Below are 57,443 nucleotides of genomic sequence, written 5' to 3'. Positions count from 1 at the left end.
GCGCACCGGGGCCGGACGCCCCGGCAAAGGCGGATGCTCAAGACCGCCCTGCACCAACTCGGCGGCGGCTCTGCGCAGCCCGACACTCACGCTGTCAACAGCCGGCCGGGCCGCTCCGGACGTCTCCGCGCGTGACCTGCGGGTACGCAGCACCATGGGCGAGTGGCATACATGCATGGAGAAGGCTGGCTTCGATCACCCGGACGCACCGGCTCCGCCGGCGACCGGCGAGGGGAGAAGACCGCGCACGCCACACGAACCGAACTCGGCACGGCCCGGACCGATGGGGCATGCAAACGCAGGACGGGGCTGGTAAGGGTGTGGGCAGTGGCCGAGGCACGCACCCAGCACCAGCAGGTCCCGGGAGAACGGCAGCCGCCTGTACGAGGCGAGGGCCAGGAAATGCTTTGGCTGGCGGCCACCCGCCGCATCGTGGCCCCAGAGACGACGAACGGTCTGCTGCGGCCGCATTTCCCCAAGGGAACCGGCCTCGCCGCACACACCCGCGGACCTCTGGATGCTGTCGCCACTGAGCTCAACAGCCGACCACGCGAAACGCTCGGCGGGGAATCCCCAGCCGAGCGTCTGCACGGAATGCTCGCTACCACACGTCAGTGATCATGTGTGGCGACGATCTCTGGAATCCGCCTGGCGTGGGCGGGGCGCTGGTGTGTGCGGGTGTCGGTCAGGCGTTGGTGAGGCTGGCCTTGAAGGTGTTGCCCCAGCCGCTCTGGACGCGCTGCTGCTTGATGATGTCGCTGCCGAAGCCGTCCACGCGCTCGGTGGCCCTCCAGGTGGTCGCGGCGAAGCCGCTGTGGCCCTCCAGGTTGGTCGGCTTGACCTTGCCGCCCGTGATGTTGATCGCCGCGTTGACGTTGGTGAGCTTCGCGCCGACGCCGAGGACCTTGCGGACCTTGCCGTGCTTCGACTCGTACTTCACCCACACCTGCTCGCTCGTCACGGGGATGCTGAAGACCTTCTCCGTCACCGTGAACGCGACCCTGACACTGGCCTTGCGGCCCTGCTTGGTCGTGCTGGTCTGCGTGGCGCGGACGAACTTCACGTCCTTGTTGTGGTTCGTCACCGCCCGCACGGTCTTGTTGCCGCTGGTGTGCCCGCGCATCTGGCCGCCGAAAGCCTTGTAGACAGTGCGGGACTGCAGGTAGCCGAGGAACTTGACCTGCTTGGCCTCCGGCAGCGCACGGAATGCCTTGAGGGTGGCGCGGGCCTCGGGAGTGCGCTGCTTGATCAGATAGGCCACGTACGTGTGCGGGGTGAGCTTGTTCGTCTGCACGGACGCAGATGAGCCCGCGCTTGGTGCCGCGCTGCTGTGTCCCATTGCGGAGGCGGCCGGGGCCAGGACAGCGACGGCGGCGGCGCCGGCGACGGCTGTTGTGCTGATTCGACGGAGTGCGGAACCAGTGTTCATTGCTGTTTCCTTTCCAAGGGTTGGGGCTGTTTGTTTTTCAACCCTAGGAACGGCGAACGGGAAGACGGTATTGGCCTTTGAGACGTATCCCTTTTGGTCATGACAACCGCTGTACATAATCCCCGGCCACTGACCCGACGACTGGCTCCGGGGCCCCTCCGTGCGAGGGTCCGTGCAAACCGATCTTTGAGATAGGCGGGTCGCACTCCTGATGCGCGACTATCGACTCCATCATGGCTGCCCGCCTCCTTGGCCAGGGCTGTGCCTACCTCCTGTCCGCGATGCGCCACTGGGCGAGGCGTTCCAGACCGTCAAGCGCTCCGACCTGTTTACCAGGTCCTTGGCAGGCTGGTGTCCTGACGGCATGGTTCCTCGTTATGGTTGGCTTCCTGCATGACAACGGCCATGCAGGAAGCTGCAGTTGCTTGATAGGGGGATCATGCAGACAGTTAAGAAGACTCGCACCCAGATGGTGTCGGACAACATCTGGTTTTCGTTCGCGGCTTTCCTCTTCGTGTCCTTCCTCGGGTTCACCCTCGGGAAGGGCGAGGCGTGGGGAAAAATTCGCGTGGGTCACCTACTTCGCGGGATGGGTGCCGCCGCTTGGCATGCTTGTCTGGCATGCCATCAGGAATAAGAAGATCAACGACGGAGCGCCGGTGATCTTCGGGATTCTCGCCGTGTTCGGGATCGTTTGATGGCTCAACCACAGTGACACTTTTCCGCTGTGAGGCCTCGAACGCAGGGACATCGTCTATCCGGCCCATACCCGAAGGGCCAATAGCCTCCAGTCAGCGCACAGCGTGATGATTCCTTCTGCCCGCCTAGAAACGCTAGGCGGGGAAAGGCCATTCGTGCACCGCACGGCAGCGGCCTCACTCCACACAGCAGGGGGAACCTATGCGTAACAAACTCCGAGTAGCAGCAGCAACGGTCACGGCTGCCGTCGCCCTGGGCGCCGCCGCCCCGATGGCGTCGGCCGCCGAAGCCAACCGCGCTCCGGCTGTCTCCTCGGTGCAGACGACGGCGAACAGTGCCGCCGCTCATGGAAGCAGCATCGAAACGCTGCGGTCCGCCGCCGCGTCGACGGTCGCTGTCGCCACGATCGACGCCAAGAGCGGCGTCCAGGCGAAGAAGAAGATCGGCGGTGTTGCTGGGCAGATCGCCAGCCGGATCTTCGCCAAGTACGGCAAGAGCGCCGCTAAGAAGATCGCCAAGACTTGGAAGAGCTACCGCAAGTGGGTGAACGGGCTCTCCAACTGGAACCCCCTCAAGTGGCTCATCAAGGCCGCTGGCCATGAGATCCAGTACCAGATCTACCTCGCTCTGCGGGGCATGGCCTACTAAGGGACCGTTTCGGTAGGGCTGCCCTCTTCTGGGTGGTTCACTACTGGTGTACCTGTGGGGCGTCGGCTGCGGTCTGACGCCCCACATCGCACTGTGCCCACCGAAACGGGGAGCTTGACCTCCGGTCAGGGCCACAGACAAAGCAGCCGTATCTGCCGAGGAAATGGCTGACGGGTGGGAGGATGCAGGTCCTCGCTCTACGACAGCGCCAATCGCCCTCGGTCAACGCGGGGCGCTAGGTGTGTTGTCCGGGGAGGTTGGTGACGCGGCTGGCTGGGGTGTGGCCGCTGATTCCGGTGTGGGGTCGGTGGTAGTTGTACCAGTCCAGCCAGTCGGGAAACGCTGCCTGCCGTTCGGCGTGTGAGGTGTAGGGCCGGTGGTAGGCCCATTCGTCGAGCAGGGTGCGGTGGAAGCGCTCGACCTTGCCGTTGGTCTGGGGCCGCCAGGGACGCGTCCAGCGCGGTTGGATGCCCAGGTCGCGGCAGGTCCGGCGCCAGGTGTTCTTGGTGTAGGCCCAGGCGTTGTCGGTGAGCACGCGTTCGACGGTGACGCCGCGGGCGGCGAACCAGGCCGCCGCGCGGGTGAGGAAGCCCGCGCAGGTGGCCGCCTTCTCGTCGGGCAGGTCTTCGGTGTAGGCGAGACGGGAGTGGTCGTCCAGGGCGGTGTGCAGGTAGGCGAGCCCGGCTCCGTTGCGGTTCTTGCGTCCGGCTGCCCGGCCGAGGACTTTGTGGCCGCCGCCGTCGGGAATGCGGCCGAGTTTTTTGACGTCGACGTGGATCAATTCGCCTGGCCGGGACCGCTCGTAGCGGCGCACGGGCTGGCCGGTGGCCCGGTCCAGCGCGGCCAGGGGCGGCAGGCCGTGGCGTTTGAGAATCCGGTGGGCGGTGGAAGCGGCGACGCCTGCGCGAGCGGCCAGTCGCAGCGGGCCGATCCGGTGCTCGCGGCGCAACCTGACGACCTTCTCCTCCACCGCTGCAGACGCGCGGCGAGGCTGATGGTGAGGACTGCTGGAGCGGTCCTCCATCCCCGCGTGACCATGCAGTTGGTAGCGGCCGGCCCAGCGTGCAGCTGTCGTGTGGCTGACCTGGAACCGTTCCGCGGCACGGCGCAACGGCCAGCCGTCATCCACGACGCACCGGGCCAGACGCAGCCTGCCGGTCGGCGTCAGCGGGGCGTTACGGTGGGACATGAGGGCCTCCTGCACTCGGCGGTAGATGTCGCAATCCCCACCGAGCCAGAAGGCCCTCACCTCGTTCAAGCACCGTGAAGGAATGTCGCCCGTCACCAACGTGCCGGGACAGCACAACTAGGGCATGTATCGAAAGTGGATCTTGAGTGATGAATGATCGTGGTTCATGGCGCGGGGAGATCTCACGGATGCACAGTGGGCGGTGCTGGAGCCGTTGTTGCCCAAGGGAGCGAAGGTGGGACGGCCGCCCATCTGGCCCCGGCGGCAGCTGATCGACGGCATACGGTTCCGGGTCCGGACAGGAGTTCCTTGGCGGGATGTGCCCGTCGAGTATGGCCGTGGGGCCGGATCTACGATCTTTTCCGCCGATGGCAACGAGACGGCACCTGGCACCGGGTTCCTCACCCGACTTCAGTCCCAGGCCGACGCGAAGGGCGGGATCAGGTGGGACCTGAGCGTCGATTCCACAGTGTGTCGCGCCCATCAGCATGCGGCAGGGGCCAGGAAGCAGGGGGACCTACAGAAGGAACCGCCGGGCGGAGTGCTGCCCGAGCCCTGTGATCACGGACTGGGACGCTCACGTGGCGGGTTCACCACCAAGCTGCACGTGGCGGTCGAGCGGGGCCACAAGCCCATGTCGATCGTGGTGACGGCCGGGCAGCGCGGCGACTCGCCGCAATTCGAGACCGTGCTGGAGAATGTCCGCGTACCCCGCATCGGATCGGGCCGACCACGCGTCCGCCCCGATCGAGTACGCGCCGATCGGGCGTACTCCTCCCGCAAGAACCGCGCCTACCTGCGCCGCCGTGGAATCCGCTGCACCATTCCATACAAGGCTGACCAGGCCCGTAACCGGAGGAAGCTCGGCTCCCGTGGTGGCCGACCGCCTCGTTTCGATGCGGTGGATTACCGGGAGCGCCATGCGGTCGAGTGCGGGATCAACCGACTGAAAAGGCACCGGGCAGTGGCCACGAGGTACGACAAGCTCTCCGTCCGCTACGAGGCGACAGTGCTGGTCGCAGCCGTGAACGAGTGGCTGTGACCAGCACCGTCACAACGACCCTCAGACGACGTCGAATTCGTTGCCCTCGGGGTCCTGCATGGCGGCGACGTAGAGCCCCATGTCCGGCTCATCGTTGATCTGCAGCACGGTGGCACCAGCTTTGACCAGCCGTTCCACCGTAGCCTTCACGCGCTGTGTGCGGACGTCCAGTGGGACGTCACGGCCCCCACCGACCTTCAGATCGAAGTGCCACCGGTTCTTGGCGACCTTCGGCTCCGGAACCGGCTGGAACCACACCCTCGGTCCACGTCCCGCGGGATCGATGATCGACTCCGGAGTATCCCCGGCACCGGCCGGCAGCTCTGCCTCGGGCACCCCCACCGCCGCCCAGTAGGCACGCCACGTGGCGTGCCCGCCCGGCGGCGGCTCAGGCACGTAGCCCAGGGCCTCGGCCCAGAAGGTCACCATTCTCTGCGGATCGGCGCAGTCGATCGCCAGCTGCACTGTCATCTCCATGCTCTGAGCATCCCGGGCAGGTCTGACAGACGATCCACTTTCGCAACAGGCCCTACTGTAGGTCGTGTCCGCAAAGTCAGGGGAGCCAGAGTTGTAGGCAGGCGAGGGTGACCATGGTTTTGTAGTGGCGGGTGGGTAGGGCTTTGTGGTGCTTGAGTTTGTTGAAGCAGCGTTCGACGACGTTGCGGCGGCGGTAGGCGGTCCGGTCGAGGCGGCAGAGGCTCTCGCCTCTGCGGATGCGGCCGTTGATCTGGTCGATCCGTTCCGGAATCGCGGCTTTGATCCCGCGTTTGCGCAAGTAGGCGCGGATTTTGGTGGACGAGTAGCCCTTGTCCGCGGCCACACGGTCAGGTCTTGTCCGTGGGCGGTCGGGCCCGCATCGCTGGATGCGGACGGCTGCCATCACTGCCTCGAACTGGGTGCAGTCGTTGACGTTTCCGGCGGTGAGGGTGAAGGCCAGGGGCTGGCCGTGTCCGTCGCAGGCGAGGTGGATCTTGGTGGTCAGTCCGCCGCGGGATCTGCCGATGGCCTCGCCCGGCCAGTCCTGCCCCTTTTTCGGGCCCCGGCCGCGTGCTGGTGAGCCCGCACGGTCGTGGAGTCGATGCACACCAGGGAACCAGTCGACCGTGCCGACGGCGTCGGAATGCTGCTGGACGTGGGCCAGCAGGCGGTCCCAGGTGCCGTCGGCCGACCAGCGGCGGAAGCGTTCATAGACCGTCTTCCACAGTCCGTACCGTTCGGGCAGGTCCCGCCAGGCGGCCCGCTGGACAGCTTCCACAGAATGCCGTTGACCACCTGCCGCCGGTCACGGACCGGCCGCCTCATCCGCGACGGCGCCAGCAACGGCTCGATCGCCGCCCACGATTCATCAGTCAGCTCATGTCGACGCACCACGAACAGACCAACGACTTAACGACTTTGCGGACACGACCTAGGGCAGGGTGGCTGCCAGCCGCCGTGCACCCCGAGTTGCGGCAGCGACGGGTTCATGATCGGCGTCACGGAAACCTTGATTTGTGCCGCACTACGCGGCCGGTGACATCAGCTCACGAGCCGGCCCAGGAGCGAGTGGACAGGACCAGCAGGTATCCATCCGGATCCCGTACGCGCTTCGTCTCGGGATCGTTGTGTGCTTGGTGACGGGGCTTCTAGGCTGGCGGGCAAGCACAGAAGATCTTTGGGGGAGTTGAGTGGGGCGTCCGGAGAATCCGATCGATCCGCAGGACGGTCCGGTACAGCGTTTCGCCTATGAGTTACGCAAGCTCCGGGACGAGGCGGGTGCGCCGGCTTACCGGGCCATGGCTCGGCGCGCGGGCTACTCCGCGGCAACGCTGTCGCAGGCCGCCGCCGGCGAACGCCTGCCGACCCTGCCGGTGCTCCTGGCGTACGTGCGGGCCTGCGGCGGTGACGAGGGGGAGTGGCGGCGCCGTTGGACGGAGGCCGACGAGGCGGTATCCCAGCAGCCCCGTCCGCCGGAGGAGGACACCGATCCGCCCTACCGGGGGCTGGTCCGCTTCGAGCCGGGTGATGCGGAGCTGTTCTTCGGCCGTGACGAGCTGACGGCGCAACTGGCCGGCACCGCCCGCCGGCACCGTGTCACCGCGCTGGTGGGCGCCTCTGGCAGCGGCAAGTCCTCACTGCTGCGCGCCGGGCTCGTCCCCGGCCTGCGCTCCACAGACGGTGCCGCCCATCAGACGCCGGCCGCTGTGCGCATCCTCACCCCTGGCGCGCACCCCATGGCGCACCCCAAACGTCTGGAACCGGCCGCCGGGCCCGGGGAAACCTGGCTGCTGGTGGACCAGTTCGAAGAGCTGTTCACCGTCTGCAGCGACGACACGGAACGCGGGGCCTTCCTGGAGCGACTGCTGGCCGCGCGCGACGAGACCAGCCGACTACGCGTGGTCTTGGCCGTACGGGCCGACTTCTTCGGCCACTGCGCCGCCCACCGGAACCTGGCGGCTGCTCTCAAGGACACTGCGGTACTGGTCGGCCCCATGGACAAGGACCAGCTACGGGCAGCCATCGTGAGGCCGGCCGTATCCCGTGGACTGATCGTCGAACGGGACCTGACCGCCCGCATCATCGAAGACGTCGGGGACGAACCCGGCGCCCTGCCGCTGATGTCCCATGCCCTGATGGAAACCTGGCGCCGCCGGCGAGGACGGACGCTGACCACCCAGGCGTATGAAGCCGCCGGCGCTCTGCACGGCTCCATCGCCCGCACCGCCGAAGACGCCTACCACCAGCTCACCCCAGCCCAGGCCACCCTCGCCCGCCACATCCTGCTGCGCCTCATCGCGCCGGGAAACGGCACCCAGGACACCCACCGCCCCACCACCCGCACCGAATTCGCAACCACTGAGCCCCACACCGAACAAGCACAGACCGAGACCGACGCGGTCCTCAACCGCCTCGCCCACAGCCGGCTGCTCACCCTCGACGACGGCCACGTCCGCCTCACACACGAAGCACTGATCACCGCCTGGCCCCGGCTCCACAGCTGGATCATCGACGAGCGCGACCGCATCCGCCTGCACCGCCAGCTCACCCGCGACGCCACCAGCTGGCAGGAACTCGACCGCGACCCCGGAACCCTCTACCGCGGCACCCGACTCACTCGCGCAGAAGAAGCATTCGCAGACCAAGCACGCAGCGCACTCAACGCCCTCGAAACCGCATTCCTCGACGCCGCAATCGCAGCCCGCGGGGCAGAGCGAGAGCACGCCGCCCGGGCGGCACGCCGGTCACGCCGAGCTGTCGCGGCCCTCGCCGCGCTGTGTGCCCTGGCCTTGGTGGTGGGCGCCGTTGCTTGGGACCAGAAGCAGAACAGCGACCAGCAGCACATCCAGGCCGAAGGGCGTCGCATCGCCACAGTCGCTGTCAGCCTCCGCACTACAGACCCATTAGCCGCCATGCGGCTCAGCATCGCCGCATGGCATCTCGCCCACACCCCCGAAACGCACGGAGCACTCCTGTCAGCGGCCCTCTCACAACGCGAGCAGGACGCCATGGCATTTCCCGACGGTGTCGGACAGGACAATGCGATTCTCAGCGGTGACGGGCGTACTCTGCTTCAGAGCGGCAAAGACCGCATAAGGCGCTGGGACGTACGTACACACCACGAACTCCCGCCGATCAACACCACACATCTAAAGGGCTCTGACGCTTCCGCCATTGGGGCCGTCACACGTGACGGCCGGGTGGCCGCGGGCAGCGACGACCACGGCGTGTACGTGTACGCCTCCCTGGCGCCGAGCGGAGGAGGACTCCTCTCTATCTGGGCTCGGCACACGCCTTCAGCCGCAGTGGTCGGACATTGCTGATGTTCAACGAAAAAACCATCCAACTCTGGGACTGGCGGCATCAGCGCCTTCTCTTCAAACACGGCATTTCCGGCATGCATGGAAACCCTGGTCCCAACCAGTTCACATTGGCGGTGAGCCCGGACAGCAGATACGTATCCTTCTGTGATCAAGGTGACCCGCAGGAGGTATGGGATGTGACCAGAAACCGAAGGATGCCGATTTCTTCCGCGCGGTCAAACCCGCTAAAGCACTGCGCTGAAGAGGACTTGGTTCAGTTCGCCGGGGATAGCCGGGGCCTGCTGACGAACAAGTACGGTCACGGCGCCACGATGACGGATATCGTCTCGGGCCGCACGCAATGGCGGGTAAAGCACTCGGGGCTGCAGGAGATGAATCTGAGCGAAGATGGAAGACTCCTAGTCGGACTAGATTCCGACGAAATCCTGGTGTGGCGTACTAGTCGCACCCAAGCCCCAGTCATGCGCTATCCCATCCCCAATGTGAACGTGACCCAGCTGCGGCTTGACCCCGGAGGTAAAGCAATCCGATACATGGGAGGAGGGGCGGTCCGCACCATCTCACTCAACAGCCCGTTCAGGGTAGTACTGAACGGACCAAAGGTCATTGCCGCGAAGTTCAGCCCTGACGGAAGGAAGCTGGTCACAGCCCGTGAGGCTAGGGGAATGACACAGTTTCAGTTGCTGGACGCGCGCAAGGGAAAGCCCCTGAGTGGCCGTCTGGCCATGCCTTGCGAGCCACCAACCAATACATACTGCGAAACATCCCTGCTCCCTGCCCTACGGCCTGACGGAGGCCTACTCGCCTCCGGAGACGGCAGCCAACTGGGGCGTCTGTACTTATGGGACTCACACACACGCAAGCGAGTCCCGATTCCAAAAGAGCTAACAGATAAGTCAAGAGAAGGCCCGGCCCCCCTCTTTACCGCTGACGGCAAATCATTGCTCGCTGCTGACCGAAACCGCGGACGCCTCAGATCTTGGGACATGGGCCAGCGCACAGTCCGAGACTTGGGTCTCAAAGGTATGCCTCTAGCAGTGCACCCGGACGGTCGTCTCCTCGTCACCGGGACGGTGGCCGACGAAGGTCGTCTGATCGACCTCAACACGCACCAAACCCTCCGGCAATCCCTGACCGGCGGACATATCAGATCTGCTGCCTTCAGCCAAGACGGTCGCTTCCTGGCCGTTGGCGATACTGAAGGACGAGTCACTCTCTGGGACGGACAGGGCCACCACCGACTCGGGCAACTTCCCGCTACCAACAGCGGAACACTCGGGTCCATCCAGGAAGTGGTAACAGCAGTCGCGTTCACATCCGACGGAAAGACGCTGGCCACTGCCGGAGAAAGAGGGACACTCAGGCTGTGGGACACAGGCTCCAATCAGCCCCTGGGCAATGCCATCGCCACCACAACCGGTGACGCGATCCTCGCTCTCGCCTTCTCTCCAGACAGCAGAACCCTGCGCACAGCAGGGCCACACGCCCCCCTGAACGCCTACTCAATAGCCCCGGAAAGCACAGCTCGAACCCTTTGCCAACGCGCCCGCGGCGGCCTCACTCCAACCCAATGGCGCTCATACCTGCCCAGCATCCCGTATCGCACCACCTGCTGAACCAGTTCGAAGGCAACGGCTCCGCACATCGGCTGCTCTACACAGCGCCGAGAAGTTCGCCAGCGGCGGTGACCAGCTCGTCGGCGGCGCTGTTGGCACGGGCGCGGGCGGTGTCGAGTGCGGCCTGGTCGGTGGCGTTGCGCATGGCGTAGGTGGCGTCGGCGGCGGCTTTGGCGGTGCTGGCCAGGGCGGGGAGCAGGACGGTGGCGCGGACGGCGGGGGCGGTGATCGCGGCGCGGGTGGTGTGCGAGGCGGGGGCATGGAGCCGCAGTTGGCCAGAACTTCCTGTGCCGGGCGGCTCAGCCGCCTGCGTCCACTCCCCCCTCATCGGACAACCATGGCAGATGAACGAAACCTCTCGGACGACCTGACCTGCTGCGGGCCGCGCCCGGGCCATCGGATCGGGTGGCACCTGCCCGCTAGATCCTGAAGAGGGCTCCTGGCGGCACTTCATCACCATGCGCGAGGAAGAAGTCACGCACGACGACTTTCGTACCTTCCTTGCCGCTCCGCCCCTCAAGGGCCTCGGGGCCAGCGAGGGCATCATCTGCCGCGTGGTCGACCACGACATCGCCCTGCTCGACCGGCACTTCGCCTAGCCCCTCAGTCACCCGGCTCGAACGCCCGACTAAACGGCCCAAACATGTCTAATACGCATAGTTCCTGTTCCGTCGGCACAACCCGCGCCGCTGGCCGACGCGAACTCCGCAAGCACGCCTCCACCTGCTAGAGAAGTCACCACCGGCAGCCTCAGCATCAGCAAGGCGCTCATCGAGGCCGGACTGCGCGAACGCACCGTCTCCGTACCAGTCTCCCGTCCGGACAATGCCGCCGACGTGCTGCGACGACACCTCACCCCCGTCCAGCTGGCCGACCTGGCTCAGCCCCACACGGCCCAAGCCCCACCGATTGACCGGACGCCCGCTGGCAACGCCACCGCACCGCGGGCCTTGCCCCCAGTTCCAGGCGGCCCCCTCAGCGCGGTCAGCGCCCCGTCCAGTGGAGCGGTGTCACTCCAGGTCGTCGAAGAGGGAGTCCTGGACCGGAGGTGCGTTGCGCGGGCGGGGGAGGGGCTTGCGCTTGTGCGGAGGCGGGGGAGGAGTGCCGGCGGCGCCGTCGGTCAGGGCGTGCTGGCAGGCGGCCCGCAGGTCCGGCAGCTGCATCTGCGCGCCCATCAGGCCGAGAAAGTCCGCGACGCTCCAGTCGATGAGTGCGCCTTGGCGGGAGAGGTACAGGCCCACAGTGTCGATGCTGTAGTTGTCGCTGTAGTCCAGCAGAAGGTAGCCGGCCAGCTGGTAGAGCTCTGCGCGGCCCATGCGCTCTGGGCGGATGGTGGCCTTGCAGTCCACCAGCGCTCCGGCCAGGACGAAGTCGGCGTCGGCTCCGCCCACGTGCCGGCTGCCCTCGAAGACCGGCCCGCAGATTCGTTCAGGTGCGGCCAGCTGCCGCAGACGGTCGAACGGGCCGGGTTGCGCCGCGAGTTCCATCTGCCGGCGAATGTCGTCGACGATGTAGGACGGCACGGCAGCGACCATGTCATCCAGGGACGCGCCGGGCAGGGTGAGGCCCAGAGTGTTGCCACGTACCCAGCCCACGTGGCGGAAGATCGCTTCGAAGCTGGAGGCGAGGTGACACAGTCGAATGAGACGGTCCTCGGCCTCATCTTCCAGCGCCAGCGGCTGACTTTCCTCGCTTTCGTACTTGCACAGTTCTTCTAGCAGCACCGTCCCCGCGGCCTGCACCGTGTCGATGACGTCGCGACTCGGCCATCCGTCATCATCGATGACTGCCCGCACCACGCCTTCGCTGATCGGTGCGCCCGTGGGCGCTCCGAGACTGATCCTCAGCCGGTGATCGATGGTGTGGCCCAGCATCCGGTACTCCGGACGCTGCCCCGCACCGGCTGCCGGCTTCACCGGCGCGGGATAGCGCGCCAGCCGCGCACGGTAGTCGCTTAACGCGTCCTCGGGTGCAGGCAGATGTTCGGCGAGGAACCGGGACATCGCCGAAGTGGGGTCCTTGAGACAGGAGGTGAGACTCATGCGTGCATCGTGCCGCACACCGCAGACACCGCGGCCGACTGCCGCAGCAGGTACTGGAGGGTAGCCGAGACTTTGCGTCATCCCTTTTCACGCGGCGCCACACCCGTTGTCAGACCCTGCCCCTACAGTGCCCCGCCTCTGCCGCGTCGCAGGGTAGGCGGGTGCGAAATCGCCACGGCCAACTTGCGCACTGACGTGGGAAGACGTCTCAACCAGACGCGCTGCAGGGCCGCTTGGCAGCCGGGGCGGACCCGGGCACTCGGTGGGTGCCTGACAGGCACTACGCGCGTTGCATCCCTGGCTGCGCACCGCGGACGAATGACCGGAAAGATCTTGCGGGGCGCGGTCGCGCCCTATGTTCGAGCCGTTCGATGAACCACCCGCATCCCGCACATCTGGCCAGCAACGCCTCCAACACCGCCCAGGTGTCGGACATTTCCCATCTTGCCGCCGCCCTCACCGAGGCAGCCTAAGGGCGGCGCATCCGACTGCGCCGCGCTCCACCTCTCGGGCAGCGCCACAAGAACGAGACCCCCACCCAGCCCCCGGCCCTGTCGGTACACGTGCTGTGCCTGCCATGACGCCACACGGGCTGCCGGACGAACCAAGGAGGATCATGGGCTTCGGCAAATTTGGCGCTCAAGGCGTCCACGGTGCCACAGCACTGGCGATCGCACTGGACAGAAGAGCCTTCGCAGGCGATCGCTGGAAGACGCCGGAGGAGAAACTCAGGCGCGCACTGATCTACCTCACCCGATCAGCAGCCGGCTACCGGGCCATGGAGGACGCGGGCATCGCAACCGATGCCCGCACGCTCAGCGCGTGGCTGTCCCAGACCCGCAACCCCAACCGGGACCGACAGGCCCGCCTGGAGACCGCCTACCAGACACTGCGCCGACGCAACATCGCGCCGGCCCTGACTCGGCAACTGAACGCGAACGGCGGCACCCGCATCGAGATCTACCCCGTGGATGAAGCTGAGGTCGAAGTGCGCCACCGCCGTGTCGCGCCGTGGCGCCACAAGAACATCTACCGCTGGAACACCATCGTGGCCGCGTGGTCGGTGGGGGACCAGATGCGCTTGGCCGCGGCGTGGGAGTACACCATCTGCGACCTGGACTCGGACTGGCGCAGGTACGAGTACGTCTCCCACATCGGCATGCCCTGACCCCGCCGGTCCGCTCGCCTCGCAGCCCTTCATGTCATCAGGAGCGTCCCCACCATGGATGAGAAACCCCCCGACAGCACGTCGGCCGCGCACCCCGAGGAGGCCCGTCGCCTGGAGCAGCAGATGCTGACCACCCCGGCGATCCGTCAGCTGATGGCGCTGGATGCCCGCGATGAGCTCACCACCGCGCACGTCCGGCTGGTGGCCCAGACCCTCGACCTCCACATCCGCACCGTCTGGCGGCGCCTGGCCGACGCCAAAGCCAACGGCACCGCCGAGCGCCCCGGCCGCGCCCGCTTCGAGATCACCGAAGACCTCCGCGTCCAACTGGCCTACCACCGGGGCAACATCAAGGGCCTGTACGAGGAACTGCGCGCCGAAGCCGAAAAGAACAATGCCACCGCGCCCGGTCTGGCCACCCTCTACCGCGCCATCCGCCGCGACCTGTCTCCCGGGGACCTCGCCGGCCTGCGCCAAGGGCTGCCGGCCTCCCGGGGCCGCGACCCGCACCTGCGGCGCCCGCCCGCCTGCCGCAACGAGGAGTGGGAGGGCGACCACAAGCAGATCCCCGTCCTGGTGCTGGCCGGCGACCGCCTCCTCAAGCCCTGGGTGACCTGGTTCATCGACTGCTCCACCGCCATGATCATGGGCTGGGCCCTCACCCCCCACTACCCCCACCGCGGGTCCATCCTCGCCGCCCTGCGCTCCTGCATCCTGCGCGACGACACCCATGGCCCGGCTGGCGGTCTGCCCCAGCGGCTGCGCATCGACCGTGGCCGCGACTTCCTCGCCCGCGCCGTCCAAGAAGCCCTCGGCGCCTTCACCGTCGACGTCTACGTCCTGCCCCCCTACACCCCGCACCTCAAAGGCTGCATCGAAAACCTCAACCGCGCAGCCACCAGCATGTTCTTCTCCACCCTGCCCCGTTACACCAACGCTCAGCGCCTGGACTCCCGCCACCGCTCGGGCGAGACCGACCCGCCGCTCACCTTCGAAGCCTTCGTCGAGCTGTTTGGGCAGTGGGTACGCCGCCGCAACGCCGAACACCGCCTGACCGCCCGCGGCGATCTCACCCCCTTGGACCTGTGGAACGACGACGACACCCCCCTGCGGGAGGCCACCTCCGAAGACCTGCACGCCTTCCTGCTCGAGGCCGACCGCTCCCCACGCAAGATCCAAGGCCACGGCATCCGCTGGCGCGGCCGCGACTACATCGGCCCCTGGATGACCGGCCGCACCGGAGTCGAGGTCCGCATCCGCTACCAGCCCCACCACGAGGACACCATCGAAGTCTTCGACCTGATCACGCACCGCCACCTGGGCACCGCCCACCTGTCCGACCAGGCCGCCCCCGAGCAGATCGACGCCGTCTACCAGGCCCGCAGCGAGCGCGCCCAGCGCCTGCGGCAGGACCTGCGAGCCGCCGAGCGGAAGCGCCGCCGCCGCTTCAAGGCCGCCACCGCCCCCGCACCCGCCCAGGCCGAAGGCGTCATGACCCGCAAAGCGGCCACCGAAGAACTGCGCACGCTGCGTGCCCCGGCCCACCCTGATGAGCTGCCGGAGAACTACATGCCGCGCCGGCTCTCCCCCGGCGCCGGATGGGTCATCCCCACCACGCCCCCCGAATCCACCTGCGAAGAGGACTCCCATGAGATCTAGGATCCCGCCCGGCACCCATCCCCGGCTCCTGCGCCCGGAGGGCATCCGCTGGCGGGGCCGGCTCCACCACGCGAGCTGGATCAACGGCCAAGTCACCGCCGAGGTCCTGGTGCGCCCCCACACCGCCCCCGCTGGAGGGCATCGACGTCTTCCACCCCAGCGGCCGCCGCCTGGGCACCGCTCTGCCCACCACCTCTGCCTCAACCGAAGGAGCATCCATGACCGACACCGACACCGGCACCGTGCCTGCCGACGCAGGCGGAGCCGAACCCGACTTCTACCTCAACCTGGCCGACGCCCGCATCGTCGCCACCGAGGCTCTCCTGGAGGCCGGGGAGAACATCGCCGACACCATCGACGCCCACGCCATGTCCTGCATCTACGGCGATGCCGGCCTGGGCAAGACCTTCTCCGTACTAGCAGCACTCAAAGAAGTCGCCGCCGACCTGGTGCTCTTCTTGCAGTTCCGCTCCCGCCCCACCCCCCGCGACATCCGCATGGAACTGTTCACCCTCCTCAACCTCGAAGGCAAACCCCCCTCCCACCCCAGCGAGTTCGACCACCTCCTCAAGCGATCCCTGGCCCGCCGCCCCTACGTACTCGCCTTCGACGAAGCCCAGCAGTTCAGCCGCGAATGCTTCGAGTTCGTCCGCCACCTCTGGGACACCGGCAAAGGCAAGAACCGCCCCGCCGTCCTCTTCATCGGCGGAGAAGAGTGCTACAAGACCCTCTACAACGAACCCGCCCTCGCCTCGAGGATCTACATCTGGCAGGAATTCACCCCCATGGAACCGGAGGAAGTCCTCAGAAACATCCCGCACTTCCACCCACTGTGGGCCAACGCCTCACCCGAACTCATCAGCTACATCGACCAGGAAGCCGGCGGCGGCACCTTCCGCATGTGGTCCAAGATCACGCACCACATCCTCGAAGGTATGAAGCGCCGCGGACTCACCGAAGTCGACGAAAACATCGCCCGCTGGGCCATCCGCCGTGTCAGGCCCCCAAGGCAGCGCCACCGCCGCGAAGACGACAACCGATGAACCCCAACCACCACAGCACACCCACAGCCCTCACCAACACCCCCCACGGCACCGCCCGATACACACGCCACTACCTCAACCTCCCCAGGGCCCGCACCGTGATCACCTCACAGGTGCGGGCCGCCGCCCAAGCCCTCGAAGCCACCATCGAGGAACAGACCATGATGTGCCTGACCGGCCAGCCAGGGACCGGCAAGACCTTCACCCTCCACACCATCCTCGACCAGCACCCCCACTGGCATGCCCTGCGGCTGCTCGTGCGCCCCCAGGCCAGGCCCAGCGACATACGCGCCGGCCTGTACCGCGCCCTGAACCTGCCCGGCACACCCCCCACAGACCCCGGTATCTGCGACGACCTCATCCGCCACGCCCTGCACCATCCCGTGAGGCTGCTGGCCGTCGACGAAGCCCATCAACTATCCACCGCCTGCCTCGAATACCTGCGCTTCCTCCACGACGACCCTCACACCCGCCTCGCGGTGCTCTTCCTCGCCAGCCAGCACCGCATCAAGGCCCTCCGAGCCCAACCTGCGCTGGCCAGCCGCGTCACCACATGGCATGACATCCACCCGCTGGACAACACGGAGATCGCCACTGTGCTACCCGCCTTCCACCTGCAGTGGCGCGACAGCACCCCCAGCCTGATCTGTGAACTCAACAACGCCTGGGCCCACGGCAACTTCCGCCGGTGGGCGGCACTAACCCACCGCCGCGCAAGCATCACCCACCGCACCGGCCACAGCCCTCACGACCCCAGCCCCCTCCTCAAAGGGCTCCACCCCCGCCCCAAGAAGAATCTATGACCATCGCAACCGACCCTCCTTTGTCCGGGCGCAGCATTGCCACACAACCCCAATGGACACCGTTTTGGTCACCCGACGAATCCGACCCCACCCTGCCGCCCGTCACTGTCATCCTTGACCCGCACGACAACCAGGCCTTCACCGCCAGCGCCCTGGCCGCCCACCAGCCACGCGCCGGAAACATCGCCGTGCACCCCACTCCCGTCGCCACAGCCCCCGCCTACCTCGCCCACGACCTCCTGCGCGCCTACGGCAAACACCTACCTGTCCCCGACAGCCACCACCCCACGCCGCAATGGACCAGCCACGTCGACCGCAGCTGGCGCAACACCGCGGCCTGGACCATCACACTCGGCATCACCCACTTGATCATCTGCCGAGCACACCGCATCAGCGCCCGCCACATCGAACACCTGCTGGCGCTGCGCGAACACGCCCGCCTCAACCTGACCTTGCTCTATAGCGGGCCCGTCCCCACGCCCGTGGAACGGCTGCTATCCGCCATCAACCACGAGCGCATCGAAACCCTCGAAGCCGCCTGCCACCACATGACACACCACCGCACCCCGGCCCCACCATCGGCCGACTACCCGTGGTGGACGGCAACCCCAGCCTTTCCTGGACGATCAGACGACCACTGGTTCCGTCTGCCGTCCCAGCCCCACGCACCCCGCCCGAAGCCGACACAGCGGCCTGCCCAACCAACTGCGCAGCCAGACCCGCCCGCACTCGTGCTGCCACTTCCCACCAACCCGCACCAGGACCACACCCATCCGCATATCGCCACGGTCGCTGCCCGTATTCACAGCCGCATCGCCCACCCCATCCACGCCGCAAACGTGGCCCTGCGTGTCCTGACAGGCTGCACCCCTGAGCAGATCGGCAATCTCCACGCCAACGAACTTGACCCTTACACGGGCCCTCCCCATGACAAACGCCCCGCCCCCCACCTACCCCGCTGGGTGTTACCCCTGGCCGACGCCGCTCTCGCCCTGGCGGCCCTTCGTGGCTACACCCATGTGGTCAACCCCTTATGGACCCCCTCCTGGGAACACTCCGATGTGGAGCAGGCCACTGAGGCCTGCCGCCTCTTACCTGTGCCCCCGATCTCCAAGACACCCTCGAGGCGCAGACGCGCACCCTCCCGCCGCTGACCCACCCCACAGACCATCAGCCCCGCCCAGGTCTCCCCGTGCGCTGAGCGTCCCTCACCACCTCTGGGCCGCCGGGGAGTACTTCCGCTCGCCACACGCAGTGCCACAGAACCTCCACCCAAAAGCTGGAACACTTATGATCACGACCCTTGACCCTGCCTCCATCACCGAGGCGTTCGATCGCGCCGACATGACTTTCTGGACGCGTCAGGCACCCCAATCCGACTGTGCCCGCCTGCGTTTCCTGCTCACACGAACATCGGGGCTCGATGCCCTGGCCGCCCGTCTGCAGACCAAAGAGCACGTACTGTCCCAGGTGCTCGCCGGAAACACCCCGTCCGGAGACCGGATCCTGTCGCTGCGGATCTGCAGAGAAGTGATCCGTATCTGGCAGCCGCGGGTACGCAAGCGAGCCCACCAGAAACTCATCGCCGAAGACGGCTCCATCGGCGTCCACTTCCGCGCCGAGTTCGGATTCACGGCCGGCGCCGGAAGCTCGGACGACCCACGGCTTCGCCTCATGTCGATCTGGCTTTCACCCGCGCATACGGCCTCTCTACTGCGGGCACGAGAACGCGGGGCAAAGGAGCAGGAACTGCACAGCATCGTTGAAAGCGCCACCGGCGAGTCATACTTCCGCGTCTACGCCTCCCGGCTGCGGGCGGTGACGCTTAAGGAGATCCATTTCATCCACTTCTCTTTCCACTCCGCAGGCAGCTGACCACTGGTAGCACGACCAGGTGAGCCGAAGCGCCAAGGCGGTGCGGACCATGCCCTCAGGGGGCGGTTGCAGCAGTTCATTGACCCTGTCGACCGAGACCGCCTGGAGCGAACTCACCCGGTCCGTCCTGGCCGGTGACGGCTGGGCGCCCACCGACGTGGAAGCCCTCGTCGCACACAGGCCAAGCAGCACATCCTCAGCGCGGTCGGCGAAGCACTTGAGATCCCAGGACATCGTCGAATCAGCAACGTCCGCGATGTAGGCAAACTATGGGTGCCTCGGTGCCTTGGCTCTCGTCCACGCAGATCCAAGTAACCCCAACTACTGGCTGCTGGCGAGCTGTGACTCGCAGGCATGACTCCGGGTTGGCGCACCCAACCCGGCATCGCCTGCGGTCGTGCACGCCTGCGTCCCGGCTGAAGCAGTCAAGGGGCCAAGCCACCGATCACTCCGCTCCGGCTCTGTGGCCTGCAGATATCGATGTGCCTTTCTTTGACCTGGGTTACTCATGCGGCTAGTGTCATAGCCGAATCAGATATCTGAGTCCGCTTGCTGGAGTGCGTGTGCTGCTGACAACAGGTCAGGCTGCTGAAGAACTCGGCTGTGCCGTGACCACCTTCCGCCGTCTTGTGCACGCCGAATTGCTGCCCGGCCTGTCACGCCGCGGCGTACGCGTCATGGCCCCCCTCGGGATGGTCCAAGCCCTCGGCGCACGGCACAGTGCCCCCCTGGATCAGCTGGACGTCCGGGAGATCGCAGTCTTGCGGGTGGACGTCGCTAAACGGGCCCACGATCCGGACCGTGACTGGATCGGTTTCGCAGCCTCCCTCACGCCTGAAGACCTTCTCAAGGCGCTGCGTGGTTGGTGGCGGTGCGACGCGGCGAGCGTCGCAGCTGGGGAGATCTTGCCGGTGACCCTTGCCGGGTATGTCGTCGCCGTCCTTACCGGACTATCTCGCTGGGAGAAGGACGAGCATGGCCGACACGCTTTTCCCGATGCTGTCCTGGCTGGCTACATCACCGACCTCACCCGCCCCACGAAACACCTGACTGCTCCCGCAGCCCAGGACCGCGCCGTCTCAGACCTGCTGCTGGGCACCCGCCTTGCCTCTCACTCTGGCGGTGCGATCGCCTATGTCGCTGCAGGCAACGCCGTTAACTAACCCACTCCAAAAGGGATTGCGATGGACAGCAAGGCATACACCGCCGCTCTCGCCGAGCTGCGTACCCTGCGTGACGAGATCAAGAAGAAGCAGGCTGAGGTGGCGAAGCTTGAGACGGAGCGGGCCCGCCGCGTTACCGCGCTGGCCGGGTATGAGAAAGCCAAGGCCGAGCGGATCGCGCCAGCGGCCGGCATGAGCCTCGCGGAAGTCGTCGCGATCGCCCCCATCCTGGCACCGGACAGCCTCACCGCTCCCGCGCAGCCTGCGCCGGCTCCTCCCGCCCCTGACGTCCACGCGCAACCTGTTGAGGAGCCTCCCGCCGCACAGACGCCTGAGCCGGCTCCGGGAGCAGCTGCTCCGTCCCTGGCCCGCGGCCCCCGGACACCGGCGCCGACCGATGCAGCCCCGTCCACGCCGGCCCGAGTCGAGGTCCCTCCTGCCGCGGCCCACGCCGCCCCGGCCGCGAAGGCGCCCGCGGCCGCCTCACCGCCACCTCCGGCAAGCGCGCCGTCCTCACTGGCTGCTGCCGGCGTGCCGCGGCCGCTGCCGTCCTTGCCGGAGGGGCCTGAGGGGGACCGGTGGGTCGGCCACACCGCCAATCTGGCCTCCACCCGGCCGAACTTCACCCAGCAGGCCCGCTCCACCGCATTCCTCGACACTGCCACCGGCATGCTGGTCTACCGAGACCAGACCGTCCGCCTCGATCTGGCCTCCGCTTCCGCCGGCGACATCCTGCAGGCCGTCTTTCACACCGTCCCCGAGGGCGTGGAGCGGATCTACATCACCGCGGGCGATCCCTGGCACCGTGAGGCCGGGCGTTACCCGTTCCTGCGTGATGCCGTCGCCGCATGGCTGAATGCCCCGATCGAGGGCTGGCGCACCGACACCGGCCGGGGCAAGGACCGTATGGCCGGGCACTTCGTCCACGCACGGCACCCGGTCGGCCGCTACCAGCGTGAAGGCGCAGACCAGCACGTCGAAATCCGGTCGGTGGGGGAGTGGTTCGACCCCGACGGAGCCGACGCCACCACCATCCGTGACGCTTTCGTCCTGCTGTGGAAGGCTCTGCGCGCCCACTGGTCCGACGCCGTCATCATGGGCTCGCCCTCCCAGACCGGCCGTGACCTGTGGACCCGCACCATTCCCGCTCGTGGCCAGTTCTCCGAGGGTTACCCCGTCCTGTCCGAGGAACTGCGCGGTCTCCTGCACGCCACCGCGGGCCAGGGCCGCACCGAGCTGATCACCCCGCCCGACGTTCCCGAACAGCTGCCGGCCCTCGTCGAGTACGACCGCACCTTCGCCTACGCCAAGCACACCTGGAAATCGCCCGTCGGCACCCCCCGCCGCATCACCGCCGCCACCTTCGCCTCCTGGAGCGAGAAAGAGCAGACCAAGGCCCTCTTCGGCTGCGGCCACTGGCAACTTCGCGTCACCGTCCCCGACGGCTGGGACCACGTCGGCATCCTGCCCGCCCCCGCCCCCGGCGAACGCGCCTGGCACTACCCCCGAACCCCCGGCACCACCTTCACCACCTGGGCCGGCGGCCCCGAGGTCTACACCGCCCTGTCCAACCCCCTGGCCCCATGGAAGGTCGAAATCCTCGACGGCCTGCTCTGGGAAGACGGCAAGCCCCTGGACGACTGGTCCAAGAAACTCAAGGAAGCCTGGGCATCCCTCTCAGCCCAAGCCGACCTCCACGGCGACCCCACCCACCGCCAGGCCGCCCACCTCGCCTCCCGAGCCGTGCGCTCCCTGCTCCTGTACGGCATCGGCTCCTTCGCCCAACGCCCCCGCACCGTCACCGGCACCACCCCCCGCACCGCCGAGCGCGACATCCCCGCCGACGCCGAAATCATCGGCTTCGACGACGACCACGTCACCTGGCAACGCCCCACCGGCTTCTCCCGCGACCCCAACGCCCACCCCGAATGGGCAGCCACCATCTGGTCCGGCGCCCGCGCCGCCCTGCTGTCCATGCGCATGCGCGACGACAACACCCACGTCGGCGCCCTTCACGCACCCCCCGGCACCGTCGTTGCCTTCCGCACCGACGCCGTCTACCTCACCGCACCCCAGAACTGGCCCTACCACGGCCAGCCCGGCGAATACCTCAACAAAGGCCACCTGACCGGACCCGTCCCCGCCCCCACCACCGAGGACGAACTGCTCGCCCTGCGCGATGCCGGACGCTATGCCCACCACCGCACCCGCACCGGCGGTGACGCCTGATGCCACCCCAACGCCGCACCCCTGAGTTGAACGAAGCAGCACAGCTCTCCGACCAACTCCGCGCCGCCGGCTACACCAAACGGGACATCGCCCATATCATCAACCGCGACGCCTCCCTCGTCTCCCAGTTCTACACACGCCACAAGGGCGCCGCCTTCGTCCCCGCCCTCCGCCACGTCATCACCGCCGTCCACGCCGGCATCACCGACACAGCCGAACTCGCCGCTCTCGCATCCCCCCACATCACCCGCCGCACCACCGCCGCCGGCACCCGCGCCCGCGTACGCACCAAAGCCGTCCTCATCACCCCCACCGGCACCGGCACCGGCCGCGCCGGAGCCCAAGCCATCACCTCCGGCGCTGCTCGCCTACGCCCCCTGATCGCCGAAGCAGCCCGACAAAGGCTGCGCCTCGCATTTACGGTGCGTATGCCGAAGAGCGGGTTCACCCTGGCCTCCGGCAGCCGCGCGGACTCACCCGGCATCCGCCGCGACGTCGTCCAACGTGCCGACCACACCGAAGAACGCTCCTACGGATCCGCCACTACCGGAGGCTTCGATGCCGCCGACTTCGCCCAGCGTGTAGACGCAGCAGGCGGAGATGTCACCGCTGCCGTCAAGCAATGGCTTGTGGAGACTGGCCGCATCCACCCTGAGGCTCACATCACTCACCTCGAGATCCGCACCTGGAGACCCCGCTAACACCCGCGCAAGCGTATGGGCACGTCGGCCAGCCGCACGGGTTGCCCGGTTCGGCACTGACCCATGGTGTGTTTTGGCTACGGTGCCAACCACGGCCTCTGGGAAAGTACCCGCGGCTGAAACAGGGGGGGCTCATGTTGAGCGAGACGGACATCCTGCAAGCCGTGCGACGGCACATCGCCAAGCGTGGGGAAGCACCGAAGGTGGGCTTGCCAGTTTCAGGAGAGATCACCTGGCACTCGCTCCTTGAGGGAACGGTCGTGCGGTGCATTGAGACCCGTACCGAGGACGAACAGATTCACCGCGGCCGACTCGACCTCTCGGGCCGCCCGCAGTACGACAGGCTGGGACGTCACCCCCTTGCCCCACCGCAGGATCTCTCCGTCGCGACGACACAGAAGCTCGTGCAACGAGGGTCGGTAAAAGAGGAGTCCTGCCCTTGCGGCAACGGGAGAGTAACCTGCTCGCGTTGCCAGGGCCGAGGGGACCTGCCCTGTGCGGCGACCACTACCTGCAGCGACTGCCGCGGCATCGACGCGTGCTTACGCTGCGACGGCACGGGCCACCGCACCCGGAAGGCTCCCGAAGAACACCGGCAGGCAGCGGACGAGCGCGTCACTTGCAAACAGTGCGGGGCGGCCGAGGTTGCATGCGCCACATGCCGAGGCCGCGGACACGTCACCTGCTCGACCTGCCGGGGCAGGGGAACACGCGAGTGTCCCAACTGCGATGGCGCAGGAACCGAGCCCCATAAGCGATGCGCGGGCACCGGCCACACCGTGACGTGGACCGAAGGCATCATTAACCGGCAGCCACGGACCGAGAAGATCAAGTGGCCCGAGTCGGGCCTGCCATACGTGGCGCGGCAGCATGCACGCGAGTACGGCAACTGGCGCAAGACCTTCCTCACCCACAAGGATTCTGTCCCTGACGATCTCGAGGCCGATTTCAAGGCTCTGCTAAAGCCGCGCCTCAAGCCGCGTGACGGTGAGATCGCACGAGAGGCCGACGTGCGGTACCTTCCGCTGGCCCGGGTGGTTGTGCCCGAACACAGGCACCGGGTCTACTACGTTTACCCCGGCCCGACCTCGCTCCAGGTCTTCATCCTGCCCTCGCCGCAACGAACTTGGCAGATTGCCGCAACAGTCCTGGGAGCCTTGGCAGTGCTCTACCTGCTGTCCCGACTTCTGTCATAGAGCCGCGCTCACGAAGCGACCCGCACCTGCGGGGCACCACCACACTCCGCCCTGGCTGCTCGGGTGCGTCTGCTGGCCTGAGTACATTCGAACACGCTCCTTTTTCGCCATTTGAGTCCGCCTGCTCCACGACGGATGAGGCCCCGCTCTTGCAGCGGGACCGATGGTGGCTAGCGGAATCCCTTCCTGATTCATCGCGGCATCGCAGAGCCAGCGGCGAGGCCTTGCACTGCAGGACCAAAAAGGCGGAACTCGAACAGAGGGGCCAGCCCCCGGAGCCTAGTGGCTGGATTGAGGTTAGCCCACACGGCATTCCTTGATCATCCGGCGGTCTTTGTCAGTGCCCGCTGCTAAACCAATTCACAGGGACATGGCCGCAGTTGGCGGCCGGCCTAATGGGAGGGGAAACGCATGCCGCCGGAGGGGTACCACGTCGTTCGCCGCCACATCCGCCGCAACCCGCGTCCGCGGGGGAAGAAGATGAGCGGCTGGATGATCGCTGGACTGATCGCAGGGGTCTGGCTGTGGGGACAGGTCTTCGGCTTCGGAGGCGAGGAAGCAGCCGGGCATCCCGTCTCGCCGCGGCCTGCGGCATCTACGCCGGCCACACGGTGATGGCCAGGCGCCGACCGCGGCTGCGGAAGCCGCGCGGCACTGGCGAGCACATTGCGGCTGCCGTCATTGCCGTGGCGGCAGTGACCCTGGTAGCTCAGATGGCTTTCGCCGCGCGCCATGCAGTGGTCCGCGGATGGCCCCTTTGGGCTGCCGTCACAGTTGGTGGCCTCGGATACGGGCTTTGGCGGATGCTGCGCTCAGTACGCACACAACGAACCCGCACCGCCATGCTTGCGCTGCTGAGGATCACGCTCGCCGAAGTCGACGCCATGGACGACCAGGAATTCGAAATCGCGTTGCGTGATCTGCTCACCCGCGACGGCTGGTCGGCCCGCAAGGTCGGCCGTCAGGGAGACCAGGCCGCCGACGTCATCGGCCAGGACCAGCAGCGCGGCCGCATTGTGCTGCAGGCCAAGCACACCAAGGTCGGCGGCAAAGTCGGATCAGGGGTGATGTACCAGGTGAAGGGCACCGCCGGCCCCGTTCACGGCGCCAATATCTCCGTGGTGGTGACCAACGGAGCCATCACCCGCGATGCCAAGGCATGGGGCGAACGCCATCAGGTCCACTGGGGCGACCGGGACCGGCTGCGCACCTGGGCCGAGCACGGCACCCCACTCCACGACCTGCTGCGCCTGCCGCCCAGGTCCCCGCGGCGAGCTACTCGTCGGCGCGCAGCCCGAACCACCTCCATCGCAAGTTAACCGGCGCACCAGGAAAGGAGGGTCGATGTACGACGACAGCTCTTTCGAGCGATGGCTGAAGTTTGGGCTCGGTGGCCTGTTTGCCTTGGCTGCCGCCAAAATGTTCTGGCACTGGCTCACACAGGACGTCTGGCACTGGATCACAGCGGACGTGTGGGGGTGGATCACCGAACACCCCTGGTGGTCGGCGCTCATTGCAGCCCCCGTCACACTGTTCGTTCTCGCATTCCTGGTTGGTCTTTTTCTCCCGGACGACGCTGTTCGCGTCTACGGGGGAGCGGAAGCGGAGCAGGAGGAGCCGCTCGGCCTGACCTATAGCCTCGACCAGCTGGCTGCCATGAGCCCCGCCGGCTTTGAACAGGCCTGCGCCGACCTCCTGGCCCGCGACGGCTTCCTGCGAGCCCGGCGCGTCGGAGGAGCCGGCGACCTCGGCGCTGACGTCGTAGCCTGGGATGCGCCCGGCAACAAGATTGTTCTGCAGTGCAAGCAGTACGCGCGACCGGTCGGATCCACAGAGATCCAGACATTCAACGGTACAGCTCGACCGGAACACGGAGCCGACACAGCTGTCATCGTCGGCCTCAACGGATTCACCACGCCCGCGTCCCACTTCGCAACCCGGCACGACATCACGCTCATCGGCCGTGAAGACCTGGAGAGCTGGGCGCAAGGTGAGCATCTGTACCTGGTGATCGCAGAGGAACGCTCCGCCGCCTGACCGAAACGCGCCCAGCCGTCCCGGCACGCTGACCCAACGAACAACGAAACGACCTGCGGTGCCCGAGCCGCTGAGGCCTGCACTGGCTGTAGGCCTCAGCTGGTTTCTCAGTTCAGGACTACCCGGTCGAAGCCCACATCCCATTGAGTGAGTGGCAGAATTGGAGGGTCTGGAATGCGCCCTAGGGATATCGAACTTCAAGCCCCGTGGATTCGAACTCAGTTGATCGATTGGTTGGTCAAACTGAGTGACAGGGGTTGGCAAGAGGAGAATTGGGTGGCGTATCCATCGAGTTCATCGCGCTTCGACGATGCATTGGATTTCTTTGATGACTCCGGCGTCCTTGATGAGCCCAGGGGGAGGCTGGGTTACGTGCTCGTTGATGAAGCGGAAGTAGCGGCGATGGCCGCGCTGAACTCTGCCCTCGACTCCGTCTTGACCGGAGATTCTTCAGGCGACGAGGAGCGAATTCCCTCGCAGGAATGGGGAAAAGTTGCCAAAGCGGCCAACGAAGCGCTGCGAACGCTGAGGAGATCCTCGGGCGAGTGAGAGAGGTTACAGGTGTCTCCCGTGTGGCTGTTGCTCCCACGAGCCAAGCCACACGGGTACGGGGCTGCGCTGGCCGGACTCAGAGCGCGCGGCCGACGCCGATGCTGGTCAGCGTCATGACTGGCCTTCTTTAGCTCGTCAGGCTGAGTGCCCGATGCAATGGGTCCCGCAGTCCGGTGCCGCCGACTCTCCAGACCCCGGTCCATCTCAACGGATAACAGGGGCCTTTGGTAGTGGACACCAACACGACAAGAGGTACACATCACCCAGCCGAAGAGGCGCATTGGGTGGCCATGCTCGTATACCGCTTGGCCAACATGGGACCGATCGCCCAGGTGATGTCTTCCGATCCATGGGTATACGACCACCAATCCGCTGCTCGGATGGCAACCAGGCGGTCGAGCGTATCCACCAGGCCAGTGGGCGTCATCGCGCACACGTGTCCGAGCCGGTCTGCCTCGATGATGCCGTGCATGGTGCCGGGGGCGAGATGGGCGGCCAATGCCAGTGCTGCCAGTTGATCTGGGGCTGGCAGGCCGCGAAGCGGCCGGCAGGACGTCAGGCGTAGAGCCTTGTCGGCGGCATACATGCGGCCCATCCGTCCGGGAGCTTGTGCGAGGAAGGCGGCATCGAGCAACTGCGCCGAAGTCCCGCAGCGCACCGCCAGCGGTGAGGCTGCGGGAAGGCGGATGAGCCAGCCGGTCTGCTCCAGCTCCCACCATGGATATGGATTTTGATGCATGCGCATGCCCCGCAGGAGGCCTGCTGGCATCCAGAGCCGGCCTGAGGCGGTGGTACGCAGCGCGCCCTGGATGGCCAGCAGTCGGGCGGCAGCGCTGGTCTCAGGTGGAAGAGAAGCGGCGAGGTAGCTGAGCATCTCGCGGACCCGAGTTGCTGCCTCCGGCGCCCGAGCCCGCCGCCTCCTCCGCTCCGGGCTCGGAGGGAGAGAGGACTTGGCCGGGGCCCTGAGCGTGTTCTCGGGGACGATGGCGCTGTGTGCGGTGGCCCCCGCGCAGGCGGTGCAAGCATCGGCTAGTCGCCACAAACGCCCACCGCGTTCGCAGGTCAGCACCAGCGCGATGGGGCCCGAGCAGCCGCGGTGGCGCGGATGCCACCGGCAGCCACGTTCGTGGCACTGACACGTGCGCAGGTGCACGGGCAGGGCGTCGCGCCGGGCGTGGCCGGCCAGATGCGCCACCACTGTGGGCCGCACAGATGTCGTGCCCAAGGGCAAGGGCCTGCTGGCCTCAGGGCAGTGGGGGCAGGCCATCAGGGGACCGCCGCGCTGCGGTCGCAGCTCGACTGTCCAGGTGCGCCGCACTGTTCGTCCGGTCGCGCACAGCCTCATGGATGCAGGCCTTTCTCTCTCGTCCGCGAGGTCGTTCAGATCGCGATGCCTTGGTGGGGGAGGGGTGGGCGGAACGGTAGTGCAGACCTCTGCCCTACCTTTCGCAGCTGTCACCTGCAGAAATAGGGCAGAGGTCTGCACTGACAGGGCAGGGCTCTGCATCGTCGGATGGTGGAGTGACGATCTTCCCGCCCGATCCGAACCTCACCGCCCTGCGCCTGGAGCTGGGACGGCTGCGGGGCGAGCGCGGATGGACCTACGACGAACTCGCCCGCCGCAGTGGCCTGGCCAGACGCACCCTCATTGAGATCGAGCAGGGCCGCACCATCGGCACGCTCAAGACCTGGCACGCCCTCGCACACGCCCTCGACGTCTCCATCGAGCACCTCTTTGGCGCCCTTTGCGAGGGCCACGCGCCACCGGCCGAGGCCGCCGAATAGTCTTCCTGTCCCGCCCGGACAGATCACCCGATCCGGGCCTCGACCGCGAACACACAGACGTGAATCGAATGTATTCGCGCTACGAGTGAGCCATCCGTGGGATGCGGACGGCATGGGCACCGCGATTCCGGCGCGCCGACTGTCACTTTCACGGCCATGCGCTCCACCACCGCCTTGCCAACCCGCCGATGGGACGGCAGCCCCACCCGCCCGCACCACCGTCCACGCGCCCTGCGCGTCGCCGCAGACAGCCCCAGCAGACTACTGTGCGCGGCTCAGCTGGCCTGCTGCCGTGACTGTGGCAACCACATCGACTGGTACACCCGCACCAACCAGCAAGCCATCAGCCTCCACCCCCACGAACTGGCCGCCAGCGCCGTCCCCGCTCCCTCCCGCTGGCACGTCAGCTCCGGCATCGCCCACCCCGCACACGACGGCACACCCTGGTGCCGCGTCCCCCACACCACCCTCTGCCCCACACGACCAGCCACCGAGCCACTCACCCCACAGCTCGCCGAACTACGCCGCCACCTCGCACTGCGCACCCGACACCTGCTCGACACCGGCGCCTTCACCCCACACCCCACCGAACCCGCACCAGACCCACTCACCACGCCGTGCCAGCCCGCCCGACCCGTGGTGCAGCTCCTCTACTGCCGCTACCTCGCCCCGCGCCCCCTCGGCGACATCCAGTGCGTCGCACAGACCCGCCTACGCCACCGCTGCACCCACCCCATCCTCACCCCAGGCGCCCCCACGGGTGCCTGGACACTGATGTCGGCCACGCCTTCCCACGGCCAACTCACCCTTCCCGCATCCGAGATGGCCGTCTACGACCTGGGCCAGCTGCCCTACACAGAGCAGCTGCGCTGGCGCACTCAACGCTGCCCCCTCCACGCAGCCGCCTCGCAGGCCGCCGACCTCGCGCTCGCCGAGTGGGAGGTCTTCGACCCGCTGCTCCACCACTCGTACATGCACCCCCGCCTGCCCACCGCCATCCGGCACCGCGGACGCAGCAAGTGACCCGTGGCTCGGCCCACCGCCACACCCCAGCCCCGCGCACCACAACCGCGGACCACGCGGTCGTCCGACACACCCGCCATCACGCGTCCGCGACTCAAGCGCTTCACCGGGTCAACAACGCCCCAAGTTGGTACCCAACCCCGAACTGTCCCGATGGAACCCAGGTGCTGCTGAACCCGACCGACGAACAAGCCGCCGCTGCAGACCACTTCCACGCCGGCGACCACCTCGCCCTCCAAGCCGGAGCCGGCACCGGCAAAACCACCACTCTCGCCCTACTCGCCCACAACACCAAACGCCTCGGCCGCTACATCGCCTACAACAAAGCCATCGCCCGCGACGCCGCCACCCGCTTCCCCACCACCGTCACCTGCAAGACCGCCCACGCCCTGGCCTTCGCAGCCATCGGCCACCGCTACGCCCGCCGCCTGAACGCCCCACGCCGCCCCGCCTGGCACACCGGACACGACCTAGGCATCACCAAGCCCGTCCGCATCGGCGAACGCGACCTCTCACCCAAAACCCTTTCCCACGCCACCCTGCGCACCGTCACCCGCTTCTGCCACTCCGCCGACCCCGCCATCACCCACCACCACGTCCCCCGCCTCCGAGGACTCGAAGAACCACCGCTGCACCAACAACTCGCCCAATTGATCACGCCCTTCGCCCACAAAGCCTGGGCCGACCTCCAACACCCGGACGACGGCAAGGTCCGCTTCGACCACGACCACTACCTCAAGATCTGGTCACTCACGAACCCGAAGATCGCCGCCGACTTCCTACTCCTGGACGAAGCACAGGACACCAACCCCGTCGTCGAGCAGATCTTCAACAACCAGCGCAGCCACGCCCAACTGGTCATGGTCGGTGACTCCGCACAGGCCATCTACCAATGGCGCGGCGCCAAAGACGTCATGACCGGCTTCGACGGCACCGCCCTAACCCTGTCGAAGTCCTTCCGGTTCGGCCCTCTCCTCGCCCACGAAGCCAACCGCTGGCTCGCCATCGCCGACGCGCCCATCCGCCTGCAAGGCAGCGAAGCGATCCCGACCGAACTCGGCCTGGTCCCCTGCCCGGACGCCGTCTTGTGCCGCACGAACGTCGGCGCCATCACCGAAAGTCATCCAACTTCTCGCTACCGGACGCCGCGTAGCCCTCGTCGGGGGAGGGGGCAGCCTGCGCGCCCTGGCCCTGGCTGCCCGCGATCTGAAGGAAGGCCGTCGAACCAGTCACCCCGAACTCGTGCTGTTCACCTCCTGGGGCGACTTGCAGGACTACGCCTCCTACGACCCAGCAGGTCGCGACCTGCAGCCGCTGGTCGATCTCGTCGACAAGCACGGCACGGAGGCCATCCTCGCCGCCGTCAACCAGCTCACTGGTGAAGACCAGGCGCACGTGACTGTCTCGACCGCGCACAAAGCCAAAGGCCGCGAATGGCCCAGCGTGCGGATCGCCGGCGACTTCCCACCACCTCGCGACAGCGACGAGCAGGACGATTCCGGCCGTCCCATTCCCGGCCCGATCGATGACGGCGAAGCCCGTCTCGCCTACGTCGCCGTGACCCGAACGCGGACCCGACTCGATATCGGGGGCCTTGCTTGGGTCGATCAGCACCCTGACGGAAGCCGCCCGGCCACTGAAGCACGTCGGCCGCACCAGCGGTAATCCCTTGGGGCGTCTGGATGGGTGTAAGGGGTGTTGCGTTTGTGCTGGTAGGCGCGGGGGAGTGTGCACCTAGGGTGGTGAGCTGCTGGCCGCTGCTGGACCAAGTGCGCTTCGCGCAAGGCTGTTACAGCCGACTGCCGCACCAGAACAGGTACCGCCTGCGTCAGGCGGTACCTGGCACGGTTGAACCCTTGCCCAAGACCTGCGTGGTGCGCTGGCAACGGCTCCGCGCAGGACGCTGGGGTGCGCCTTTAACAAGAAATGAACAGACCAACTGCGCGGTTTACGAATGGAAACCGATCGGGCTGGCCCTCACCGACGAGGCGGACTGCTGGCCCCAGAGTGGGAGGGGTCTGAGCAGCCGCCTCCGCTCGATGTGCGCACTTGTAAACAATTCAACGCATCAACGTTTTGGCGAAGGTGCTTGCCCTGCAACGGAGTTGAGTGCAGCACCTGCCAGTGAAACCCTTCCTGTCGCAGTCGGCGGCCGGGTTGTCAGTGCCTGCTTGTACGTTGGTTGCAGTTCGGAATCGGGAACATACTCCGGGGGGAAGCATGGCCGGGTCTGGCTTTGACGTAGACACAGACCAACTCAAGTCCGCTGCACCGACGTTCCACAGGGAGTCGGCCGCACTCGAACGGGCGTCGACCAAGCTCAAGCACAGCCTGGCGGGGCTCGGTAAGCCGTGGGGTGACGATGAGCAGGGGCAGAAGTTCGAGCACGCCTACACCCCGCACCTTCAGAGCATCGAGAAGGCGGCTCACGCCCTGACCAAGGGCCTTCAGAGCATCCACGACACCTTGAAGGACATGGCGGACAACCACGAGGAGGCAGACCGCTCCGCGGCTTCCGGCTTCGACGGCCACCGGGGGGCGAAGTGAGCGCGGCCGACAAAGCCAAGGAGATCGTCCAAGACCTCACAGGCATGTGGTGGCCCGAGGGCGACGAAGACCAGCTACGCGAAGCCGCCCGGGCCTGGCGTACCTACGCCGACGACGTCGAAGACTGCACGGCCGCCTGCCACAAGAAGGCGCAGGACGTCATCGACAACAACAAGGGTCAAGGAATTGAGGCATTCAGCAAGTTCTGGCGCCAGTATCACGGGGGCGGCAAAGGCTACTTAGACGATGTCGCGACTGCCGCTCGCGACATGGCCAAGGCTCTCGACAAGTACGCGGACCAGATAGCTGAAGCCAAGAAGAAGATCGAACACGAACTGGAGATCGCGGGAGCGGTCCTTGTCGCCGGCACCGTTCTGGCCCTGTTCACCGGCGGCATCAGCGAAGTTGCGGCGGGGGCCGCGACCGAAGCGATTGTCGCTGCGGCGAGCACGGCGGGAGTGGCTGTATCCACGACCATCGCTGAGATCGCCGGCACTGTACTGGCGACCGCAGCCATCGGCGGCGTCGAGGCGATCACAGTGGACGTCGTCGTTGCTCAAGGTGGCAGGAATCTGCTCGGCGACCAGCAGGGCATCAACCTGAGCGAGGCTGGCTCAGCGGCGACGTACGGCATGTTGATGGGTGGTGCGTTCGGTGGCGCGGGGGCCGCAGCTCGTACCGTCGCGGAAGCTGGTGCCTTCAAAGGCCTTCATATCCCTCGCCTCGGATCTATGGGCAGCCGGGGGTCAGGCGGCCACCTGCCACCTTTCGATGAGGTGAAGAAAGCAGTAGCTGAAAGCCGGCCCCAGATCGTTTCGCGGAAGTGGCCAGACGACGACGGCCGTTACTACGCAACACGAGTCCTCGCGGGCGGTCGGGCAGATGGGGAGAAGGTGTTCGCCGGACACGGATACCTGGAGCGAGGTGCCGGCGAGGTGACGGTGCCGCCGGGAACCAAGATCTCGTTCTACGTGGAAGACGGCGAGCTCATACCCGGGTTGAACGGTGTGGCGGTGGAGGGCGGCACCTACCCCGGGGCAGCGGTAGAGACGTTTCATCCGGGACAGCGGATCCCCAACTACACCCTTGCTCCTCCAGAAGCCAGCGGGGGTGGAGGATTCACCGTTTACGAAAACTCGGCCACCGTCGCTCAGAGGACCTCGTTGGGTGACTTGCTCAAGCCGGGCATGGGAAATGTCCACTGGGCAGCTTGCCGTGAATACAAGGGGTAGAATTCGTGTCAGCTGAATCTATTGAAGGAGCGATTGTGGAAACGGAACGCCACACGCGAGTGCCTCAGGAATGGGCATTGACCGATGTCGCACTGGTCATCAAGTCCCGCAGCCTCGACTCGGCGATGCTCACCCAGCGGCTGGGACTCACGCCCACGCTCGTCGTGGAGCCAGGATCCGACCCACGAGACCCCAGTGGTGAATGGCGCATTCAGTGTGACGAGCGGACAACACGGGATTTCTCTGAGCAGTTGGATACTGTCCTCTCCGGTGCCGTACCGGTGAAGGAAGAAATCCTGAGCCTCGCATCCGAAGGCTATGAGGTGTACCTCAGGGTCTACGGATTCACTCACCATGAGGCAACCATTGCGTTCTCGCAACGCGAGTGGAACCGTATTTCTCAGCTCGGCATTTCCCTCGAACTGGCGCCAAACACAAACGCTCGCTAACCGGATGTTGAAATACTTTACTCTGAGAACGAAGGGTCAGCGATGAACTGGGAAGACTTCCGAACCTCCTTGATTGTTACCAAAGACGTCATTTCTGCCCAGCTCATCACCGAAACCCTCGTGCCGAACCTCGCCGCCGAAGACACTACACAACAGGGAATCGAACTGCGTAGCGATGGCGCGCAGTGGTCGCTCTCGTGCGACGAACGCCACTCTCGAAACATTGAAGATCAAGTGAAGGCCTTGTCGGGAATCCTCTCCTCCCGCGCGGAGGGAATGCGCGAACTTCGAAATTCTGGGCACGCGCTTCACATCGAGATTTCCGGAACAGTCGAGACAGGCGCAAAACTTCGCCTGTCGCCAAGCACCCTGGCAGAACTCAACACTCTATTGCTTCCCGTCTTCTTCAAGACGTCCGTTCCCACGGACCTTCAGGAAGAGGACCCCCTCGCCTGGCTCGACTGAGCCCCCTTCGCACGGCTATCACCGCGCTCGGCCACGAGGTGGCCGTCGCCAACTCGCGCGGCCCGCACACCCTGACCTCGCTCGCAGAGGAAACCGGCGCCACCCCCACCACCGTGGCCGAGGTGATATGCGGTGCCGAGGTCGTGGTGGTCACCATGCCGCTGAAGGCCGCCCCGCACCTGCTCACTCAGCTTGCACGTCAGCGGCCGGCGGAGCGCGTTCGCCGGTCAGCTCCGCCCGCAGGGCGTGAACCGGGGATGCGGCGGGCCCCAGGCGCATCTGCTGGATCAAGGATGACGGTGCCGACTTCGCGCGCCAAAAGCCGGTGGGTGCCTTCCCAGGTCCGTGTCCTGCCGCGATCGCGTCGTTCTTCCCACCGTTCTTGGAGGCGCATCGCACCGAAGATCGCCATGGCACACAGCAAGATGGCGGTGATCAGTGCGTAAATCGGTGTGTAGTGGTCGTCGAACATCGACCGCTGCTGGTCGACCTGTCGTGCATTGATGCCGAAGAAGCCGAACAGCAGGCTGAGTGTTCCGGTGATGGTGGTGACAAAGGTGACGGACACGACGGTGCGGACCCGCCGGCGGTCAGCGGCACGCCGTTCCATGCTTTCCACGGAAGTCAACTCCGCAGCGGTGGCGTTCCCGAGACGCTGGAGCATCTGGCCGATGGTGGCGGCCCGTTCGGTCAGGCCCATGGCGCCGAACAGTTCCTGGTGGAAGCTCTCGACACGCAGGGCCGGTACGAGCGTCCCGATATCGCTGCCGACCTCAACGCTGTAACTGAGCTCGAGTTCGAGCTGGCTCAGCCCGTCAGTGATGTCCTCCAGCGCCGCGCGGCGGTCGTGAGCGCTGCCCTGGCCGGCGCTGCGGTGCCGGAACCTGTGAACGTAGGCATAAGCGACTTCGCGGATCTCGCGGAGCCGGGCAGCGGACCCCACAGCCTGCACGGCAGAGAGCAGCACACAGTTCTCGATGTAGTCCTGATGCCCGCACACAAGACTCACATACGGGCCCAGAGCCCCCACAGTGGTCGGGCGGCGATTGAGCTCCATCGGGTAGCAGATCGAACTGTGCTGCGCACGGTAGGGCAGGTCGGTGCGGTAGATGACGCGCTGGACCGTGTCCTCATCAGGAACTCGTTCCGGTGCATCGATGCTGCTGAAGACCAGTTGGTGGCGTTCAGGAAGGAACCCGGGGACCTGCCCGTCCCCGTTCGGGGCACAGCCGATCCGCTCCGCTGCGATCTGCTCCAAAGGCAGCCCCGCGCACTCCACGCTCGCGTAGTAAAGGTCCTCCAGCAGGGGGATCGTTTCGATGAGCGTTGCGCTCACATCCAGAGTGAGGGCTACAACCACCTGCCCGGAAGGCAGAAGGAAGTGCCACAGCTGCGCAGCCGCCGGCTCCCCGCCCGACCAACGCTGAAACGTCAGGCTGGAGCAGTCGAACGCCTCACGTTTGAGGACCCGCGGCAGCTGCTGGCCGGACCTGCCGTAGTGCCTCGCCAGCCGCCCTAGGTTCAGGACGTCACCGGGCCGCTCGGCGGCCCCGTCGACCTGAGCCGGGTCATAAGTCCAGGGGGTCGAGTAGACGGTGGTCAGGCGGGTCTTTTCCCTGGAGACGTAGGGATCGAAAGGTAAGGGCACCGGCCCGTCAGAGTGCGTGCCAGCGGCGCTCACGGTCTTCCTTTCGCAACGACTCCATACGAAGAGTGAACTCCTGGGCAGCTGAACCTGATTGGGCGTTCTGCATAAGCCAGGTGGTCATCCCCAACTCCCGCACCGTGCGCAGCTCCTCGTAGCCCGCCGAGGCGGTGACATCCTGCCCGTAGCTGCGGCAGAAAGCTTCATAGTCGCGGCGGGGGAGTGCGAACCTGTCGACTGCAATGGCGGTGGGAAGAAGGTCCCAGGCTTGAGGACCCACAGCAACCGCTTCATAGTCAATGAGCAGAACCTGCTCACCGCGCGCGAGAAGATTTCCGCGGTGGGCATCTCCGTGAACCAGGCCCGTGGGGTGCTGGCCTACGACCTCGCGGAAGGCGGCCTCGCTGCCGGCGCACGCTTCGCTGAGAAAGTCCACGTCCTGCTGCTTAACTCCGTGAGCCTGTTCAAGACGCCGCCACATGATCGGAAACGGGTCCAAAGCGCGAACGGGAAAGTCCGGTCCGGGCAGCGTGTGTAGGTTGCGCAGCAGCATGGCGAGATCCGTCAAACCCGGTTCAGTCCGACTCGGAGGGATGTACTCCCAGAAGGTAACGAGTCGCCCCTCAGCCCGCACAGGCTGCGGGAGGTCTTCGCGAGGCCCAACCGCGGGGAAGCCCGTAGACATCAGCCACCGAGCGACAGCAAGCTCCTTGGTGACCTTCTCTTCGATCTCTCCCGTATCCGAGCGAGCCACCCTCACAACCACGCCCTCGCGTGGCAGTGCATAGATGGCGTTCTCTCCCAGACGCAACAAGTCCGCCTGGTCAGAGCCAAGTCCCGCAACGCTGCAGGCAGCCACCAATGCCCGGGTTGCACTGGCTCGGGTTAATCCTTCGTGGCTCGCGGCAGCGTTCATCCCTCTCAGCGTTGCGGGCCGTGACATGCACTGTCAAGCGCTCTCGAACACAGGGACATTGTCAACAGGAGTGGGCTCTCGCCATGGACGTCCGTCATCGAGGTGCCGCCTGTTGCCGCGCCCACATGCGAACAAAAGTGCGGAAGTGTTCGGTGGTTCGAGTCTCGGAGTGCGTGATCGATAGATCCACGTCGGCCGGAGGGGACCGCAATGGACGCTTGGCGATGGTGTTCAAGCCAGGATCGAACCCAGCGCGATGCCCTTTCGGCCGCTGTGAGGCGCACCGTTAACAGCCGGTAAGTAGCGTCCTGTTGCTCAATGGCCTCTAGTATGACTGCCTGCGCTGACGACCCAGCTGACTCTGCAGCGCACGCGTTACCCGCAGGTCATACCTCTGTCTGGTCTGAGCAGGGGAGATACGGAGCAGCTCACGGTGCACCTCGACAGCCTTTCCGCGTGCGGCTTCCGCTCCCTGACACACGTGACGGACATTCCGATCAGTAGTCCCACGATCCTCGCGGGCCGTAATGACGGCGGTAAGAGCGCTGTGCTTACCGCTCTCGCCTTCCTGGTGGGCGCATACCGATTGACCGAAGAGGACCGGACCTATGAGCAAGGCGAAGGGGCCAAGGGGCGCCGCTGTTCGGAGACTTGGGTGGAGGGTAGGTTCACTCTCGACTCCGGTGAACGGGACAGCAGCGGTCTTCCCGCCCAGGTAAGCATCCGCCGCCGAGCCAGGTCGGGTGACGCAACCTGCTGGGAGTACTTCGGGAGCCAACCCACCGATAGCCGCCTCCACGGACTGGACAGGCTGCTCAAGCCGGCCCTCGCCACCCTCGTTGCTGAGTTCGGGCTTACCCCGGCCGGCACCCTCAAGGAGGACTTGCTCGCCGCGGTCATCGACCACGCGGCTACCCTGCCTCAGACCGAAGAGTGGCAGCCGCTTCCCAAAAGTTTGGAAGCCCGCTTGCCCAGACTTCTCGCCTTCAGCGGCAAGGACGAGAGCCCCGATGATGCTGTACGGACCGCCCTCAGCAACTGCTACGAGGCGCATCTGGAGGACGAGACCCTGCAAGGACAGGTGCGGGAGATCGAAACAGCGATCACCCAGCGCTTAGAGAAGGAGGCCGACTCCCTGTGCAGCCACATCCGCCAGCACTGCAGCGAATTCGTCGGAGTGGACGTCAAACCTGAAGTCTCCTTCAAAGGAGGCTTCAAGCGGGCTCCCCTGCACGTCTCCCGGGCCGATGGCGAACCCGTCGACCTGACACGCTCAGGGCAGGGCAGCACCCGACGGATTGCCCTCGCGGTATGGGAGTGGACCAGCGACCTCCTGGAGAGCACCGAACTGGCTGCGACGGAGGAGACGGACGGCGAGCCAACCCAGACAATCGTCGTCTACGACGAGCCCGACACCCACCTCGACTACCGCCACCAGCGCACCGTGATGGACATCATCCGCAAGCAGTGCGCTTTACCGCATGTCAGCGTCATGGTGGCGACCCACTCGATGAACCTCATCGACGGCGTCGATATCGCCGACGTCGTCCACCTCAAGCTCAACGACAGCGGCCGCACCGTCGTGCTGGGGCAGATCGCTGCTGCTCTGGGGCTGCGCAACTCGGTCCTGCTCCACGAGCGCTGCTTCCTCGCTGTGGAAGGGGAGACCGAGCAGCAGGCCATGCCTTTGCTGTTCCGCCTCTCTCAGAAGCTGTCCCTGCAGGCGGCCGGTATCGCTCTGTGGGGCTGCGAGAATAACGAGGGGGCCCTGCACCTGGCCCGATACCTCGTCAAACACCAGCGCACAGTCATGCTCATGATCGATGCTGACAGTCGCAGCAACAAGCTACTCAAGGACGAGAGGCTGCGCCGCGCCGGACTCGACCTCGACACGCAAGTCACCTACGTGGGAGAAGGCGAGGGCTTCAACGAACTGGAAGAACTCTTCACCGACGCGCAATGGGCCACCGCCGCCAACGCCCGCTGGCCCCGCCCTGCACCGCAGACCTGGACGGCAGACGACTTCACCGCCCACCGCGGAGGCAGAAAATTCAGTGGGGACATTCTGCGCATGATCAAAGAACAGGCGGCCGATGACAGCCCCAGCGGTAAGCCCGCCATGGTCTACGGCCTGGCCACCACCCTCACGGCGGCCCAGGATGTCCCACAGCAACTGCGTGACGTCTTCGCTCAGCTGCAGAAGCTGGCTCACTGACTAGGAATGCGGACGGCCCTTACGCCGCTTGAGCATGCGTTCCTTGCGTTGCTGGACCGTCGGCGCTGTCCACGCGTGCCAGCCCACGTCCGCAACCCATTGCCGAGCATGTCCACGTGCCTCGATCCCGCACCACCGACAGCCGCTGGGCGCCGGCACGCACTCGGACCGAGCAGAACGCGGTAAGGACATGTCATTCTCCCTTCCCCCACTGCTCATCTTCCCCCCTGCCACTGACAAATCACCCGGCGTGCCCGTTGCCTGTCAGAGCCCTCAGACGATGAGGGAAAACGATTCCTCATCTACCTTCATACCCCTACAAGCCAGCATGTTTATCGGGAAAACCGCCCGGTAGGGTTCCGCTCATGGTTACGGTCTGTGCCCATGCGGTTCTTGCACACCTCGGACTGGCACCTGGGCCGCCGGTTCCACGAGGCAGACTTGATCGACGCCCAGAATGCCTTCCTTACACACGTGCACGACACGGCACGAGATCAGCAGGTTGAGGCGATCCTGGTAGCAGGGGACATCTATGACCGTGCCATCCCCAGCCTGGACGCTGTGCGCCTGTTCAACGATGCCCTGAATCAGTTGGCCGGCCTCAACCTGCCGATCATCATGATCAGCGGCAACCACGACTCCGCCCACCGTCTCGGAGTCGGCTCACGCCTCCTGGCCCGCGCCGGCGTCCACCTGCGGACCGATCCGGTCACCGCCTGCACCACCCCCGTCCTGCTGGACGACACACATGGCACCGTCGCCGTCTACGGCCTGCCCTACCTAGAACCTTCCCTGGCCCGCACGGACCTCGGCGCCGACAAAACCTCTCACCAGGCAGTGGCCACCGCGGCCATGGATCTCGTCCGGGCCGACCTCGCCACCTACCCGCCCGGAACCCGCTCCGTGGTCCTCGCCCACGCGTTCGTCACCGGCGCTGCCCCCTGCGACAGCGAACGCGACATCAACGTCGGCGGCGTCGCCCATGTCACGGCGAGCGTCTTTGACGGCATCGACTACGTCGCCCTCGGCCACCTCCACGGCGCGCAGAACATCAACGACCGCATCCACTACAGCGGCTCCCCCCTGGCGTACTCCTTCTCCGAAGCCGGCCACACCAAGACCCTCACCGTGGTCGACCTGGCCGGCGACGGCACGGTCACCCTCACCCGCATGCCCACCCCTGTGCCGCGCGCCCTCGCCTGCCTGAAAGGCACCTTCCAGGACCTACTGACCAACCCCGCCCACGAGCACCTAACAGGCAGCTGGCTACAGGTCACCCTCACCGACCCGGCCCTTCCGTACGAGCCCATGGCCCGACTACGGCGCCGCTTCCCACACACCATGCACCTCCTGCACAAACCCCCAGAGAACCCCCAGACGGACGGCCCCACCTACACTGACCGCCTCGACGGCCGCACCGACCTGGAGATTGCCAGCGACTTCATCAAGAAGGTCCGCGGCACCGACCCCACCCCCACCGAGCAAGACCTGCTGCGCCAGGCCGTCGAAGCCTCCCGCATCCGTTCCATGCAAGAGGAGACCGTCTAGATGCGCCTGCATAGCCTGACCCTGCAGGCCTTCGGACCCTTCGCAGGAATCCACACCATCGACTTCGAATCCCTCTCCGCCGACGGCCTCTTCCTCCTCCACGGCGACACCGGCGCCGGCAAGAGCACAGTCTTCGCCGCCATCTGCTTTGCCCTGTACGGCAAGCCGCCCGGGGACCGGGACCTGCTGCTGCGCAGCGACCACGCCGCCCCACATCTGCTCACACAGGTGACGCTGGAGGCCACCCTCTCCGGCCGCCGCCTGGAGATCACCCGCATCCCGCAGCAGACCAGGCCCAAGACCCGAGGGACAGGGGACACCACACAAAGCGCGAAAACCACTCTGCGCGAGTGGACGCACGACGACACCTTGGGGCAGGGCCGATGGGAGGCATCCAGCAAGTCCCATCAAGAGGTCGGCGACGAAATCCTTGCGCTGCTGGGCATGAGCCGTGACCAGTTCTGCCAGGTCGTTCTCCTGCCACAGAACCAGTTCACCCAGTTCCTGCGCGCCAAGGCACCCGAACGCAGGGACCTCCTCGGCAAACTCTTCCGCACCGGCAGGTTCACCAACATCGACCGATGGCTCCTCGACCGCAGCCGCGAAGCGGAGAAGGCCCTCAAGGCCGCCCGCGGAGACGTGACCAGCCTGATCGAACGCATCCACCAGGCAGCCGGGGACCTCGACCACGAGCACGACGCTCCGACCAGCGACGATCCACACACTCTCACCGGCCCTGCCCACAGCTGGGCCACAGCGCTGGCGGAGGCTACGGCAACGCACCTGGAGCGCACCACCGCTGAAGCAGCGACGGCAGCCGCTGACCTGAGCACCCAGCAGACATTCGAGCTCACCGTCCGCGAACTTCATCAACAGCAGACCCAACACCGCAGCGCCCGAGACCAGCTTGACCTGCTCCAGAAACAGGCGCCCCGACAGCAGGAACTCAACGACCAGCTCGAGAAGGCCCGTCGCGCCGGGAAGCTGGCAGCCGTCGTCCATGCGGCCAACACTGCGAGCGCCGAGCACGACCGCGCCGCCCGCCACGAGGCCGACGCCCGCAGCAGTCTCGCCTCCGACCATGACACGACCACGGCCGAGCAACTCACCGCTGCCGAACAACAGCTGCGTGCCCAGGCCGCCCTCGCCGCAGCGCTGCTGCCGCAAGAAGCAACTGTTCAACAGCTGACCAGCGACCTCGAACGCCTCGATGCCGAGCGCGTGGAATTAGCGGCCGAGCAACGCGAGGCCCGCACCTGGCTTGAGCAGGCGCCCACCCGCCGCACGGCCCTCACCGCCCGCATGGCCACTGCCCGCAGCGCCGAGGCAGACATCCGCCACCACGAGACCGCCCTGGATGACGTACACCGACGCGTCAAAGCCGCCGAACTGCGCGACGCCCGCCGAGCCGAGGTGGCCGAAGCCGAGGAGCACCTGGCCAACGCCCGCGCCGTCACCGCCCAGGTCGCCGCGGCCTACATCGACATCCGGCGTCAGCGCACGGAAGGCATGGCGGCCGAGCTGGCCGCCGGCCTTGAGGACGGTAGTCCCTGTCCTGTCTGCGGATCCTGTACTCATCCTGCGCCAGCTGCCCCCCACCCCGGACAGCCGACACGCGCCGACGAGCAGGCCGCAGAAACCCGCCACACCAAGGCCCAGCAGGACGAGCAGGCCATCAGCGCCACACTGCAACAGGCCCGTGAACGCGCAGCATCGGCAGGCGGAGAGGCAGGCGATGCATCTCTGGCAGAGCTCCAAGCCCAATGCCACACCGTCGAAAAGAAGCTGGCCCAAGCCCTCGAGCAAGCCGCAGGCTTCGGCACAGCGTCCGAGGAACTCGCCACCCTGGAGCACGAACAGGCCGACATGGTCCACAAGGGCACTACGGCCGGCGAACAGCTCTCGGCGCGCAATGCGGAATACGACCACGCTGCTGCACGGCTGCAGGACCTCCACGCCAAGCTGGATGCGGCACGTGAAGGCGCGTCCTCGGTTGCTGCACGCGTCGCCGACCTCACCCACAGTGCCGACCATCTCAAGGCTGCAAGCGAAGCCGCCACCACCGCCACCCGCACCGCCTCGGAACGGGACGAGCGCACCATACAGGCCGCTGCCGCCGCACAGGCCCGTGGCTTCGAGACTCTTCAGGCCGCCGAGCAGGCACTCCTCGACGACGATGCACTGAACACCATCGAGGAAGAGATCAGGCAATGGAGCCACCAGTGCGCCGCGCACACCGCCGTCCTGGACAAACCCGAGCTCGTGCAGGCCGCAGCCCAGCCACCCGCCGACCTTGAGGCCGCCGTCGCCCTGCGTGACACCGCCGCAGAACGTCACACCCAGGCCGTCGCCGCCACCACAGCCTCACGCACCCGCCACGACAACCTCACCAGCCTCACCACAGAACTAGGCACCCGCATCCAGCGCCTGGAACCTCTCCAGGACGCGTACGACACCGTCCACCACCTCCAGGACCTCATCCACGGCACCTCACCCAGCAACAGAGACCGCATGGAACTCGAGGCCTACGTCCTGACCGCACGTCTCGAACAAGTCGTCACGGCCGCCAACACCCGCCTGCTACGCATGTCCGACCACCGCTACACCCTCTCCCACAGCGACCACCGAGCATCCCGCGGTGCCCGCTCAGGCCTCGGCCTGAAGATCACCGACGCCTGGACCGGCCGGGACCGCGACACCGACACCCTCTCCGGAGGAGAATCCTTCTTCGCCTCCCTCTCACTCGCTCTCGGCCTCGCCGACGTCGTCACCCACGAAGCAGGCGGACGCGCACTGGACACCCTCTTCATCGACGAAGGATTCGGCACCCTAGATGAAGACACCCTCCACCACGTCCTCGACGTTCTCGACTCCCTACGCGCCCACGACCGCACCGTCGGACTAATCAGCCACGTTCCCGAACTACGCCGACGCATCACCAACCGGCTCCACGTCCGCAAGAGCGCCAGCGGCTCCACCCTGGCCCTCGTAACCGAAGCAGCCGATTAGCCCTCGATGCAACAATGCCCCGCCCCCACCAGCCCAGCACCGGAGCGGCACACACCATGGCCCCCACCGACCTCGAACTGAGGCCACACCAGAAGGAAGCGGTCACAGCAGCAGTCAAGACGCTGCGCACCCACGATCGCGCGAGCGTGGTGGCCGCTTGCGGCACCGGGAAAACCCTCATTGCCGCGCGAACCGCTTCCCGGTTGGCTGCCCACGGCCGCGTCCTTGTCCTCGTCCCCACGCTGGACCTGCTGTCTCAGACTGTGCGTTCCTGGCACGCAGCTGGCCGCAAAGGCCGTGCCGTGGCCGTCTGTTCAGCACGCCAGGCAGTCGAGCACCCCTCGGCCGGCGACATCCCAATGACCACCGACCCCGCCGAACTCGCAGCCCTCACCCCGGCCGAGGACGGGCCAGTCACGGTCTACGCCACCTACGCCTCTCTGCCCACCCTGCTCACCGCCCACCACACCCTTCACCTACCCGCCTGGGACCTCGCCGTCGTCGACGAAGCGCACCGCACCGCCGGCCGCCTCGGCAAAGCCTGGGCTGCCATCCACCACGACGACCAGGTCCCCGCGACCCGCCGCCTCTACCTCACGGCCACCCCTCGGATCTGGGACCCCGACAGCGACCGCGCCGACGACCCCGTCGCCTCCATGGACGACGAAACCCTCTACGGGCCCGTCGCCTACCGCCTGACCCTCTCCGACGCCATCGACCTCGGCCTACTCGCCGACTACCAGATCCTCGTCCCCGTCGTCGACAACACCGACCTTCGCGACTGGCTCGCCACCGGACCCGACGCCGGCGCCGACGGCCTGCGCCTAGCCGGCCGGCAAGTCGCCGTCCTCAGGGCCATCCACGACCACAAACTGCGCCGCGTGCTCACCTTCCACCATCGCGTCGCCGACGCCCGAGCCTTCGCCACCACCCTCCCCGACACCGCCGCAGCCCTCCCCACCGACCTGCAACCCGACGGCCTCTGGGCGAACTGGATCAGCGGCACCCACCCACCCCGCATCCGCCGCCGCCTCCTGCTCGAATTTGCTGCCCACACCAACCCCCACACCCCCGCCGTTCTCGCCAACGCCCGCGTCCTGGGCGAAGGCATCGACGTCCCCTCCATCGACGCCGTCGTCTTCGCCGACCCCAAAAACAGCCCCGTCGACACCGTCCAGGCTGTCGGCCGCGCCCTGCGCCAACCACCCGGCGCCGGCAAAAAAGCCACCCTGATCGTCCCCGTCTACCTCACCCCCGATGAAGACCCCGACGATCTCCTCGGCGCCGATGCCTACACCCCCCTATGGCGCACCGTCCAAGCTCTGCGCGCCCACGACGAACGCCTCACCGCCCGCCTCGCAGACCCCCGCACCCACCGCCCCACCCTCCCCAGCGATGACCCCGGCGCCTGGCTCCGCTTCGACCGACCCACCCAGGAAGAAGAAGTCGCCCTCGCCCTCACCCTGCGCGTCCTGAACCCCAAGAGCGCCGAATGGCGCCGCGGCCTGGCCGCGGCCCGCCGCTACCACCGAACCCACCACCACCTCGACATCCCCCAGGCATACGAGGACGACACCAACTACCCGCTGGGACGATGGCTGACCTGGCAGCGCCACCTGCACAGCACCGACGCCCTGGACACCGCTCGCACCGCAGCCCTGGAACGCTTGAACATTGTCTGGAACCCCCGCCAGCAGGCATTCGACCGTGGACTCGCCCACGCGGCCGCCTACGCCGCAACCCACGGACATCTGTCCGTGCCCGTCGATCAACGCCAGGACGGCTTCGCCCTCGGCCGTTGGCTCGCCACCCAACGCAAACGCGCCGACCAGCTCACCCCCGCTCGCACGCAGGCACTGCTAGACCTGGATCCCCACTGGAACCCAGCCTGGCCACTGACCTGGCAGCGCGCCTACCACGCCGCCCACCGACACAGCGACGCCGGCCATTCACTGACCGACCTGCGCCGGGACTACGTCACCGACGACGGCCTGCGTCTGGGGGAGTGGCTCCATACCCAACGCAACCGACCCCCAGCAAACCCCCAACAACAGCAACTCCTCACCCACCTGGGCCTGAACAGCGGCAGCCTGCCAAAACGGCAGTCGGCTCTCGACAGGCGCTCAGCCCGCGATCGCGCCTTCCACCGCGGACTTGCGGCGGCGCGTGCATTCCGCGCACGTGAGGGCCACCTCGACGTTCCGCAGCGCCATGTCGAAGATCTGGGTGCAGAGCCGATGCGCCTGGGCCAATGGATCAGCAACATCCGACGTCGTTGGCACAGCCTCACCCCCGACCGCCGACAGGCCCTCCAGGCCGTTGGCCTGAGGCCCCCTGCTCACGACCCGACAGACGTCACGACCAAGAGCTGATGGGTCCCACTGCTCCATTTCCGTTGTTGCGGTCCACGTCTGGTGCCACGAACGAGCACCTCCAGGCATGCCTCAAGCGGTGCAAGACCGATCCGAGCCTCTCCTGCAGTTACCGAGCCCGGTCGAGTAGATGCCGACCGGGCTCGCTGCTTGCGTGGCCCAAGTCGTGTCCGACGGGTTCGGTGTGGGGTATCAGCCCCACAGGGCGTTGATGACTGTCACCAGTAAGCGCGCCGCACCCAGGACGGTTTGGACCTTCTCACTGCCAGTCCACTTCCTGCCGCGACGCTTGCGCCGGTTGCCGCTCATCAGCACCCCCCTTCTCCTCCAAAACGGCACCTGCTGATCGCAGGCGCTGGGCGTCCGGGAACGAGTCCCTCGCGCCCAGTCCAAAGGGAGGATCCGGGTAAGCAGGCACCACTCTAGCGAGTCCGCCGACACCCATTCCCCCGCCTACAACTAGCCGCCGTTCAGAGGGCTTTCGCCCTGTGGATCAGATGCGAGAGACGAGCCACAGAACGCGATTTCAGAGGGCCCCTCGACGGGACAGGGAGCAGGCTGTGTCCGACGGGCACCGTCAGCGGCCGGCCTGCTGCCGCAGGAAGCGCCGCTCCTTGTATCGGCGCAGCAGTTGCCACCGCTTCGTGGCGTACGACAGGTCCTCCCGGCAGACGTCGAGGAATGCGCCCTGGGCTGCGACGACCGCCTCAGCCTGCTGCTGGAAGCGGTCGCCGTCCTTCTCGTTCAGCTCCAGGTCGCTGGTCGCGGCGACCAGGTCCTCCGCCGCGGCAATGACCGGCACGGTGCCGCACAGCCGTACGCCGTGCAGCGCGCCGATGAGTTCGCCGCTGACCTCCCACGCCTGGGGGAGCTGGCCCAGCAGCAGCTTGTGCGCCGCCCGGCCCGCCTCGCGCTGTAGGTGGGAGAACTGAAACGCCCAGTTGAACGAGCGGGTGGAGGCGTCCAGCAGCCGCCGGTACGCCTCCGCCCGGTCTTCCTTGCTGCCCAGCCGGGGCACGCCTGAGGGCCGGTAGCGCCCGATCAGCGCGGAGGTGACGCTGCCCGTCGCTTTGATGCCGGCAGCGGCGACGCCCGCCGTTACGAAGGTCATGCCCGGTTCTACCACCCGGCGGACGCGGCGCCGGCCGGAACGGCGCAGCAGCTGCACCAGGCCGGTCACCGCGGAGATGGCACGGGCCAGTTCTCCCAGCAGCGCCGGGGCGCCGCCGTCGGGGACGGCGCGGGCCGCCTGGTCGAGCAGGGCGTGGAGCAGGTCGAGGAACACAGGAACCTCCGGGCATCGGCGAAGCGTCTTTCGCCCCTTGCCGATCCCGGGGGCCGCGAGGACAGCAGCGGCACCCGACGTGTTCCGAGTGATTCGGGGCGTCTCGTCTTCCAGCGTGCGCCGCGACCCGCCCGTGGTGTTGATCCCGCCCCTGCCCGGCCCCGCCTTCCGTCCCCGAGAACCTCAGCACCGCCCCGGGTGCGCCGAAGGGGCCGGACGAATCGTCCGGCCCCTGGGGTACGCCGCGATGTCGCGGCAGGCAGCTCTACAGCTCCCCAGCGTGCTGCAGGCTGACGCCCCGCCCCAGCGAGCAGGCGCTCAGCAGGGCGATGCCGGCCCCTTCGTGCCCGGTCAGGGAGAGGACCACGCCGGTCGCGCCGAACGCGGCGCTCCGTGAGGCCGGTTTCCATAAACGGCCAACACGGCTGCTCCACAAGAACCATGATGCTTGTTTATGCCTAAGAAAAAGGATCCGGAGGAGGCCGCCGCCGAGATGCGCGCCCGCGGCTTCACCCCGTCCGTCACCTATCCCGGCGCCACCGCCCCATGGCCCGGCACCTGCGACAAGTGCGGACACCCTTGCTCTCCTCGCTACGCCAACGTCGTCACGAGCGGGCAGGGGCCGTGCCGCCGCTGCTCTGGCTGTGAGAAGCGCACTGAGGGCGAAGCTCGCGCGATCATGGCCGAGCGCGGACTCACCCCCCAAGGCCCCTACCCCGGCAACGGCACCCCCTGGATGTCTGTGTGCGGCACGTGCAACGGCATCACCGCGCCCACGCTCACCAGCGTCCGTAAGGCCCTCCGCCAGGAACAAGGCAGGGGCTGCGACCTCTGCCGTCGCAACGGCGCCATTGCACCCGAAGAGGCCGTCGACCTCATGCGCGTTGCCGGCGCCGAACCCCTGGTGCGGTTCCCCGGCGTCAAGAAACCGTGGCAAGCCCGATGCCTTAACGAGGAGTGCGGGCGCGAGGTCGCTCCGGTCTTCGACAGCATCAAACATGCCAAGACTGGCGCATGCAGGTACTGCGGTGGCTACGGCATCCGCGCTGACGACCCGGCGTTTGTGTACCTCGCGACGCACGACGGCCTCGCCGCGGTAAAGGTCGGGATCGGCAAGCACGGCAGCGACCGGCTAGAGGAACACAAGCGGGAGGGCTGGCATGAGCTGATCAGCGCCTCCATGCTCGGCCACCAGGCACGTGCCGTGGAGGCCGCCGTCCTCGGCCTCTGGCGGAACGTCTTCCACCTCCCCTACGGCGTCCAGCGGGGCGACATGCGCCAGGCCGGTTACACCGAGACGATTGGGATGGCGGACCGCTCGGCGGAAAAGGCGAAGGCCGACCTGGCAGCGGCCGTATCCCGCGAACTCGACCCCGAGCTGGCCCGGTGACCGGCCCCTTGGATCTGCGCGCTCTTGTCCTGTTGCTGCTAGGCACCGTCGCGGCATACATCGCGTACATGCACCCCGCTGTCGGCATCGCGGTACTCGTCGGGGTCGGGGTGGTGACTCTCGCCTACCTCCTGATGAACACGGGCGGAAGCGGCGGGCCACCAGCACAGTGACGCTCCGAGCGGTGTTGCCCCGCGGGGCGATACCGCTGACCTGCGCGAATTCCAGCGCTCGGGCCCGCGATGACGTTCAGTGCGAGTTCGGTCACGGGTAAACGCTGGCACCAGCCGGGTGCCGAATGGACGGAAGTGGACAGCCGGCGGTTTCTGAGTGGCGGTCGGTGTCACAGTTATGCCGATTTCTGCGACACCGAGACGGCCGCGCTGGCCGACATGGCATCCTTGAAGCAGCTCTCGACCGGGACCGCTCGGCAGGTGGCTCACGACCACCGGAGGGTACGCAACGGCACTTCCCCCCAGCCAAGTCAAGGGAGGGTGGACCCGGCCGACGATTCAAGATCGTCGGATCGGGCGCTGGCCGTTGCGGTAAGCCGCCCCGTCAGTGCGGAGATTGCTCTGACACTTTGATGGGGGTCGCCGTGACGGCGTTTCTGCCGTTCATCGCCCGGGTTCCACTGCTGGTGTGGGCCTTGCTCGCGGTCGTGCTGCTCTACCTGCTGCTGATCATCCTGCTGTCACTTACCGCGGTGTACGCGAAGAAGCCTGCGCGGCGCCGCGCGGCGGCCGACATGGTTCGCACTCTCTGGTTCAGCAGTAGCCGGAGCGACGACCAATCCCCGGCTTCCGAGCCGCAGACGTGACGTACACGCGGCCGAAGCCGGACACACGGCCCAGCTTCGGCCGCCTGGGAGCCTCAGAACGGCGGTTCGTCAGCGTAGGGCCTACTCGACGCTGCCCAGGGATCGTTCTGACCTCCCCAGGCGGAAGACCGAGCAGGAGGAGTGGGCGGAGCGTCTATCGCCTCGTTCCACAAGTTTCGCAGGCTCTGCCGGTGTGAGGTTGGTTCGCCATTGAAGCCGTCCGCCCATCGCTCCGCGTCGGGGTCGACACCGGCTCGCGCGCACAGCACCGTCAGGACTGCGTCGACCACTGCCCAGCTCAACGGAACGGTCTTGCCCCGCAGCATCTTGCGGATGGTTTCACGGCTAGCCGTGAAAGCGTCGAACTCCGGGTTCTCGTCTATCTCCTCAGCGATGACCCGCAGCGTGGGGCGCCCGGCATCCCGGTAGTGCGAGAACAACTCCTCGACGAACTGCCGTCGCGGACCTGTCGGCAGCTCCATTGTGCTCGGCATCCGCAAGACCTGTGCCATCGAGCCCTCCCCTGGCCTTTGACCAGCAAAGTCTACCGATGACAACCCATGGCATACGAAGACTTCCTCATGGCCAGCTTTGGCAACCGAAAAACCAGCGGTGACCAGCGCAAACACAAGTGACCAACTGGTCGGAGCAGCCCTGAGACTAGGTACGAGAACGTCGAACTCGCCCAGCAGTTGGTGAGGTTCGGCTGCGGCGACGGCCGCCGCCCGAAAAGGGGCGGCGGCCCCCTGTTGGCCCAGGGAGCCGCCTCGTTAAGCGACCGACAGCTCCGCACCAGGAGGAACCATCAGCACTGCATCCGACCCTACGGGGCAACCGAAGAAGCCGGCACGCCGAGTCCCCTTGCGCTCCCTTGCCCGCACCGCTAGTCACGGCCTCGTGCATGGCATCGCGGCGGCTGCGGGTGGTGCACTCGTCACCGGCATCCTCTGGTGGATCAATCACCTGTGACATGACGGTGTCCTGTCTTTTAGGACAGGACACCGTCATGAGAGCGATGAGACGGGATCAGCGCGGAGCGGGCAGCACGGCGGGCGCGGCGCTCGGCACCAGGGAGTCGCGACCGGCGGCCGACAGCTCCGGCACGTACTTGTACAGCGTGGTCCGCGAGACCCCGAGCAGCTTCGTGGAGTCCCGCCAGCGCTCCTACCAGGGCGTCAAGACCGCCATGTCGGGCGGGGACCCCGACAGCCTCTCGCCCGGTGCGGTCGAGGTCCGCGACCGGTTCGCCGTCGACTTCCAGCACACGCTGTACGACCGGCCCGACGTGCGCAAGCGGTGGGTGCTGCGCCACCGCAACAAGGAGTCCGTCTCCGAGGTCGCCGGCACGTTGGCCTGGTCGGTGGCCGTCAGTCTTGACGAGATCGTCCCCACCGAGCACCTGGGCCGGGCCGTGCGGGCCGCGGTGCCGGTGCTGTTCGACTTCGCCGAGTCCGTCGGGATGTTCAAGGACGACGAGAACGGCGAGGGCCTCGAGGCGTGGTGGCACCTCAACCTGACGCCGTCGGTGGCCAAGACGCTGGGCTGGTACATCCGGTGCTTCCCCGCCGAGGCGTACGCCACCATCGGTGAGATCCAGCGCCAGGCCCGCAACACGTGGAAGGCGCCGGCGGCGGACACCCTGAGCGCATTGCGCTCGGCGCTCTCGCTCGACGGTGAGCTGACCGATGAGCAGCGTGCGACGTACTTCGCCCTGCTCGAACCGCACGAGGACACCGACTGACCCGCGTCCTCACCGCCGGATGACGGGGGCGGGAGCCAATGCCAGTGGCTCCGGCCCCCGTCGCGTGGACTGTAGCCGCAGCAACGCCCCGGGGCTCGCCCTCGTCCGGGCGGCCCACAGGAGCGTCCCGGCTCCTGTTCAGCACAGGATGTGCCGTCCGTAGCGCACCAGGGGTTCGGCCAGCGGGCGGTTGCAGACCTCGCAGAATGGCCCCCCCGGCCCGCGGGCCGGGGCACTGGCCGCACGGGCGGGAGTAGGGCGGGCTTCCAGGGCCGGGCCGGTCGGGTAGCGGCTTCGCGCCGCCACCGCTGGGCCTGTTCCTGCTGGCGCCGGGCCTGGTCGGCCTCCCGCCGTACACGGGCGGCCTGTTCGGCCAGGCGCTCGGTCATGGCCCGGTACTCCCGAAGCTGCGGCCAAGTGCCAATTGGCACTTGGCCGCAGCTTCGGGAGTACCGGGCCATGGTGGTCTGTTGCCGGGCTTATGTGTGGGCGAGTTCCTGCAGCAGCGCGTCGAGGAACTCCGGGTCGCCGTCGTCGTGGAGGCCAATCTGTGCGCAGGTCATGCCGGCGGCGTGCAGGCGGTTGCGGGTGGTGGCGTGTCCGGGGTGGAGGCGTTGGAGGTGTTGTGCGTGCGGGGTGGCTTCCTCGGTGCGGTCGAGGAGCGCGGCGAGCTGGCGGGTGGTGAGGTGGGTGTGGCCGGTGGTGGCGAGGGCGCGTTGCACGGCCCGCTCGTAGGCGTTCATGGGCGTCTACCGTAGCCGGGAGCAGCCCGACCCGGGTGAGGGCGTAAGCGGCGTCCGAGGGCCATCTGTCCGGGCCGGCCGCGTCGTACGGGCCCGCCGACGCCAGGCCGCCCCGCGCGCCCACTTCGCCACCACGTCCTCGGGCACGACGATGTAGCACTCGGGGAGGGAAGCCCCACCAAGGGGAGCGGTGCCTAGAACCTCACTCTCAGCTACTTGTCACTTCGCCGCAGCTTCGGGAGTACAGGGCCTGGTCGAGGGCACGCCGGTCGACCAGACCGTGCCGTCCTCGCGGGACCGCCCTTTGCGTCGCCGCAGACACCCATGCCACGTCCACACCGACGGCCGGGCTGGCGTCGAACGGCAGGGCTCAGCCCGCAGGTCAGACGGCGTGCGGTGACGACAGGCGCATCCGCAACGCGAACTTGAGGTCGCGGTCCAGGTGAAGGCTCTGTCCGATCCTTTCTCCATGCTCGTACCAGGGAGCGCCACCGAGGTGAGTGCCCTCATGGCCTTGCGGTAGCACGCACGACGCGTCCCCCTGACGACGTGGCGCAGTGTCACATACGGGGTGACAGGCCGGAAAGGCACTCTCTTCAAGTGGGTTTTCCTCGTCAGCCCAGCTGACCCACACCGCCTGGTAGCCCTCGGTCGAACACAGGGAAAGGTGCCGCCCATGGTGTCCGTCGTACAGCAGGCACCCGATGCGCCACCTGTCTCTTGGCTCCCCACGGATTCGCCAAATGTGCTCGTCGCAGGAAGCAGGCCGCGGCCTGCCCGGCACGCGTTGCGCGGGGATACACGTCGGCTGCACCGGGGCCTCCGCAGGGGCGGCACGGCGCCTTCGGTACGACGCCTGGCGGCAGGCGTTCGAGCAGAAGCGACGCGGGCGCCCACCCCGTGACGAAGCCGCATTCAGCGGGAAGAACGCTGTGTCGCACTGGGCGCAGCGGCGAAACAGTGCCCCCTCCGGTTCCGCGAACGGGGGCGATGGCGACCCCCAGGTCGGGGTGGCCGGTCAGCCCGATGACCGCACCGGGGCCGGCGCACAAGAGACTGGTGCCCAGCTGAGTCCACGAGAGGACTCGGTCACTGTTCGAGCGGACCGCGGCAGGCTCGGGCGGTGTTGCTGACGGCGTCTTCTGCGACCCCTTCCACTTCCGCGACCCGCACGTTCGCGCCGACCTGCGCCAGCTCACTGCCCACGACCAGGTCGTGCGCGAGACCGTCTTGGCCACCCCGGGCGTGCGCCAGGTCCTCGCTGCGACCGCGCTGCAGATCCAGGGCTACCTCGCCGGTCCCACGGCCGCCCCGATCATCGTGGTCACTCAGTGCGCTGGCGGACGCCACCGGGCCGCCGCCACGGCGATGGCGCTGCGCGCCGTCGTCGCTGGGGACGTCGAGCAGGCCGCCGCTTACGGGCTGGCCGACGCCGCCGAGGAGTTCGCCGAACGGGTCCTGGTCATCGACCTGGTCCACCGTGACCTCGACAAGGACGTCGTCGAGCATTGATCTCCCCCGGGGAAGCCAAGGGCGCCCGCAGCCATTAGAGCTGGCTGCGGGAGCGGTCCTGCAACGACGAGCGCGCCCCACGGAGTGGGGCGCGAACGAGTCCACCTGGTCGAGCAGCACGGAGCCCCCGGAGACATTGGAGCTGTCTCCGGGGGCTTCCCCCGTACCGTACTGCGGGGCGCGAGTGAGGCTCAGTCCTCCTGGCCTGGTCCGCGCCGGTGCAAGAACGCGTGGGCGTAAGGAACCTCATCGGGATGGTGGTGCAGGCGGGCGAGGCCCCACGCCTGATCACCGCTGAGGTAGGGATGGGCAGCGCGCAGCCGGCGGGCGCGCCAGGTGGTGCGGGGCGCCAAGAGCCACCGCTGGAGGCTGTACCGGGCGGGCGGAGTCACACGATCTCCTGCTGACCCTGATGCGGCTGGTCGAGCTGCTGCTCACGCTTGCGCTGCTCGACGCGCAGGGCCTCGACGTTCTCGGCGAACAGCCTCAGGTTCTCCTTCTCGTCGCCGAGGTTGTACGGGGCAATGGCCAGGTCGAGAGCGGTCACGTGCTGCTCGATGGGATCGGCGGTCTGTTGGAGGTTGAAGCCGCGCTCCGCGAACCGGGCGTCGCCTACGTGCACTTCTCGCTCGTAACGCCCGTCTGGTACTTGATGTACCGACGCTGACAGCCCCTGCCCACGGCAAGACCTTCCGACCCCCGCCCTGCGCTGGCGTGTGGGTGCACCTGCCGGACGGCAGGCGGTCATAGCCGTCGTTGCCTGTGCGGGCTCTCCACGCCGACAGCTCGGAGCCGGGCAACTGACCGCTCCTCGTTGGCACACACCGCACCGGCTGGACGGGTGGCGATTCCCGCCGCCCGTCCAGCCGGACGCACGCGAGTCCGCGGCCGGCGACGGGGTGGCTACTGCTGGCCGGCCGGGACGTCCCCATCGAGGACATGGTGCAGCGCCACGAGGACGTAGCGGCGATCGTGGAACGCCACGGTGGCTACTACGGCGGCGGCGAAGCCACGTACGGCCCCAGAGGGGCCGTGGCAGATCCGATGCTCACTGGGGACTGGGGCGTCAGCTGAGCGCGGCGCGGCGGGCGTTCGTGACCTCCACCAGACCCGGACGCCCGCCGTTCGCTGCACGGCCCGAGAGCGCCCCTTCAGTACTCTGAGCCCGAGAGAAGGAGCTGAACGTGCAGCAGTGCATCGCATGCCAGCGGGACCTGTCAGGCGGGGAACTGACCCTCCCCTGGGAGGACGGCGACAACCCGAACGCCTACGTCACGTGCCCCAGCTGCGGCAAGAAGAACACCGTCTACGGGTACGGCGAGGACGACTAAGGCCGACTGGGACTGCCCGTCAGTCAGCCGGCGTCCACGGCGAAGCGGGCAAGATCCCCAGTTCCGGCGTTCACGTTTCGGCCGGGCCCGCCGTTTTCGCGTCAACCCGGCCCTGTTCGACTGACGCCGGCAACCAGCGCCCGGTACACCATTCCCACACCCGCCACCCGGCGGGAGCAGGGGGAAGGACGCCGGATGCTCACCATCAACGTGGCCGTGCTGCTCGCCATCATCGTCATCGTGCGGTGGCGCCGGCCTGTTGAGCCCCGCACCCGCGCGGACCAGATGTTCGGCATCACGATCATCCTCGTCCTCGGGCTGCTCCTGGCGCCCACCGCGTTCGGGCACAGTGTCCTCGGCGCGGTGAAGCATCTGGTGGAGGGCATCGCGCGGGCGTCGCACTGACCGGGCCGCCCCGCGCCCCTGGCTTCAGACGGGGACGCGCTTGCCCGATGAAGAGGGCATGCCGATCTCGCACGACGCTGTCCTCCAACGCCTCGCAGCCACCGTGGAACAACTCAACGAGCTCATCGCCGCCCGGCAAGCCGAGGAAAACCTGCGCTGCTACACCCCGTGAGAGGCCGGGGACCTGCTGGGCAAGACCGAGAACTGGGTCGCCGAAGCCATCCAGGCCCGCCGCGTCCCCTTCACCTACATCGGTAGGAGCCCGCGGATGACGGCCGCACACATCCGCCACGTACAGCAACAAGGCGAGGTCCTCCCGCCGAGGCGCGGGTAGGTCTGCACTCCCTGCCGAGGCTGGCGGAATCCGCGCGACATCCGGGCCCGCCCACCCCATAACCAGATAGCGGCGTCATCTCGCCCTCGGCCACGGTCGGGGGCTTTGTCGTGTGCGGGTTCCGCGGGGTCGGGCAATCGACCCGCTCACCTTCGTTGGGGGCGGCAGACCCGTAACCCCTGTAGAGCCGCGCACCATCGTCCCGCGGCCCCGCCAAAACAACCGCCCCCGCTCCCTACACCCCGTGGAAGCCCACACCCCAGCGGCCGTGGGCTATCTCACGCGCGCAGACGCGCACACAAGGGCCGCAATGACACCGACGTCATAGGTAGAGAGCCCGCCGGCACACCGCCTCCGGGCGCCGCCAGCCCGCGACTTGCGGGGCTAGGCAACCGGCCACCTAGAACCACCCCAGAGACCGGCCAGCACCCCGTGCCGCCCCTCTCTTTGCCTCACCCTGCGCCGCCCCGCCACGGGGCCGCACAGTCCTGCCCACACACCGAAGGAGCCCCGCCATGCCCGAAACCACCCCGGTCACCCTCACCGGCTAATACGGCCCCGACCGCAACGCCCTGTGGACCCTGTGCCGGCACTGCCGCACCTGGCAGGACCACGCGGACCCCGGCATCCCCGCGGGCCGGCACATCGACGTCTGCGGCCGCCGCGCATGCCGGCCCGACTGCCCTCTGCGTGCCAGCTGGTACCGGATCCGCGTCGCCACGCTCACGCTGCCCGAGGCGCACCAGCGTTGGAGCAAGCCGGCCTGACCGAAGCCTGCGCGGTACCCCGGCTGCCTGCCAGGGCGCCGCGCGGTGGCGTGTGCCATGCTCGTACCGTCCCGCCACGGAAACGCGGCACGGGACAGCCGAAGCTCCGACACGAACAGGTGTGAGATCAGTCGAAGCTCCGGCTGTGGGAGCACCCCGCACAATCCGCGCCCTCAGGTCTAGCCACCTGGGGGCGCTGCGCATCACGCCACCCCTGTGGCCTTGGCGATGACGTAGCCGATCGCTGTGCCGATCACCTGGGCCACAAACTCACGCCATGCGCCGCGGACCCTACTGCCCCCGTTGTCCTGCTCGGTTCCGGTAGACATTCCTTCCTCCTCCCTCCTTTCGATTCCGACGGTCCTTCTTTCGGTGCTCGACTCTAGCGGCAGTTGGACGCCACCATAAGTACTCTGACCTGCGGAAATGAATCGCAGAAGCCGGTGAATTGGCAGCAGAATTCTGCGATTTTTTCGCAGGTGCCCAGGCGGCGGCAGCAACTGTCGGCTTGGCCGGCCGGGGATTCGCCATACGCGCCCCCATTCACGCCCTCCCGGCCCCAGAGTCCTAGCCCGGACACCAGGGAACAAGTAACCCGCCAGTAGGTTCGGGGTTCGCTTCTCTGCCGTTAGCTCCCCCTTGTGCACCTGAACCCCGCCGACGTTAGGCGCAGATGGGGATGACACCTCCCCGCCAGGGGAGGGGCCTACTCAAATAACTTTCCAGAGAACCGTTATGACATCACCCACAAACCATGGCGCGCTCCAGTCCGCCAGGACTGGAAAGAGAGGCCAACCAACTTGCAGTCATGCCGCCAGGCATGACGACGTGCCACTTTTTATGGGCCGTCAGGCCCGGACGGGTTAACCGTCACCACTCACGGTGGCCCGTCAGGGACACCACTTTCCTCAACTTACAGTCATGCCGCCAGGCATGACGACGCGTCACCTTCACGGCCGTCAGGCCGTGTTGGGCGGTTGGCCGTCAGGCCAACCTAAGAGCCGACAGGCTCTCCGCC

The 57,443-nt window shown here is 67.1% G+C and carries 51 protein-coding genes and 4 pseudogenes; 39 read left to right on the top strand and 16 right to left on the bottom strand.

The window, feature by feature from the left end; all coding sequences use genetic code 11:
* Positions 1-441 precede the first annotated feature (441 nt).
* Positions 442-618, top strand: a pseudogene (locus NUT86_RS00275) (IS30 family transposase); the annotation flags it as partial.
* A gap of 67 nt (positions 619-685) precedes the next feature.
* On the opposite strand, the gene NUT86_RS00270 reads toward NUT86_RS00275, so the two are convergent.
* Positions 686-1,294, bottom strand: a complete 609-nt coding sequence (locus tag NUT86_RS00270; protein ID WP_274732571.1) for a hypothetical protein — start codon at positions 1,292-1,294, stop codon at positions 686-688.
* Between the two features lie 1,035 nt (positions 1,295-2,329).
* Here NUT86_RS00270 and NUT86_RS00265 point away from each other — a divergent pair.
* Positions 2,330-2,776, top strand: coding sequence for a hypothetical protein (locus tag NUT86_RS00265; protein WP_274732569.1), 447 nt, complete (start codon positions 2,330-2,332; stop codon positions 2,774-2,776).
* A gap of 235 nt (positions 2,777-3,011) precedes the next feature.
* Here the strand turns inward: NUT86_RS00265 and NUT86_RS00260 are convergent, their stop codons facing one another.
* Complete coding sequence (locus tag NUT86_RS00260) at positions 3,012-3,965, bottom strand: IS481 family transposase (protein WP_274732567.1); 954 nt, start codon at positions 3,963-3,965, stop codon at positions 3,012-3,014.
* A gap of 166 nt (positions 3,966-4,131) precedes the next feature.
* On the opposite strand from NUT86_RS00260, the gene NUT86_RS00255 reads away from it, so the two are divergent.
* On the top strand, positions 4,132-5,007 hold the full coding sequence (locus tag NUT86_RS00255) for an IS5 family transposase (RefSeq protein ID WP_274732565.1): 876 nt from the start codon (positions 4,132-4,134) through the stop codon (positions 5,005-5,007).
* A 21-nt stretch (positions 5,008-5,028) separates the two neighbouring features.
* On the opposite strand, the gene NUT86_RS00250 is transcribed toward NUT86_RS00255, so the two are convergent.
* The 3 genes and pseudogenes from NUT86_RS00250 to NUT86_RS00240 all read right to left on the bottom strand — a co-directional run.
* A complete protein-coding gene (locus NUT86_RS00250) occupies positions 5,029-5,484 on the bottom strand; it encodes a VOC family protein (RefSeq protein ID WP_274732564.1) in 456 nt (151 codons plus the stop codon).
* Positions 5,485-5,560: 76 nt separating this feature from the next.
* Positions 5,561-6,211: an IS5 family transposase gene (locus NUT86_RS00245; RefSeq protein WP_274740337.1), complete on the bottom strand. Its 651-nt coding sequence runs from the start codon at positions 6,209-6,211 to the stop codon at positions 5,561-5,563.
* Positions 6,209-6,309, bottom strand: a pseudogene (locus NUT86_RS00240) (transposase); the annotation flags it as partial. The gene NUT86_RS00245 and the pseudogene NUT86_RS00240, both read right to left, overlap by 3 nt.
* A 365-nt stretch (positions 6,310-6,674) precedes the next feature.
* Here NUT86_RS00240 and NUT86_RS00235 point away from each other — a divergent pair.
* Together NUT86_RS00235 and NUT86_RS40410 are read left to right on the top strand one after the other, a co-directional pair.
* Positions 6,675-8,807 carry an nSTAND1 domain-containing NTPase gene (locus NUT86_RS00235; protein WP_274732563.1) on the top strand — a complete coding sequence of 711 codons (2,133 nt, stop codon included), beginning with the start codon at positions 6,675-6,677 and terminating at the stop codon, positions 8,805-8,807.
* Positions 8,807-10,423: a WD40 repeat domain-containing protein gene (locus tag NUT86_RS40410; RefSeq protein WP_342456213.1), complete on the top strand. Its 1,617-nt coding sequence runs from the start codon at positions 8,807-8,809 to the stop codon at positions 10,421-10,423. Before NUT86_RS00235 ends, NUT86_RS40410 begins: the two co-directional genes overlap by 1 nt.
* 37 nt (positions 10,424-10,460) lie before the next feature.
* Here the strand turns inward: NUT86_RS40410 and NUT86_RS00225 are convergent, their stop codons facing one another.
* Positions 10,461-10,751 carry a hypothetical protein gene (locus NUT86_RS00225; protein WP_274732562.1) on the bottom strand — a complete coding sequence of 97 codons (291 nt, stop codon included), beginning with the start codon at positions 10,749-10,751 and terminating at the stop codon, positions 10,461-10,463.
* Between the two features lie 130 nt (positions 10,752-10,881).
* Between NUT86_RS00225 and NUT86_RS00220 the strand changes: the two genes are divergently transcribed.
* Positions 10,882-11,022 carry a hypothetical protein gene (locus tag NUT86_RS00220; protein WP_274732560.1) on the top strand — a complete coding sequence of 47 codons (141 nt, stop codon included), beginning with the start codon at positions 10,882-10,884 and terminating at the stop codon, positions 11,020-11,022.
* Between the two features lie 411 nt (positions 11,023-11,433).
* Here NUT86_RS00220 and NUT86_RS00215 read toward each other — a convergent pair whose 3' ends face one another.
* On the bottom strand, positions 11,434-12,426 hold the full coding sequence (locus NUT86_RS00215; protein WP_274732558.1) for a hypothetical protein: 993 nt from the start codon (positions 12,424-12,426) through the stop codon (positions 11,434-11,436).
* 655 nt (positions 12,427-13,081) lie between these two features.
* Here NUT86_RS00215 and NUT86_RS00210 point away from each other — a divergent pair.
* From NUT86_RS00210 to NUT86_RS00170, 9 genes are all read left to right on the top strand, one after another.
* Complete coding sequence (locus NUT86_RS00210; protein ID WP_274732556.1) at positions 13,082-13,633, top strand: transcriptional regulator; 552 nt, start codon at positions 13,082-13,084, stop codon at positions 13,631-13,633.
* A gap of 54 nt (positions 13,634-13,687) precedes the next feature.
* Positions 13,688-15,292 carry a transposase family protein gene (locus NUT86_RS00205; RefSeq protein WP_274732554.1) on the top strand — a complete coding sequence of 535 codons (1,605 nt, stop codon included), beginning with the start codon at positions 13,688-13,690 and terminating at the stop codon, positions 15,290-15,292.
* A gap of 218 nt (positions 15,293-15,510) precedes the next feature.
* On the top strand, positions 15,511-16,335 hold the full coding sequence (locus NUT86_RS00200) for an ATP-binding protein (RefSeq protein ID WP_274732552.1): 825 nt from the start codon (positions 15,511-15,513) through the stop codon (positions 16,333-16,335).
* On the top strand, positions 16,332-17,138 hold the full coding sequence (locus NUT86_RS00195; protein WP_274732550.1) for an ATP-binding protein: 807 nt from the start codon (positions 16,332-16,334) through the stop codon (positions 17,136-17,138). The genes NUT86_RS00200 and NUT86_RS00195 overlap by 4 nt, the downstream gene beginning before the upstream one ends.
* The gene (locus NUT86_RS00190; RefSeq protein ID WP_274732548.1) at positions 17,135-18,292 is read left to right on the top strand and encodes a hypothetical protein; all 1,158 of its coding nucleotides are present in this window, start codon (positions 17,135-17,137) and stop codon (positions 18,290-18,292) included. The genes NUT86_RS00195 and NUT86_RS00190 overlap by 4 nt, the downstream gene beginning before the upstream one ends.
* Before the next feature lie 136 nt (positions 18,293-18,428).
* Positions 18,429-19,013: a telomere-protecting terminal protein Tpg gene (gene tpg, locus NUT86_RS00185; protein WP_274732547.1), complete on the top strand. Its 585-nt coding sequence runs from the start codon at positions 18,429-18,431 to the stop codon at positions 19,011-19,013.
* A 557-nt stretch (positions 19,014-19,570) separates the two neighbouring features.
* Entirely contained in the window at positions 19,571-20,176 is a 606-nt protein-coding gene (locus NUT86_RS00180; protein WP_274732545.1) for a DNA-binding protein, read from the top strand.
* A gap of 21 nt (positions 20,177-20,197) precedes the next feature.
* On the top strand, positions 20,198-22,405 hold the full coding sequence (locus NUT86_RS00175; RefSeq protein ID WP_274732543.1) for a hypothetical protein: 2,208 nt from the start codon (positions 20,198-20,200) through the stop codon (positions 22,403-22,405).
* Positions 22,405-23,106, top strand: coding sequence for a helix-turn-helix domain containing protein (locus NUT86_RS00170; protein ID WP_274732541.1), 702 nt, complete (start codon positions 22,405-22,407; stop codon positions 23,104-23,106). Before NUT86_RS00175 ends, NUT86_RS00170 begins: the two co-directional genes overlap by 1 nt.
* Positions 23,107-23,324: 218 nt before the next feature.
* On the opposite strand, the gene NUT86_RS00165 is transcribed toward NUT86_RS00170, so the two are convergent.
* Positions 23,325-23,462: a hypothetical protein gene (locus NUT86_RS00165; RefSeq protein ID WP_274732539.1), complete on the bottom strand. Its 138-nt coding sequence runs from the start codon at positions 23,460-23,462 to the stop codon at positions 23,325-23,327.
* Between the two features lie 423 nt (positions 23,463-23,885).
* Here NUT86_RS00165 and NUT86_RS00160 point away from each other — a divergent pair, with 423 nt between their 5' ends.
* From NUT86_RS00160 to NUT86_RS00145, 4 genes are all read left to right on the top strand, one after another.
* The gene (locus NUT86_RS00160) at positions 23,886-24,302 is read left to right on the top strand and encodes a hypothetical protein (RefSeq protein ID WP_274732537.1); all 417 of its coding nucleotides are present in this window, start codon (positions 23,886-23,888) and stop codon (positions 24,300-24,302) included.
* Between the two features lie 842 nt (positions 24,303-25,144).
* Positions 25,145-25,621 (top strand): restriction endonuclease, encoded by a 477-nt coding sequence (locus NUT86_RS00155; RefSeq protein WP_342456212.1) that lies wholly within the window; start codon positions 25,145-25,147, stop codon positions 25,619-25,621.
* A gap of 25 nt (positions 25,622-25,646) precedes the next feature.
* Positions 25,647-26,339 (top strand): restriction endonuclease, encoded by a 693-nt coding sequence (locus tag NUT86_RS00150; RefSeq protein WP_274732533.1) that lies wholly within the window; start codon positions 25,647-25,649, stop codon positions 26,337-26,339.
* A 174-nt stretch (positions 26,340-26,513) separates the two neighbouring features.
* Complete coding sequence (locus NUT86_RS00145) at positions 26,514-26,888, top strand: SCO4402 family protein (protein WP_446750740.1); 375 nt, start codon at positions 26,514-26,516, stop codon at positions 26,886-26,888.
* A 262-nt stretch (positions 26,889-27,150) separates the two neighbouring features.
* On the opposite strand, the gene NUT86_RS00140 is transcribed toward NUT86_RS00145, so the two are convergent.
* Positions 27,151-27,765, bottom strand: coding sequence for a hypothetical protein (locus tag NUT86_RS00140; RefSeq protein ID WP_274732529.1), 615 nt, complete (start codon positions 27,763-27,765; stop codon positions 27,151-27,153).
* Between the two features lie 647 nt (positions 27,766-28,412).
* On the opposite strand from NUT86_RS00140, the gene NUT86_RS00135 reads away from it, so the two are divergent.
* The 8 genes and pseudogenes from NUT86_RS00135 to NUT86_RS00100 all read left to right on the top strand — a co-directional run.
* A complete protein-coding gene (locus NUT86_RS00135; protein WP_274732527.1) occupies positions 28,413-28,676 on the top strand; it encodes a helix-turn-helix transcriptional regulator in 264 nt (87 codons plus the stop codon).
* 156 nt (positions 28,677-28,832) lie between these two features.
* Positions 28,833-29,699, top strand: a complete 867-nt coding sequence (locus NUT86_RS00130; RefSeq protein ID WP_274732525.1) for a DUF6083 domain-containing protein — start codon at positions 28,833-28,835, stop codon at positions 29,697-29,699.
* A gap of 170 nt (positions 29,700-29,869) precedes the next feature.
* A pseudogene (locus NUT86_RS00125) lies at positions 29,870-31,364 on the top strand (UvrD-helicase domain-containing protein).
* Positions 31,365-31,919: 555 nt separating this feature from the next.
* On the top strand, positions 31,920-32,246 hold the full coding sequence (locus tag NUT86_RS00120) for a WXG100 family type VII secretion target (RefSeq protein WP_274732523.1): 327 nt from the start codon (positions 31,920-31,922) through the stop codon (positions 32,244-32,246).
* Positions 32,243-33,478 (top strand): WXG100 family type VII secretion target, encoded by a 1,236-nt coding sequence (locus NUT86_RS00115; RefSeq protein ID WP_274732522.1) that lies wholly within the window; start codon positions 32,243-32,245, stop codon positions 33,476-33,478. Before NUT86_RS00120 ends, NUT86_RS00115 begins: the two co-directional genes overlap by 4 nt.
* 5 nt (positions 33,479-33,483) lie before the next feature.
* Positions 33,484-33,927, top strand: a complete 444-nt coding sequence (locus NUT86_RS00110) for a DUF4279 domain-containing protein (RefSeq protein WP_274732521.1) — start codon at positions 33,484-33,486, stop codon at positions 33,925-33,927.
* 42 nt (positions 33,928-33,969) lie between these two features.
* Positions 33,970-34,392, top strand: a complete 423-nt coding sequence (locus NUT86_RS00105; RefSeq protein ID WP_274732519.1) for a hypothetical protein — start codon at positions 33,970-33,972, stop codon at positions 34,390-34,392.
* Positions 34,380-34,574: pseudogene (locus NUT86_RS00100) on the top strand (NAD(P)-binding domain-containing protein); the annotation flags it as partial. The gene NUT86_RS00105 and the pseudogene NUT86_RS00100, both read left to right, overlap by 13 nt.
* A gap of 17 nt (positions 34,575-34,591) precedes the next feature.
* Here the strand turns inward: NUT86_RS00100 and NUT86_RS00095 are convergent.
* Together NUT86_RS00095 and NUT86_RS00090 are read right to left on the bottom strand one after the other, a co-directional pair.
* Positions 34,592-36,073, bottom strand: coding sequence for a hypothetical protein (locus NUT86_RS00095; RefSeq protein WP_274732517.1), 1,482 nt, complete (start codon positions 36,071-36,073; stop codon positions 34,592-34,594).
* Entirely contained in the window at positions 36,048-36,953 is a 906-nt protein-coding gene (locus NUT86_RS00090) for a phosphotransferase enzyme family protein (RefSeq protein WP_274732515.1), read from the bottom strand. The genes NUT86_RS00095 and NUT86_RS00090 overlap by 26 nt, the downstream gene beginning before the upstream one ends.
* 433 nt (positions 36,954-37,386) lie before the next feature.
* Between NUT86_RS00090 and NUT86_RS00085 the strand changes: the two genes are divergently transcribed.
* From NUT86_RS00085 to NUT86_RS00070, 4 genes are all read left to right on the top strand, one after another.
* The gene (locus tag NUT86_RS00085) at positions 37,387-39,168 is read left to right on the top strand and encodes an ATP-dependent nuclease (RefSeq protein WP_274732513.1); all 1,782 of its coding nucleotides are present in this window, start codon (positions 37,387-37,389) and stop codon (positions 39,166-39,168) included.
* Positions 39,169-39,552: 384 nt separating this feature from the next.
* Positions 39,553-40,716: an exonuclease SbcCD subunit D gene (locus tag NUT86_RS00080; protein WP_274732512.1), complete on the top strand. Its 1,164-nt coding sequence runs from the start codon at positions 39,553-39,555 to the stop codon at positions 40,714-40,716.
* Complete coding sequence (locus tag NUT86_RS00075; protein WP_274732510.1) at positions 40,717-43,725, top strand: AAA family ATPase; 3,009 nt, start codon at positions 40,717-40,719, stop codon at positions 43,723-43,725.
* A 14-nt stretch (positions 43,726-43,739) separates the two neighbouring features.
* Entirely contained in the window at positions 43,740-46,097 is a 2,358-nt protein-coding gene (locus NUT86_RS00070; RefSeq protein ID WP_274732509.1) for a DEAD/DEAH box helicase, read from the top strand.
* A gap of 577 nt (positions 46,098-46,674) precedes the next feature.
* Here NUT86_RS00070 and NUT86_RS00065 read toward each other — a convergent pair.
* Positions 46,675-47,382 carry a hypothetical protein gene (locus tag NUT86_RS00065; protein WP_274732508.1) on the bottom strand — a complete coding sequence of 236 codons (708 nt, stop codon included), beginning with the start codon at positions 47,380-47,382 and terminating at the stop codon, positions 46,675-46,677.
* A gap of 454 nt (positions 47,383-47,836) precedes the next feature.
* Between NUT86_RS00065 and NUT86_RS00060 the strand changes: the two genes are divergently transcribed.
* The 3 genes from NUT86_RS00060 (at position 47,837) to NUT86_RS00050 (ending at position 49,592) form a co-directional block, all read left to right on the top strand.
* On the top strand, positions 47,837-48,772 hold the full coding sequence (locus tag NUT86_RS00060) for a hypothetical protein (RefSeq protein ID WP_274732506.1): 936 nt from the start codon (positions 47,837-47,839) through the stop codon (positions 48,770-48,772).
* Entirely contained in the window at positions 48,769-48,945 is a 177-nt protein-coding gene (locus tag NUT86_RS00055) for a hypothetical protein (RefSeq protein ID WP_274732504.1), read from the top strand. Before NUT86_RS00060 ends, NUT86_RS00055 begins: the two co-directional genes overlap by 4 nt.
* Before the next feature lie 425 nt (positions 48,946-49,370).
* Positions 49,371-49,592 carry a hypothetical protein gene (locus NUT86_RS00050; RefSeq protein WP_274732502.1) on the top strand — a complete coding sequence of 74 codons (222 nt, stop codon included), beginning with the start codon at positions 49,371-49,373 and terminating at the stop codon, positions 49,590-49,592.
* Positions 49,593-49,645: 53 nt separating this feature from the next.
* Here NUT86_RS00050 and NUT86_RS00045 read toward each other — a convergent pair whose 3' ends face one another.
* Positions 49,646-50,104 (bottom strand): hypothetical protein, encoded by a 459-nt coding sequence (locus tag NUT86_RS00045; RefSeq protein ID WP_274732501.1) that lies wholly within the window; start codon positions 50,102-50,104, stop codon positions 49,646-49,648.
* 494 nt (positions 50,105-50,598) lie between these two features.
* Here NUT86_RS00045 and NUT86_RS00040 point away from each other — a divergent pair, with 494 nt between their 5' ends.
* A complete protein-coding gene (locus NUT86_RS00040; protein ID WP_274732500.1) occupies positions 50,599-51,333 on the top strand; it encodes a hypothetical protein in 735 nt (244 codons plus the stop codon).
* Positions 51,334-51,812: 479 nt separating this feature from the next.
* Here the strand turns inward: NUT86_RS00040 and NUT86_RS00035 are convergent, their stop codons facing one another.
* Positions 51,813-52,076 carry a hypothetical protein gene (locus NUT86_RS00035; protein WP_274732498.1) on the bottom strand — a complete coding sequence of 88 codons (264 nt, stop codon included), beginning with the start codon at positions 52,074-52,076 and terminating at the stop codon, positions 51,813-51,815.
* A gap of 1,092 nt (positions 52,077-53,168) precedes the next feature.
* Between NUT86_RS00035 and NUT86_RS00030 the strand changes: the two genes are divergently transcribed.
* Positions 53,169-53,588: a RapZ C-terminal domain-containing protein gene (locus NUT86_RS00030; RefSeq protein WP_446750813.1), complete on the top strand. Its 420-nt coding sequence runs from the start codon at positions 53,169-53,171 to the stop codon at positions 53,586-53,588.
* A gap of 388 nt (positions 53,589-53,976) precedes the next feature.
* Here the strand turns inward: NUT86_RS00030 and NUT86_RS00025 are convergent, their stop codons facing one another.
* Entirely contained in the window at positions 53,977-54,210 is a 234-nt protein-coding gene (locus NUT86_RS00025) for a hypothetical protein (RefSeq protein ID WP_274732495.1), read from the bottom strand.
* Positions 54,211-54,527: 317 nt separating this feature from the next.
* Between NUT86_RS00025 and NUT86_RS00020 the strand changes: the two genes are divergently transcribed.
* The 3 genes from NUT86_RS00020 (at position 54,528) to NUT86_RS00010 (ending at position 55,324) form a co-directional block, all read left to right on the top strand.
* Positions 54,528-54,662, top strand: a complete 135-nt coding sequence (locus NUT86_RS00020) for a hypothetical protein (RefSeq protein ID WP_274732493.1) — start codon at positions 54,528-54,530, stop codon at positions 54,660-54,662.
* Positions 54,663-54,772: 110 nt separating this feature from the next.
* The gene (locus NUT86_RS00015) at positions 54,773-54,919 is read left to right on the top strand and encodes a hypothetical protein (RefSeq protein WP_274732491.1); all 147 of its coding nucleotides are present in this window, start codon (positions 54,773-54,775) and stop codon (positions 54,917-54,919) included.
* Between the two features lie 195 nt (positions 54,920-55,114).
* Positions 55,115-55,324 carry a hypothetical protein gene (locus NUT86_RS00010; protein WP_274732489.1) on the top strand — a complete coding sequence of 70 codons (210 nt, stop codon included), beginning with the start codon at positions 55,115-55,117 and terminating at the stop codon, positions 55,322-55,324.
* Between the two features lie 1,304 nt (positions 55,325-56,628).
* On the opposite strand, the gene NUT86_RS00005 is transcribed toward NUT86_RS00010, so the two are convergent.
* A complete protein-coding gene (locus NUT86_RS00005; protein WP_274732488.1) occupies positions 56,629-56,754 on the bottom strand; it encodes a hypothetical protein in 126 nt (41 codons plus the stop codon).
* Between the last annotated feature and the right edge of the window lie 689 nt (positions 56,755-57,443).

The sequence above is a fragment of the Streptomyces sp. G7(2002) genome, assembly GCF_028870195.1.
Lineage (GTDB): Bacteria > Actinomycetota > Actinomycetes > Streptomycetales > Streptomycetaceae > Streptomyces > Streptomyces nigrescens.
This window is presented reverse-complemented; position numbering and strand designations above follow the sequence as displayed.

Coding starts and splice junctions, on each gene's coding strand:
- NUT86_RS00075 (WP_274732510.1), top strand. CDS start 40,717: ATGCGCCTGCATAGCCTGACCCTGCAGGCCTTCGGACCCTTCGCAGGA.
- NUT86_RS00195 (WP_274732550.1), top strand. CDS start 16,332: ATGAACCCCAACCACCACAGCACACCCACAGCCCTCACCAACACCCCC.
- NUT86_RS00260 (WP_274732567.1), bottom strand. CDS start 3,965: ATGTCCCACCGTAACGCCCCGCTGACGCCGACCGGCAGGCTGCGTCTG.
- NUT86_RS00120 (WP_274732523.1), top strand. CDS start 31,920: ATGGCCGGGTCTGGCTTTGACGTAGACACAGACCAACTCAAGTCCGCT.
- NUT86_RS00155 (WP_342456212.1), top strand. CDS start 25,145: ATGCTTGCGCTGCTGAGGATCACGCTCGCCGAAGTCGACGCCATGGAC.
- NUT86_RS00060 (WP_274732506.1), top strand. CDS start 47,837: ATGCCTAAGAAAAAGGATCCGGAGGAGGCCGCCGCCGAGATGCGCGCC.
- NUT86_RS00200 (WP_274732552.1), top strand. CDS start 15,511: ATGACCGACACCGACACCGGCACCGTGCCTGCCGACGCAGGCGGAGCC.
- NUT86_RS00150 (WP_274732533.1), top strand. CDS start 25,647: ATGTACGACGACAGCTCTTTCGAGCGATGGCTGAAGTTTGGGCTCGGT.
- NUT86_RS00265 (WP_274732569.1), top strand. CDS start 2,330: ATGCGTAACAAACTCCGAGTAGCAGCAGCAACGGTCACGGCTGCCGTC.
- NUT86_RS00225 (WP_274732562.1), bottom strand. CDS start 10,751: ATGAGGGGGGAGTGGACGCAGGCGGCTGAGCCGCCCGGCACAGGAAGT.
- NUT86_RS00215 (WP_274732558.1), bottom strand. CDS start 12,426: ATGTCCCGGTTCCTCGCCGAACATCTGCCTGCACCCGAGGACGCGTTA.
- NUT86_RS00250 (WP_274732564.1), bottom strand. CDS start 5,484: ATGGAGATGACAGTGCAGCTGGCGATCGACTGCGCCGATCCGCAGAGA.
- NUT86_RS00255 (WP_274732565.1), top strand. CDS start 4,132: ATGGCGCGGGGAGATCTCACGGATGCACAGTGGGCGGTGCTGGAGCCG.
- NUT86_RS00210 (WP_274732556.1), top strand. CDS start 13,082: ATGGGCTTCGGCAAATTTGGCGCTCAAGGCGTCCACGGTGCCACAGCA.
- NUT86_RS00090 (WP_274732515.1), bottom strand. CDS start 36,953: ATGAACGCTGCCGCGAGCCACGAAGGATTAACCCGAGCCAGTGCAACC.
- NUT86_RS00035 (WP_274732498.1), bottom strand. CDS start 52,076: ATGAACGCCTACGAGCGGGCCGTGCAACGCGCCCTCGCCACCACCGGC.
- NUT86_RS00145 (WP_446750740.1), top strand. CDS start 26,514: ATGCGCCCTAGGGATATCGAACTTCAAGCCCCGTGGATTCGAACTCAG.
- NUT86_RS00205 (WP_274732554.1), top strand. CDS start 13,688: ATGGATGAGAAACCCCCCGACAGCACGTCGGCCGCGCACCCCGAGGAG.
- tpg (WP_274732547.1), top strand. CDS start 18,429: ATGATCACGACCCTTGACCCTGCCTCCATCACCGAGGCGTTCGATCGC.
- NUT86_RS00130 (WP_274732525.1), top strand. CDS start 28,833: ATGCGCTCCACCACCGCCTTGCCAACCCGCCGATGGGACGGCAGCCCC.
- NUT86_RS00045 (WP_274732501.1), bottom strand. CDS start 50,104: ATGGCACAGGTCTTGCGGATGCCGAGCACAATGGAGCTGCCGACAGGT.
- NUT86_RS00175 (WP_274732543.1), top strand. CDS start 20,198: ATGGACAGCAAGGCATACACCGCCGCTCTCGCCGAGCTGCGTACCCTG.
- NUT86_RS00070 (WP_274732509.1), top strand. CDS start 43,740: ATGCCCCGCCCCCACCAGCCCAGCACCGGAGCGGCACACACCATGGCC.
- NUT86_RS00040 (WP_274732500.1), top strand. CDS start 50,599: ATGAGAGCGATGAGACGGGATCAGCGCGGAGCGGGCAGCACGGCGGGC.
- NUT86_RS00080 (WP_274732512.1), top strand. CDS start 39,553: ATGCGGTTCTTGCACACCTCGGACTGGCACCTGGGCCGCCGGTTCCAC.
- NUT86_RS00140 (WP_274732529.1), bottom strand. CDS start 27,765: ATGCTCAGCTACCTCGCCGCTTCTCTTCCACCTGAGACCAGCGCTGCC.
- NUT86_RS40410 (WP_342456213.1), top strand. CDS start 8,807: ATGTTCAACGAAAAAACCATCCAACTCTGGGACTGGCGGCATCAGCGC.
- NUT86_RS00220 (WP_274732560.1), top strand. CDS start 10,882: ATGCGCGAGGAAGAAGTCACGCACGACGACTTTCGTACCTTCCTTGCC.
- NUT86_RS00010 (WP_274732489.1), top strand. CDS start 55,115: ATGCTCACCATCAACGTGGCCGTGCTGCTCGCCATCATCGTCATCGTG.
- NUT86_RS00105 (WP_274732519.1), top strand. CDS start 33,970: ATGAACTGGGAAGACTTCCGAACCTCCTTGATTGTTACCAAAGACGTC.
- NUT86_RS00170 (WP_274732541.1), top strand. CDS start 22,405: ATGCCACCCCAACGCCGCACCCCTGAGTTGAACGAAGCAGCACAGCTC.
- NUT86_RS00190 (WP_274732548.1), top strand. CDS start 17,135: ATGACCATCGCAACCGACCCTCCTTTGTCCGGGCGCAGCATTGCCACA.
- NUT86_RS00005 (WP_274732488.1), bottom strand. CDS start 56,754: ATGTCTACCGGAACCGAGCAGGACAACGGGGGCAGTAGGGTCCGCGGC.
- NUT86_RS00020 (WP_274732493.1), top strand. CDS start 54,528: ATGGTGCAGCGCCACGAGGACGTAGCGGCGATCGTGGAACGCCACGGT.